We start from the raw sequence: 55,749 nt of genomic DNA on the forward strand, positions 1-55,749 counted from the left end.
TCGGCGCGCATGAAGAGCGCCATCACACCGCCGATGCAGAAGAACGCGAACGACGTGACCAGATACAGCGTGCCGATCGTCTTGTGGTCAGTGGTCGTGAACCACTTGACGACGGCATGCCCGGGGCGTCGGGGCCGGAGCACCGACTGCGCGGGCACGGAAAGGGGGTCTGAGGCGCGCGCGGGTGGCGGCACCACGGTGTTGCTGTCCATGCCCCGCCTGTGTCCGGCGCCCCTCGATCTGTGACAGGCGGACGGAGCGACATGGATCACACCCCACCGGTGTGACGATCGCGGCGGTGCCGGACACTTCGTAACCGTGAGCGACGACGAAACCTTCGCCGCTGCCTATCGCGAGCACTACTGGGCGGTCAGCCGCTACGTGGCACGGCGGCTCGGCGGCCCGACGAACGACACCGAGGAGGTGGTGGCCGACGTGTTCGCCGTCGCCTGGCGGCGCCGCGCCGACCTGCCACCGGCCCCGCTGCCCTGGCTGTACGGGATAGCGCGGCGCTGCCTGGCCAACGCGGTCCGCGGATACGGGCGTCGGCGCCGGCTCGTCGAACGGCTCGGCAACGACGAGAGCCGCCACCGCAGGAACGTGGTGGCGGGGCCGGAGGCCGAGCACCCGGGGGATTGGGTGCACGACGCCCTGAACCGGCTCTCCGCTTCCGACCAGGAGGTGCTGCGCCTGACGGCCTGGGAGGGCCTGGACACCGAGGAGCTCGCGACCGCGCTCGGCTGCGGCACCCGGGCCGCGGCGATGAGGCTGCACCGGGCCCGCCGCCGGCTGAGAGCCGAGATCGACCGCTTGCGGCCCGCACCGGCCGCACGGCCCGCCCCTGCAGCGACCCGCGCCACCGTTCCGGAGGATCACGGCCATGGCTCATGACGACGAACTCGCCCTGCTGCGCGACGCCGACCCCGTGCCCGGCGACGCCGACCGGTTCCGCGACCGGCCGCTGCCCGCGCACGCCCAGCGCCAGTTGCACCAGCTCCTGCACAGCGCCCCCGGCGACCGGCGCAGACCCGCACGCCAGGTGCGCCGCCTGGTCTGGGGCATCGAGATGGTCTCGCTCGCCGTGGCGGCCGCGCTGGCCCTGGTCCTCGCGGGGCCGAGCAGCGCGCCGGCGGCCGCGGCCCCCCGGCCCCTCACCCTGCGGGCGGGGTCCACGCCCGTGGCGCTCGACCAACTCGCGGACCGGGCGTCGGCGTCGGCGTCGGCCAAGGGCGCGCCCCGGCTGACCAGGGGAGCGCACGTCCAGACCTGGAGCCTCGCCATGCACGAGGACCGCGGCGGCACCGCGCCCGTCACGTTGCCGGAGGAACGCGTCACCCGCTGGCACGCGGACGGCAGCCGCACCGAACTGGTCGTGGCCACCGACCCCCGCAGCCCCGGGAAGCCGGTCATCACCGACGGCGACGACGGGCCGCGCACGGTCCGCGACGGCAAGGTCCTCAGCAACCGCACCTACCCCCCGAGTTGGGGTACGGCCGCGCCCCAGACCCGGCCCCCGCACACGCCCGGAGCGCTCCGCACCTACCTGGCCGAGCTCAGCCACCCGGGCGTCCGCACCCCGCTCACCGGCACCGATGAACTCCTGGACACGGTCTCGACGTTCCTGCGCGAGTGGACGCCGGGTGCCCGGGAGAGCGCGGCGCTGACCCGCGTCCTCGCCGACGCCGAGGGGCTGCGCCCGGCGGGAGCGGTCACCGACCGGCTCGGCCGCACCGGCCAGGCGTACGTCCACACGAGCGACGGCCTGCGGCGGATGCTGATCCTGGACCCGGAGAACGGCGCTGTGCTGGGCCTGGAGGAGACGGTCACCAGGGACGACCCTGCCTTCGGCGTGAAGGCAGGGGACGTCATGTCGTACACCGCTTGGGTGCGTTGACCCGGCCTTTGGGGCGTGGGGTCTTGAAGACCCCCGCCCGTTGATCGTTAACATATGCCAGATGGGCGTAAACAAGCAGGAATCGGGCGATCGGGTCGAAGTGGCCGCGACGCAGGTGCCCGGGGCGCGGGTCTCCGGCGAGCAGGTGTCCGAGACGCACGTGTCCGAGACGCAGTTGTCCGAGGCGCAGGTGGTCGAGGCCAAGGCGCGGGCGGCGCGGCTGCTGCTGGCGTTCCGGCACGGCAACCAGCTCGCGTACGACGCCCTGATGGCGGAGTTCGACGCCGACGAGCGGACCGCCGACCTGGTCTCCGCGCTGTGCTGGATCGCCAACGAAGGCGTACGCAAGGCGTATCTGCCCGCGGCGGGCGACCGGGTGCTGCGGCACATGGTGCGCCGGGCCGAGTTCGGCGACCGGTCCGTCCTCACGGAGGACGGCGCGGGGCCGGACGCGGCGGAACTCCTTCAAGCCGTCGCGGCGGAGGACGTGACGGCCGTCAAGGACATCGTGCGCGGGACGCCGGACACCACGTTCCTGCTCGGGAAGTTGCTGCTGGCCTTCGCGATGCTGCTGCCGGACGTGCCGGCGCCGGTGCTGCGGCAGGTCGTCGAGGAACTGCGCGGGGCGTGACACCGGGGGGCAGGCTCTCAGAGCCTGCGCGCTCCCGTGCCCGCACTCTCCTCCGGTACCGCGAGCGGGGCCCCGAGCGGCCGGGCCAGGCCGACGATCCCCTCGTCGAGACGCTGCAGATGCCGCAGCACGCGGAACGCCACCGACCCCGTCCGCAGCACCTCGTGACCGCCGCTGTCCAGCATCGAGGCGATGCTGGCCCCCGACTCGATGGTGCCGTCGGTCTCCTCACCGCGTACCCGCGCGGCGATCAGGTCGATGTTGTGCGTGATCCGCCGGCCCGCGAGCGCGAGGCGCGCGTCGGCGGCGACGCTCTTGCTGGAGGGCACCAACTCGGCCGTCGCCGCCAGCGAGCGGGCGTGGTAGGCGCACGTCTCGAGGAGCGCGACGAGGTAGCGGGCCGTCTGGCGCCGGGCCCGCAGCGGGGCGATGGGATGCGTCAACGGCTTCGTGGAGCGCCGTAGGTCGTCCAGCGCGGTGTCCAGGTCCCGCGCCAGGTCCACCAGGTCGACCGCGGGGCCGCCGCTCAGCTGGGCCACCGCCGCCGACACGACGTCCCGCAGCCGGGCGAGGACGGTGCCGAGCTCCTCGTCGGTCCGGTGCGACGTGCGCACCGGGAGCACCAGGACGGCCGCGATGATCCCGCAGGCCGCGCCGAGCGCGGTCTCCTCGATCCGCAGCACGAGGACGTCGAGGCTGTAGGTGTTGAGCAGGGTGTAGAGCAGGCCCAGCATCGCCGTGACGAAGAACGACATCAGGGCGTAGGACAGCGGCGCGGTGAAGAACATCCCGAAGACGCACAGCACGACGAGGGCGAACGCGGCCCAGGTGTGGTTGCCGACGGCGCCCGCGAGCGCGACCCCGGCCACCACGCCCAGCACCGTGCCGAGCAGCCGCCGGTAGCCCTTGACCATGATCTCGCCCGTGGAAGCGGTGTTGAGGAAGACCACCCAGCATGTCAGGACCGCCCAGTACCACCGCTGCGTGGACAGGAACTCACCCCCGACGATGGCGAGCGCCGAGCCCACCGCGACCTGGACGGCCGCCCTCGTGGTGGGCCGCCGCAACCCGGTGGGCTCGTCCTCGGCGGCCCCCGCCGCCTCGCCCGAGATCGAGATCTCCTCCGCCTCGAACTCCTCCCTCGACCGCGCGGCTTCCGGGCTGTCGTACTCCTCGCCCTGCGATCCGTCGGTCGCAAGCCGCAGGCCCAGAATGGCGCGCGCCGCCTCACCGACCGCGCGGAAGCAGTCCTGGACGGCGGGTGAGCCCTGCGGCAGCCCCTGCTCCTCGCGGTAGCCGAGCAGTCTGTTGCGTACGTACGGCAGGGCCGTGCCCCGGTCGTCGGGGACCAGCCGCACGACGAGCAGGTGCAGGGCCCGCAGATCCCGGCGCAGCGCCGTGCCCGCGTCCTGGCCGAACTGGGCGCGCCCCGGCATGGCGACGGGGGCGCTCGGAAGGTGCAGGGTCAGGGTCTCCACGCGTTCCGCGCTGCGGGCGTTGAGGAGCAGCACGCCGAGACGCTCCGCGGCGATCTCGGCGTCGGCCACCCTGCGCTGGAGCAGCGCAGCCGCGGCCGCGTCCCGTGTGCCCTCCTCCAGGCGCCCCTGGATCATCAGCGCCGCCTCGTGCAGCCGGGCGGTGGAGCGCCGCAGGTCGTCGAGGACCTTCTCCGGGCCGTCCGTGGACCCGGCGTCCGCGTCCAGGAGCTCGATCTGGTGGGCGATCAGCTGGGCGAGCCGGGCCCGGAACGCCTCGCGCAGCCGGGCGAGAGTGCGCTCAGGCGTCTCCGGCACGATGGCGAACCGTACGACCGCGCTGCACGCGAAGGCGATGGTCAGCGTCAGCCACAGTCCGGGCAGCGCCGAGGCGGAGGCACTCACGAAGAGCGAGACGAAGTAGACCTGGAAGCCGATCAGGCCGAGCGCGGTGCCCCGGTCGCCGAACCGGCGGCAGTAGACGGCGCCGAAGATCAGCAGGATGAAGAAGGCGTCCCCGGCCACCACCCGGTGGTTGAGCAGCGCTCCCAGAGATATCGCCGCGAGGGCGACCGGCAGCCCGAGCGCCACCGTGATCGCCTGCCCCCGCACCTCCTTCTCCTGGATCGCGAAGGTGGCGACCATGGCCGTCATCGCGCCTGCGACGAGATGGGTCACCGAGGTGCCGAGCGGTGCGAGCACGGCGAGCGCGAGGAGGATCGCCCCCACCGTGCGCAGTCCCGCCATGAGCCGCAGGAGTCCTGGGTCGGATGCCGAGAAACGGTCCCAGACGCCCTTCGCTGTCCGTCGTGCCACTGCCATCGTGATGCCGTACTCCCCGTCGCTCTCTCGGTGCCTCCCGGCGTCACCCAGCATCGCACGACGGCGTTCGACGGGATCAAGGCTGGTCGGAGGGTGTCGGCGGGCGGCCAGGAGCAGGGCGCCAGGACCGTGCTCGGACCATCGAGTAGGGTTTCGCTCCCGCCACTTGAGGAGGCAACGTGTCGCCGATGGACCGTACGTCGACGGGGAGCCCGGCATGACGGCGCGCACGGCGGTCGGTGACACCGTCGAGGACTTCACGCTGCCGGACGAGACCGGCGCCCCGCGACGGCTCTCCGAACTCCTGCGGGAAGGCCCTGTGGTGCTGTTCTTCTACCCCGCGGCCCTCACGCCCGGCTGTACGGCGGAGGCCTGCCACTTCCGTGACCTGGCCGCCGAGTTCGCCGCCGCGGGAGCGCGGCCCGTGGGGGTCAGCGGCGACGGGGTCGGGAAGCAGCGGGAGTTCACGGAGCGGCACTCCCTCGGCTTCCCGCTGCTCTCGGACCCCGAGGGAGTGGTGCGTGGCCGGTTCGGCGTGGCACGCGGCTTCTCGCTGGCCCCCACCAAGCGCGTCACCTTCGTCATCGGCAAGGACCGGACCGTCGTCGAAGTGGTCCGCAGCGAACTGCGCATGAGCGCACACGCCGACCGCGCGCTGGCCGCCGTACGCCGCCTCGCGGAAAGCTGACCGATCGCGGATTTCCGGCCAAGGCTGAAGCCCGCTAGGAGCCTGTCCTGCGCAGGAAGGCATCCAGCCGTTCGGCGAAGCCCGGTGCTGCGGCGACGAAGTGACCGGCGCCCGGGTGCACGCTGCGCTCGCCGCCGAGCGCTACCGCGAGAGCATCGCAGATCCGCTCGAGCGCGACCGCGTGGCCGCCGGACGCGACGAGCACCGGGACGCCGGTGCGACGGACGCGGTCGAGGCTGAAGCGGGCCTCGCCGGGCAGCCTGGCACCGTGCGCCCGGCGGACGCCGGCGACCACGTCCCGCGGGAGTGGCCCGTCGCCGACGGGGGCACCCGCGAGACGGAGGAACTCGCGCAGCTCGACCGGGTCCGTGTCCATCCCGTGGGTGAGGACCGCGTCCCCGATGCGCTGGAGTCGCGCCACCTCGGGATCGTCGGGGACGAGCCAGGTCAGCGGCGGCTCGATCAGAGTGAGCGAGCGCACGCCGTCCGGCGCGTCCGCCACCGCGGTCAACGCCCCGAGGACGCCGTACGAGTGGGCGACGACGTGCGGACGGCCGACGAGCAGCGGCGCCAGATCCAGGGCGTCCACCGCGAAGTCCTGGCCCTCGCGCGGTGGTGGACTCGGCGGATAGCCGCGCCGGTGGACGTGCGCGAGTGTCCACCGATCGGTCAGCGGCGACAGCGCGCCCCACGTCGTCCGCGGCCCTGCGCCGCCGTGCACGAGCAGGACCTCCGGCCCGGAGCCGGTACGCACCACCACTACCTCACCCACGCGGCGAGCATAGCGGCGCATCCGTTCCGCTCCGGTGCGGCCCCGGCAGGTGGGTTCAGCCCTTGTGCTTGATGGTGTCCCGGATCCAGTCCGCGTAGGCCGGGACGTCGACGTACAGGCCGGGCCCGTCCGAGCACGCGACCCCGGGGGCACCGGGGCCGGAGGTGGCGCCGATCAGTTCCCACCGCCCGTGCCGGCCCTTCTGGAGCTGCGGGCCGCCGGAGTCCCCGGAGCACGCCATGGCCTTGGGCCTGAGGCTGATGGTGCACAGGCGGTTCGCGGACGCGTAGCCGGGGGCGCATTCGGACGCGGCACCCCTGCGCGTGTCCAGCTCCTTCAGGCGCGGGGAGAACCGCATCTCGCCGTCCACGGTGGTGCCGAACCCCAGCAGCCGGGTCGGGGTGCCGGGCCGCCCCGCCCGCTCCGCGATGCCGATGGGCTTCTGGGAGACCGGGCGATCGAGCTGGACCAGTGCGATGTCGTGCCGGTTGAACGAGGTCCCGTCGCCGCTCCGGAACCCGGGGTGGGCGATGGTCCGCTCGATCTTGCGGACGGTGCCCCCGGACTTCCGGTGGCTGCTGCCGATCCGGACGATGCCGTCCAGAACGATGTCGCCCCGCACGCAGTGCGCCGCCGTGACGACCCACCGCGGATCGATCAGCGTGGCCCCGCAGGTACCGTCCTGCACGCTGCCGTCCTTGGCCGACTCCGGGACGGTCGCCATGAAGGGGTAGCGCTGACTGGCGTCGTCCCCGTTGACGATCGCTCCGGCGCTGCCCGTCATCAGGGTGGCGCAGGTGGCTGCGGCGAAGGCGCCGACGGCGGTGGTGCGGGCCGCGCGGTGTCGCATCGTCTTCAAGCTGCACACGAGGGGTTTCCTTGTCTGTGAACCGGTAAAGCGGAACACGGCCATCCTGCTGGCCCAAGATCCACCGGCCCATCGGGCCGGCATGCCTGTCCGTGGTCGGGGCGACGGCCCGTTCAGGGTGGGGCAAACCCCCGGTTGCGGGCGGGCTTCGGCCGCGCCGGTCGGGTGAGCCGTGTCTCACCTGACCGGCGCGGCTTGTCTATGCAACTAGTTGCATAGAAGGATTCGGGCATGGCGCTCGAACACGCGATCCTCGTCTCCCTGCTGGAGAAGCCGGGCTCCGGCTACGAGCTGGCCCGGCGGTTCGACCGTTCCATCGGCTACTTCTGGACCGCCACGCACCAGCAGATCTACCGCGTGCTCAAGCGCATGGAGAACGACGGCTGGATCGGCGCCCGCGAAGTGGCGCAGCAGGACCGGCCGGACAAGAAGGAGTACTCCGTGGCCGAGCGGGGGCGCACGGTCCTCTCCCGGTGGCTGCAGGAGCCGATCGAGCCCGAGAGCGTCCGGCACGAGCTCGCCGTGAAGATCCGCGGCGCCGCCTTCGACGACCCGGCCACACTGATCCGCGAGGTGGAGCGCCACCGCCAGGCGCACGCCGACCGGCTCGCGCACTACCTCGCGGGCGAGCTGCGCGACTTCACCGGCCCCGAGGCCCCTGCCCCTGCGGCACCCGACGCCGGGCGGGAGCTCCAGCACGTCGTGCTGCGCGGCGGCATCGCGTACGAACGCATGACGCTCGACTGGCTCGACGACGTGATCGCCACCCTCCACCGGCTCGCCGCCGAGCACTGAGCCCCTCCCCGACCCTCACTCGAAACACCGAACCTCCCACCCTCCCGAGCCGGAAAGGCGAACCACCATGGCCGACCAGCTGCTGTTCAACCCGCACACCTACGACCCGGCCCACTTCGACCCCGAGACCCGCAGGCTGCTGCGCGCGACCGTCGACTGGTTCGAGGCCCGCGGCAAGCGCAGGCTGATCGAGGACTACCGCTCCCGCGCCTGGCTCGCCGACTTCCTCGCGTTCTCCGCCGAGGAGGGCCTGTTCGCGACCTTCCTCACCCCGGCCTCCGCGGCGGGCGAGGGGCAGGACGACAAGCGCTGGGACACCGCCCGGATCGCCGCACTCAACGAGATCTTCGGCTTCTACGGACTCGACTACTGGTACGCCTGGCAGGTCACCATCCTGGGGCTCGGCCCGGTCTGGCAGAGCGACAACGCCGCGGCCCGCGCCCGCGCCGCCGAACTCCTCGCCCAGGGTGAAGTATTCGCGTTCGGCCTCTCCGAGAAGGCCCACGGCGCGGACATCTACTCCACCGACATGCTCCTCGAACCGGACGGCGACGGAGGCTTCCGGGCGACCGGCTCCAAGTACTACATCGGCAACGGCAACGCCGCCGGTCTCGTCTCCGTCTTCGGCCGCCGCACCGACGTCGAGGGCCCCGACGGCTACGTCTTCTTCGCCGCCGACAGCCGCCACGAGGCGTACCACCTCGTCAAGAACGTCGTCGACTCCTCCAAGTACGTCAGCGAGTTCCGCCTGGAGAACTACCCCGTCGGACCCGACGACGTCCTGCACACCGGCCGCGCCGCCTTCGACGCCGCGCTCAACACCGTCAACGTCGGCAAGTTCAACCTCTGCACGGCCTCCATCGGCATCTGCGAGCACGCGATGTACGAGGCCGTCACCCACGCCACGGGCCGCATCCTCTACGGCCGCCCCGTCACCGCGTTCCCGCACGTGCGCCGCGAGCTCACCGACGCGTACGTCCGCCTCGTCGGCATGAAGCTCTTCAGCGACCGCGCCGTGGACTACTTCCGCTCCGCGGGCCCCGACGACCGCCGCTACCTCCTCTTCAACCCCATGACGAAGATGAAGGTGACCACGGAGGGCGAGAAGGTCATCGACCTCATGTGGGACGTCATCGCGGCCAAGGGCTTCGAGAAGGACAACTACTTCGCACAGGCGGCCGTCGAGATTCGCGGCCTGCCCAAGCTGGAGGGCACGGTCCACGTCAACCTCGCGCTGATCCTCAAGTTCATGGGCAACCACCTGCTGAACCCGGCCGAGTACGAGCCCGTGCCGACCCGCCTCGACGCGGCCGACGACGCCTTCCTCTTCCAGCAGGGACCGGCCCGCGGCCTGGGCGCCATCCGCTTCCACGACTGGCGCACCGCCTACGACGCGTACGCCGAGGTGCCCAACGTCGCCCGCTTCCGCGAACAGGCCGACGCACTCTGCGAGTTCGTCACCACCGCCGCGCCCGACGAGAAGCAGAGCCGCGACCTCGACCTGCTCCTCGCCGTCGGCCAGCTGTTCGCGCTCGTCGTGCACGGCCAGCTGATCCTGGAGCAGGCGCGTCTCACCGGCCTCGACCAGGACGTGCTCGACGAGCTCTTCGCCGTCCTCGTACGGGACTTCTCCGCGCACGCCGTCGAGCTGCACGGCAAGGACTCCGCCACGCCGGAGCAGCAGAGCTGGGCGCTCGGCGCGGTACGGCGCCCGGTCGTCGACGAGGCCCGCTCCGCACGCGTCTGGGAGCGCGTCGAGGCGCTGGCGGGGACGTACGAGATGGCGCCGTAGCGCCACAGTCCCGGTCGGGGATATGACACAGGCTCTCAGAGGAAGCTGACGTTCTGGGCGAGGGAGAGCCGGCCGGAGTAGTTGACCGTGTTGGTGGCCGGGCGCATGTACGCGCGCCACGCGTCGGACCCCGACTCGCGGCCGCCACCGGTCTCCTTCTCGCCGCCGAACGCGCCGCCGATCTCCGCGCCCGACGTCCCGATGTTCACGTTGACGATGCCGCAGTCCGAGCCCTCCGCGGACAGGAACAGCTCGGCCTCGCGCTGGTCACGGGTGAAGACGCTCGACGAGAGGCCCTGGGGCACGTCGTTGTGCAGGGCGATCGCCTCGTCGAAGGTGTCGTACGTCATGACGTGAAGCAGCGGCGCGAAGGTCTCCTCGCGGACGATGCCGGTCTGCCGGCCCACGCGCACCACGGCCGGTTCGACGTAGGCGGCGTGCGGCGCCGCCTGCGCCGGGCGACGGGCGCCGCCCGCGAGGAGTTCACCGCCCTCGCCGCGCACCCGGTCGAGCGCGGCGCGCATGCCGTCCAGCGCCTGGACGGAGATGAGCGGGCCGACCAGCGTCGTGTCGTCGAAGGGGTCACCGATGGGCAGCTTCCGGTACGCGGACGTCAGCCGGCCGACGAGGGTGTCGGCGATGTCCCGGTGCACGATGAGGCGCCGCAGGGTCGTGCACCGCTGACCGGCGGTGCCGACGGCGGCGAACACGATGCCCCGCACGGCGAGGTCCAGGTCGGCGGACGGGGCCACGACCGCCGCGTTGTTGCCGCCAAGTTCGAGCAGGCAGCGGCCGAAGCGGGCGGCGACGCGCGGGCCGACCTCGCGCCCCATGCGGGTCGATCCCGTGGCGCTGACGAGGGCGACCCGTGGGTCGTCCACCAGCCGTTCCCCGACAGCACGGTCGCCGAGCAGCAGCCGGTGCACGTCGCGGGGCGCCCCGACGTCGGCGGCGGCCCGGGCGAGCAGCCGGTCACAGGCCAGGGCGACGAGCACGGTGAGCTCCGACGGCTTCCACACCACCGTGTCGCCGCAGGCCAGCGCGACCGCGGTGTTCCACGACCACACGGCGGCCGGGAAGTTGAAGGCGGAGATGACGCCGACGACGCCGAGCGGGTGCCAGGTCTCCGCCAGCCGGTGCCCCGGCCGCTCCGAGGCGATGGTGCGCCCGTAGAGCTGCCGTGACAGGCCCACGGCGAAGTCGCAGATGTCGATCATCTCCTGGACCTCGCCGAGCGCCTCGGAGCGGATCTTGCCCGCCTCGATGGTGATCAGGTCGGCCAGATCCTCCTGGTGCACACGCAGCAACTCCCCGAGCCTGCGAACCAGTTCACCCCTGCGCGGTGCCGGGGTACTCCGCCAGGTGAGGAAAGCCTCGCGGGCCGCGGTGAGCGCCTCCTCTGTTCCGGCCGCGTCCGTGGCGGCCAGACCGAAAAGGTCCTCGCCGGTGACCGGGGTGCGGGCCCGCAGGGTATGGCCCTCGGGGACCGTGACGCCGATGCGGTCGAGTCCGGCGCGGGCGCGGGCGCGCAGTTCGTCGGTGGAGGGCAGGACGAGGGTCATGAGGCTCCCTGGGGACGGAGTGCGCGGGGCAGCAGGGCGAGGGAGCGGTCCCGTTGCCGCTCGTACAGCGTGAACGGGTCGAGGACGTCCCGGCACATGGCTCCGGAGAGCCGGTCGGCGTCGTACGCGCTGCCTGCCCGGCCGCTGTTCCTCGACCCCGCCTCACTGAGGTTCGACTGGAAGATGCCTGCGGCCGACCGGGGCAGGAAGTCCTCGTACACGACCGGCTCGGCCCGCAGCCAGCCCCCACCCAGGAGGCCGTCGAGGTCGGAGGGCGGACGCGCGCCGTCCGCGGGACGGCCGGGCACCTCGTGGTATGTGAAGAACCCCAGCCCCCGCACGGCCAGTTCCCGCTCGGTCGGTGGCAGGTGCTCGGCCCACACGGCGCGGGCCACCTCGCCGCGCTCACCGGCCGGACGGCCCGCGGCCCGCTCGTCCACGACGGCCAGGAGGCTGTCGTAGAGGGCGCGCCCCGCACGCGTCAGGGCGATGCCGCGGGCTTCGACCTCGCCGAAGCGCACCCGCAGCGCGCCGCGGGTCACGCTGCCGTCCGGGGCGCGCAGGGCACGCGGTTCGGCGAGCGCCCGGAAGGAGGTCTGGCGCAGCAGTACGTCCGGCCCCGCCCAGCGCGGCGGCCCCTGGATGGTGTCGATCATCTCGATGCCGCGCTCGGTCATGCGCCGGTACAGCTCGTCGATGTCCAGGACGCGGGGGGTGAGGTGGTTGATGTGGGTACTGCGTACGCCACCGATGTCCGCGGCGACGGCGGAGACCTGCTCCAGGGCCGCGTACCACTGCCCGTCGATGGGCTCGGCCGACAACTCGAAGGCGGACACGGCCAGGTCGAGGAAGCGCTCGGCGTCGGCGTCGGACAGTTCCCGCTCCGCCTCCGCCCGGTCGGCCAGCTTCAGGAGCTCCGGGCCGAACAACTCGCGGCCGGCGAGGAACGCGGTCAGGCGTGAGCGCAGGTCCGCGTCGAAGAAGCGGGGATCCGACACGGTGAGCATGGAGGTGAAGACCCGGAACGGATTGCGGGCCAGCTCGTCCTCGGCCACCGGGCGGAACGCGGTCGACACGATGGGCAGCGCGCTGGTGGCGGTCTCGCGCAGGTCGTAGAAGCCGACGGGACGCATGCCGAGCGCGCCGAAGACGCGGGCGACCTGCCGCAGCTCCTCCGGGGTGCCGACCCGGATGGCGCCGTGCCGTTCGGCGGTGACGCGGCCGATGGTGCCGAGGCGTTCGGCGTCGGCGCCCCGCGCGCGCAGCACGTCCTCGTTGACCTCGCGGGAGACGTCCACCAGCGTGGTGTACGCGGGGACCTCGCGCCCGTACATCCGCGAGAGCCTCGCGGCGAACGCGGCACGCAGCTGCCACTGTCCGATCATCGACACGTCGTCCTCTCAGCGGTGGGGTGACTTCCCGCGTGGGTGGCCGGGGGATGGCGGTGCTTCACACCACATGGGCCTCCGGGCGGTTCGCGGCGGACCCGGCGCGGAAGCGGTCCGCGCTCAGCGGTGCGACATCGACGCACGGCGGCCGGCCCAGGTGCAGATCGCGGACGATCTCGCCCACCGCGGGCGCCTGCAGAAAGCCGTGTCCGGAAAACCCGGTGGCGTAAAGGAAGTTGACCGGATCGGTGGCGCGGCCGATCAGCGCGTTGTGGTCCGGGGTGACCTCATAGAGTCCCGCCCAGCCCCCACGCGTCTCCATCCCGGCGAGGGCCGGCGCCCGCTCGCGGGCCACCTCGCGGAACAGCTTCAGCCAGCCGGGCGTCCACGTCGTGTCGAAGCCCTCGCTCTCGTGGGGGTCGGCGAGGCCGAGGAGCAGCCCGTCGTCGCTGTTGTGGAAGTACGCCGATGACGAGAAGTCGATGGTGAAGGGGATGCGCGGCGCCGGGGGCACCAGCGGTGCGGTGAAGGCGAGCTGGCGGCGCAGCGGCCGCACGGGGAGGTCGACGCCCGCCATGGCGCCGATTCGCGCCGACCAGGCTCCGGCGGCGCAGACGACCGTCGAGCAGGCCACAGGGCCGCGGTCGGTGTGCACGACGGTGACGCGGTCCCGGGCCGTGTCCATGCCGGTCACCGTGGTGTGCGTCGCGAACACGGCACCGGCCCGCGCTGCGGCACGCGCGTATCCGCGCACGACGCGTGCGGGCCGCGCGTGGCCGTCGGCGGGGGAGTGGACGGCGGCCACCAGGCCGTGGGCGTCGACGTAGGGGCAGAGCGTCCGGGCCTCGCGGGGGCTGATCATGCGGCTGGGCACACCGAGCGCGTTCTGCGTCCGCACCGCGTCCTCGAACTCCGCCGCCTGGCCGGGGCCGGTCAGCAGGAAGAGGTAGCCGACGGTGTCGAGGCCGATGTCCGCGCCGGGGCGGTCCCCGAAGTCGCGGAAGGCGCGCAGGCTGCGGTGGCCCAGCTCGATGTTGAGCGGATCGGAGAACTGCGCCCGTACCCCTCCGATCGGCTTTCCCGAGCTGCCGCAGGCCAGCTCGCCGCGCTCGACGACGACGATGTCGCGTACGCCCGCCTCGGCGAGGTGGAACGCGATGCTTGCCCCCATCACCCCGCCACCGACGATCACGACGTCGGTGGCGGCGGGGAGGGCGCGGGGTGCGCCGGGCGACATGGCCGGGCGGGGCGGTGAGGAGGCCAAGTGGCCGCTCCCTTCCAGGCGTTGGCCCGGACTGTCATGGCGTGACGGGGGACGCTGGACAGCTGTCTGCCCGCCATGGTGCAGTACGCCGCCCGCGGACGTCCATGAGCCCTCGCCGCCGCAGCGCTCGATCCGGCCGGGACCGGCTCACGCGGCGAGAGCGCGCCGGAGCGCGGCGGCGAGCTGCGCGATTTGCCGTTGGGAGACCTCGGCGGAGAGGATGGCCTGCGAGCCGTGGAACGTGCCGGGCCACTGATGCAGCTCGACGCAGACGCCCGCCCGCAACAAGCGCAGCGCGTAGTCGATGTCCTCGTCGCGGTTCGGGTCGAACTCGGCGGTGGCGATGTAGGCGGACGGCAGCCCGGAGAGGTCGGTGGCCCGGGCGGGCGCGGCGTACGGTGTGACCGGCGCGGTGCCGAGGTAGTGGCGCCACGATGCCCCCACGTTGGCGCGCGTCGCCCAGGGCGTGTCGGTGAAGTTCCGTTGCGACCACGTCTCCTGGCGGTCGTCGAGAGCCGCCTCGTTGAGCAGCTGGAAGTGGATCGGCGGCCCCTGCCGGTCGCGGGCCCACAAGGCGAGACCGGCCGCGAGGTTCCCGCCGGCGCTGTGACCGCCGACCGCGATCCGCGCCGGATCGGCACCCAGCTCGGCGGCGTGGCCGGCCGTCCACTCCAGTACGGCGTAGGCGTCGTTCAGGGCGGCGGGGAACGGATGCTCGGGGGAGAGCCGGTAGCCCACCGAGACCACCACCGCCCCGGAGGCGGCCGCGATGCGGCTGGCCCACGGGTGCTCGGTGTCCAGATCACCCATGACGTGCGCACCGCCGTGCAACCAGACGAGGGCGCCCTGCCCCTGGTGCGGACGGTAGATCCGTACCGGCACGTCCGGATCGGCCGGCACCGTACGGTCCTCGATCTCCATGCCCGACGTGTCGGGTGCCGGCTTCGAGGCGGCGTACGCGGAGTACATCGGGCGCGCGGCGACCGGGTCGGTCAGGTCCTGCTGGGGGATCAGCGGCAGAAACGCTTCGAGTTCGGGATCCATGGCGGACATTCTCAAGGCTGCCACCGACACGATCCCCCGCCAACTGTCGGACGGCGGTGGGCAAACACGCGCCGGACGGCGCACCGACTGCGCCTATCCTTGCGCCATGGAGGCTCTCGCCGAACGGCTGTCGCACCTGGATTCCCACGTGCAGGGCGCGATCCGTGTCGTCCAGTTCTACGACACGCTGATGCGCCGCAGGGTGGACATCCCGGCGCTCGTCCGGTCCTCGGCGGGACTGGCCGAATGCGTGGTGGGGGTGCGGCTTTCGGGTGCGGAGCGGGCGGTCCGCTTCTCACCGGAGGGCACGCCGGCGGCAGGACCGCCGGGGCCCGAGTCCCTGTCGGCGCCGGTCACTCTCGACGACGAGGAGATCGGCACGGTGTGGCTGGAACGCGCGGGCCCGCCGGATGCGTCCGGTTCGCTCGCCGAGCCCAGCCCGCTCGTCGAGCCAGGACCGCCCGGGCCGCTCGACGACGTACTCCTGGACCGGCTCGCCATCGCCGTCGCGGCGGCGGTCGAACGGTACGGTCCGGCTCGCACCACCATGGCCGACCCCGCCCTGGTGGAGCTGGCCATCAGCTCCGACAGCGAAGAGGCGGCCAGGGCCCGTGCGTTGCGCCTGCTCGGCTTCGCCGCAGGGCTGCCGGTCCGCGTCGTCGCCGTACGGTCGCGGCTTCCGCTCGACCGGATCGGCGGTCTGATCTGCCCGGCCCGCCCGGTGAAGGCGGCGCCGCTCGCCGACGTGGGCGTCATCCTGGCCACCACCGTCGACCAGGCACTGTTCCCTGCGGGGGTACGCGCGGGCATCGGCGCCGCGGGAAGCCCCGACCGCTCCTGGCGCGAAGCCCGCACCGCCCTCCGCTTCGCCACCGCGCGCCGACCGGTCGTCCCGCACGACGGTTTGGGCGCGCTCGCGCTCCTTGCGCAGGTTCCGCAGGACGCCGTGCGGGACAACGCCGACGTGGCCGCGATGGCCGGCGCGGCAGCCCGCCCGGAGGACCTGGAGACACTGGAGGCCTACTGCGCCACGGGCTCCCTGCGCCGCGCCGCGGACTGCCTCCATCTGCACCACAGCAGCGTCGCCCGCCGACTCGAACAGATCGGCAAGACCCTGGGCTTCGACCTGACCGATCCCACCGGCCTTCTCCGGGCGAGGCTGGCGCTCACCGCGTGGCGGCTGCTCGACGAGTGAGAGGGGGCGGTCTCTGCGTACGCGCCCCTTGCCGCCCTGGTAAGCGCCTGACAGGCTCCTGCCCCGTGATCGATGATTTCGCGAAGCAGTACCTGCACAACGACCTGCGAGTGATGCGCGAAGCGGTGCTCCAGAAGCTCGACGGGCTCGGCGAGTACGACATCCGCCGCCCCCTGACCGTGACGGGGACCAACCTCCTCGGCCTGGTCAAACACCTGGCGCTCTGGGAATCCAGGTACTTCGGCGAGGTCTTCGGCCGGCCGTTCCCGGAGGCGCTGCCCCGCTGGGACGACGCGGAGCAGGGTGGCACGGACATGTGGGCGAGCGAGCACGAGACGCGCGCCGAGATCGTCGACCGCTACCGGCGTGCGTGGCGGCACTCGGACGCGACGATCACCGCCCTCGCCATCGACGCCCCGGGTCATGTGCCCTGGTGGCCGCGGCCCGACGTGAAGCTGTTCAACATCCTGGTCCACGTGCTCACCGAGACCAGTCGGCATGCCGGGCACGCCGACATCCTGCGCGAAGAACTCGACGGCTCCACGGGGGCGGTTCCGGGGAACGCTGCTTCAGAGCGCGACGCGGCCTTCTGGGCAGCCCGGCGTACGGCGATCGAGCGGGCCGCCGAAGCAGCCGTCGCGGACGGAGCGGGCGGGCCGTTCGCCGCTCGACTGGGCAGAGGCGGGCGGCGTGGCCGCCTGGGCGAGGAGCCGCACGGCCTCGCGTGACGGTGAGCCCGGTTCGGTGACGGCCAGTACCAGGTGCTGATGCTCCTCCTGGGGGAGGCTCAGGCTCTGCTGGGTCACGGTGAGCGTGCCGACCAGGGGGTGGCGCATCTCGTAGCCGGCGAAGGCGCAGGGGCTCACCCCGTGGCCGGACCACATCGCCGCGAACTCCGGACTATTGACAGTGAGTTCGCCGATCAGTGAGCTGAGCAATGTGTCGTCGGGGTGCCGTCCCGCCACCATCCGCAGATTCTCGACGACGGCCTTGGCCTTCGCCGTCCAGTCGGCGTACAACGCGCGGGTGTGCGGATCGAGGAAGAGCATCCTGGCGAGATTGGGGCGCTCCGCCGCGCGCTCGGGGCTGTCCGGGCTCAGATGCCCCGCGAACAGCGCGTGCCCCAGCCGGTTCCAGGCGAGCACGTCGCTGCGGCGACCGGTGATCAGTGCCGGCACGCTCTCCAGGGTGCTCAGGAGCTCAAGCGTGGCGGCCCCCGCCCGCTCCGCCCGCGGCCGACGGGCCGGAGTCCGCCGTCGCCCGGCCTCGGCGAGGTCCCGCAGGTGCCGGCGTTCCGCCTCGTCCAGGCAGAGAGCCCGCGCGACGGCGTCAAGGATCTCCGGTGACGCCCCCACCGACTGTCCCTGCTCCAGCCTCGTGTAGTACGAGGCGCTGACGCCGGCGAGCAGCGCGAGCTCCTCCCTGCGCAGGCCCGCCACCCGTCGCCGGTCGCCGTAGTCCTTCAGGCCGACGTCGGCGGGGCGGAGCCGGGCGCGGCGCGCGTACAGGAAGTCGCCCAACCGTCCTCGTTCGCTCATGCGCCCCAGTCTGCATCGACCGGCGCGCGGCAGCCTGACCCTGCCGGGGGTAGGCAGCGGCGGGTCTGGCCGACGTGCGGCGACAAGGCGACGGTGGCGATCAGGACCTCAGGACCTCAGGACCTCAGGACCCGAGAACCCCAGAAGCTCAGAACCTCAGAACCCGGCCCCGGCCATGGAGCAACCCGATGGAACAGATCGAACTCGGCGACGTCACCGTCACTCGCGTCAAGGAGTACTACGGCCCGGTCGACATGACGCCCGACGCCTTCCTCCCCACCAGCCCGGAGGCCGCCTGGAGAGACACCGACGCCTGGCACGCGCCGCACTTCCTCGACCCGCGGACGAACATCGTCAACTCCGCGGTCCAGAGCTGGCTGCTGCGCAGCGAGGGCAGGACCATCCTCGTCGACACCGGCGTCGGCAACCACAAGGAACGTCCGTACTCCCCGGTGTGGCGCCACCTGCGCACCGATTTCCTCGCCGGTCTGGCGCGCGCGGGCGTCACGCCCGAGGACGTCGACATCGTGATCAACACCCACCTGCACGTCGACCACGTCGGCTGGAACACCCGCCTGGACGGCAGGGACTGGGTCCCCACCTTCCCGAACGCCACCTACCTGCTGCCCAAGGACGACTACGACTTCTGGAACCCCGAGAACGGCCACAAGAGCGTGCTCGGCCGCGGAAACCAGAACGTCTTCGAGGACAGTGTCGCCCCCGTGCACCGGGCCGGGCAGGCGCGCCTGTGGGAGAGGGGCCACCGCATCGACGCCAATCTGCGCCTCGACGCGGCTCCCGGGCACACCCCCGGGTCGAGCGTCCTCACCCTCACCAGCGGCACGGACCGCGCGGTCTTCGTGGGGGATCTGCTGCACAGTCCCGTCCAGCTCGTCGACCCGGACCACAACAGCTGCTTCTGCGAGGACCCCGTCGCCGCCCGCGCCACGCGCCGAAGGATTCTGGGCTGGGCCGCCGACCACAACGCGCTCGTCGTTCCCGCACATCTGGGTGGCCACGGCGCCGCCGAGGTCGAGCGTGCGGGCAGCGGGTTCGCCATCAAGGGGTGGGCTCCTTTCACGCCGTACGTGCGGTCGGAGGAGTACGAGGGTCAGGCGGCGAACGCATGACCAGCGAGAACCGCCCGGGCAGCGGCCATTCCGGCGCCCTCCGCACCGTGACCACCGCGCAGGGAGCCGTGGCCGGTGCGCGGCACGGGGGCGTCACGGTCTTCCGAGGCGTCCCGTACGCCGCGCCCCCGGCCCGGACCGGCCGCTTCGCCGCGCCACAACCGCACGCCCCGTGGGGCGGCGTCCGGGACGCGACGGCGGCGGGCCCGACCGCGCCACAGGCTCCCCGGAACCTCGGCGCGATCGACATGTCGCCCTACTTCGGACCCGGTTGGATCCACGGAGAGGACTACCTCACCGTCGACATATGGGCCCCCGACCCTCCCGAGGAACAACACCGGGACCGGGACGGGTCCCGGGTCCGGGGTAGGGCCCTCCCTGTCATGGTCTTCGTGCACGGTGGAGGCTTCGTGGCGGGCTCGACCAGGGCGAGCCTGTACGACGGCACCGCGTTCGCGCGCGACGGAATCGTCCTGGTGACCGTCAACTACCGCCTCGGCATGGCCGGTTTCCTCGACCTGCCCGGAGCCCCGCGCAACCGGGGACTCCTCGACGTACTCGCCGCCCTGCGCTGGGTGCGCAGGAACATCGCCGCGTTCGGGGGCGACCCCGATCAGGTGACGCTGTTCGGCCAGTCCGCGGGCGCCACCCTCACGGGAGCCGTCATCGCGGCGCCGGAGAGCAGGGGTCTGGTCCGGCGCGCCATCGTGCAGAGCGGCAGCGCTCTGGGCGCCTTCGATCCCGAACAGGCCACCCGGGTCACACGCACGGCGGCAGCGTCCCTGGGCATCGCGCCGCACGCCGACGCCTTCGAAGCCGTCCCCGACACACGTCTGGTCGAAGCCGCCTCCCTGCTCGGCGGGATCGACCTGCGGACCGCGACCGCGTACGACCCGCTGCTCGGGCTGAGCCCCTTCAGCGTGGTGGCCGAACGCCAGCCAGTCGATACCTTCGCCGCCGGGCACGGCAGCCTCGACATCGACCTCCTCATCGGCACCAACGCCGAGGAGGGCAACCTCTACCTCGTGCCCTCCGGCGCCTACACCACCTCGACCACGGCCGACGTCCGGGCCGCCGCCGAACGCTCGCACCCCGAACCGGATGCGCTCACCGCCACCTACCGCGCCGCGCACCCCGACGCCACACCGGGGCAGTTGCGCTCGGCGATCATGGGTGACGCGCTGTTCGGTGCGGGAAGCTGGGCCCTGGCCGACGCGCACGCCGACCGTTCACCCGGCGCGACGTACGCCTACCACTTCGACTGGCGCTCCCAGGCGTTCGACGGCCTGCTCGGCGCCACCCACACGATGGAGCTGCCCTTCGTCTTCGGTAGAGTCCCGGACCAACTGCGGGGAACCGACGCGCTGTTCGGCACCGGCAGCCCTCCCCCCGACCTGGCCGCCCGTACGCACGCCGCCTGGGTACGCTTCGCACGCACCGGCGACCCCGGCTGGGCCGCGTACGACACGCGCAGTCGGAGCACGATGGTGATCGGAGACCGCTGGGCGGTACAGGAGGACCCGCGCGGCGATGTGCGCCGGGCCTGGGAGGCGGCGAGGTGAGCGGGGGCGGTGCTCCCGCTGTCTCCAGGAGCTACGCGGTTCCGGGCCAGCCGCCGTTGGCGCCGCCGCCGGTGCCGTCGGTACCACCGTTGTCGTGCAGGGCGGTGCCGAAGGCCTCGATCGTGCGGCGGCGCGCGGTGAAGAAGGCCAGCCAGGTGCCGTCCGCGTAGTGGAGCCGGAAGCGGGCCATGAGCTGGAGGCGGGGGCGGCGCTCCACGCGGGCGACCCAGGTGCGGGGGATTTCCCAGACGGGGGCGCCGTCCAGGGGCCGTACGAGGCCGACCCGCTGATCCGTCACCCGCATCAGCAGCGCGCCGGAGCTGGGCGGCATGGCCGCCGCGATGCTCTGCGCACCGCCGGACTGGGCGCCGTACCGGTGCATCAGGTGTTCGCCGAGCTTCCCGCCGGCCTTGCCATGCTTGATCTTGATGCCTTCGGCACTCTTCACCGGGACGACGATCCCGTAGGAGAGGAGCTGCTCGCCCGGCGCCAACTGGCTCAGTGCGGCCTGCTGTTGCTTGGATACGGCTTCCGGCATGGCGCTGTCTCCCCGTGTTCCCCGTGATCTTCCCGATTCCGACGGGAGATCGTACCGGTCGGCACCGCAGCGGGGGTCGGCGCCCCTCGCAGGGTCGGTCCGCCGGGCCGGGCAGCCCGCGCGGTCACTGTCCGGTCCGCCGCGGCTCACGCGCCCGCGCCGCCCTGGTGCGCCGCACGAGGGACGTGGCCGCCGTCCCCCACTCGGGCCGAGTGAAGGCGAACCCGGCCGCGCGCAGCCGGCCCGGCACCACCCGGCGGCTCTTGAGCAGCAGCTCCGTGTCCGAGCGGAGCGCGAAGGCCCCCAGCTCGGCCATCCATCGCGTCGCAGGCAGGCCCACCGGAACGCCCCAGGCCCTGCGGAGCGTCCGCATGAAGTCACGGTGGGGCGGCGGGCCGGGAGCGGCGAGGTTCACCGGCCCGTCGAGGTCGTCCCGGTCGATGAGGAACTCCACCGCGCGCACGAAGTCCTCACCATGGATCCAGGAGACGTACTGCGCGCCGCCCGCGACCGGCCCTCCAAGGCCGAGGCGGGCCAGCCGCGACAGCACGTCGAACACCCCGCCGCGGTCCGGGCTCATGACCATCGCCGAGCGCAGCGCCACCTTGCGTGTGCCGGGTGTCGCCGCCTCGGCCTGCGCCCGCTCCCAGTTCTCCGCGATCCTGACGCTGTACGCCCAGTAGTCGGGGACCCCGGCCTCCGAACCGCCGAGCACTCCGGTCGCCTCGTCGTTCGCCGCGTCGAAACGGTGGGCGTAGATCGTCGCCGTACTCATCTGCAGCCAGACGCGCGGCGGCCGGGCGGCGGCGGCGATCGCCTCGCCGACCACCCGCGCGGAATCCACCCGGGAGGCCATCATGGCCCGCAGGTTGTCGGCCGTATAGCGGCAGGAGACGCTGCGCCCGGCCAGATTGACCACCGCGTCGCAGCCGTCGATGGTCTCGGTCCAGCGGCCGAGCGTGGCTCCGTCCCAGCCGACTTCGTGCGCCCGGACGGGGCGCCGGGTCAACACCGTGACCTCGTGGCCCGCCGACGTCAGCGCCCGGTGGAGGACCGTGCCCACCTGTCCGGTTCCTCCGGGCAGTACGACCTTCATGGGGCCTCCTTGACGCGACAGCCGGTACGGGTGGACGGCCGTCCGCCGCCCGTCGTTGCGTGGTGCCGAAACAATTCTCCGCCACGCGACGCGAGGTGAAGCAGGCGCCCCCACTTATGATCAGCGGTGAGGGGGTGGTTGCATGGCCGGGGGCGGGCATGTCCGGGCGCGGCTCGTTGGATGGTTCACAGGGGCGGCGCGACGCCGGGCGAGGGAGGATCTCGTCGAGGTGGAGGCCCGGATCACCGCGTTCGGGGTCGCGCTCGACGAGCACGACTTCTCGCCGGGGGAACCGGGGTCGACCGACGGCATGCGCGCCGACCTGGGTCGGGCCCTGAACGCGTACGACGAGGCCAAGCGCGCCTTCACCGGGGACCGGGACCGGGAGGACGCCCTCGACGTGCTGCGGGCACTGGACGATGGATGGCACGCGCTGGCCTGCCTCGACGCCCGGCGTGCCGGGTTGCCGCTGCCCCGCCGGCTGCCGCTGTGCTTCTTCGACGCCCGGCACGGGCGAGCCGAGCGAGAGCTGCCCTGGACCCCGGTGGACGGCGCTGCCCGCAATGTCGCGGTGTGCGCCGCGTGCGGGGTGCGGATCGAGGACTCGCACAGCGGGAGGGGGCGGGTGTTCGCCGCGTCCCGGTGCGTGGAGCGCGAGGCCGCGTTCCGGCGGCCAAGGGACGCGCGGGATGCCGACCGGGCCGAGGCGGGCGAGCGGGTGCATGGGCCGGGGCCCGGGGTCGCCCGGGTGCGGCTGCCGGCAGCGGGACGGCCCGCCGTGCTGGTGGTGCGGAGCGACAACGGCAGGCAACTGGCCGTTGCCTTGCTGCTGCGCAAGAACCAGCGCATGCGTTACGTACTGGGCGACGGCTGCGCGCCGGTGTGCGCAAGAGTGCCGCTACCGCGCTCGGGCGACCGCGAAGTGGTGCGCTTCCAGGTGGAGTCGCAGGACGGAACCGGGGTCGACTGGGAGGCGTGGGTCGAACCGGTCGACGCCGTACCGGAGTTCACCGATCGCATCCACGGGCGCGGCGGGGACCTGATCCGGTACGAGGGCCGCGGCGGCCCGGCCGTGCTGCGGCACCGCGGGCGCGGCAACGTACGACTGGTGCCCCTGGACGATGCCCTCGCCGACCGGACAGAGGTGGCCCGCGGCAAGGGCGACACCAACCTGGCGCTCCATCTGCCGGGGCCCGGCGTGTACCGGGTGCAGGCCCGAGGCAGCTGGGTCATTGAGGCCGGGGACGGAGCCGCGGCCTCGGCCGGGGTGGTGGAAGGCGTCAGTGAGGGGCGTACGAGTCCTCCGGGCTGACCAGCCTGCCACGCTCCTGGACGGCGCGGGCGAGCACGCGGACGCCGGTGACGGTGATGGCCAGCAGCCCGGTGACGACGTACGCGTTCTCGTGCGTGAAGGCCCACACGTGTGCCAGGGAGCCCGGGAGCGGTCCGGTCGGCAGGGCGATGATTCCCGCGGGGCTCAGCTTGGGCGGGTCCTCCGGGAGGGGGACGGGCCAGGCGGCGTACCAGCACCACAGGGCCGCCGCTGCCGCGTACAGGCCGCCTGCCGTCGCCCGCCGGGGCGCCGCGGCCCCGCGCGCCACCAGGAGCAGCAAGGCGGGAGCGACCCACACCCAGTGGTGGGCCCAGGAGAGCGGGGAGACGAGCACCGCTGTCGTGGCGCACAGCACCATGCCCCACAGGTCGTGGCCCCGGCGGCTGACCGCCGCGGCACAGGCGAGGCCCGCGACAGCCGTGAGGCAGACGGCGAGCACCCAGAGCGCGTGGGGGAACGGCGCGTCGCCGAGGGTGCGCAGGATGAGGCCGTTGAGGGACTGGTTGTGGGTGGCGGCGAGGTTGATCCTCCCGCGGCCGGTCGCCTCACTGCTGAGGTCGCCCAAGGCGGTCCAGTAGTGCAGTGAAGCCCCCGGCAGGAACAGGGCTCCCACCGCCACGGTGGCCGCGGTGGTGGCGACGGCCGTGGCGGCCGCGCGTCCGCGCCGGGTGAGCAGCAGGTACACGATGAAGATGGCCGGGGTGACCTTCAGACCCGCGGCGAGCCCCACCCCGACCCCTTTCCACCGTGAACCCGTCGGCAGGCTGAAGTCCCACACCACCAGGGCCAGGAGGAACAGGTTGATCTGCCCGGCCTGAAACGTGAGGTACACCGGAGTGAGCCACAAGCAGACCGCGGTCACGGCCAGCACGAGCGCCAGACGCCGCGCCGGGGGCCAGGTCGCCGACGGGGGGAGGGTACGAGCCATGCGGTGCAGCGCGGCACCGAGCGCGAAGAGGGTCAGCGCCGGAAGCAGCACGCGGAAGCTCTGCCATCCGACGGAGCCGAGGACGCGGAACACCAGGGCGCTGAACGGCGGGTAGGTGAAAGGGAGTCGGCTCGCTCCGTACGGGGTGCCGTACAGCCCGGGACCGCCGTCGAACAGATGGCGCGTCGCGTCGAAGTACACGGTGGCGTCGCGCTGGTGCCAGCGGTACGCCCGCTCGGTCAGCCGGCAGGCGAGGTGGATCCCGAACCCCGCCACCGCGAGTACGAGGGCGCCCGCGCCCACCGTCCAGGCCCTGGAGCCCGCCTTGTCGGTGACCGGGTCGGTGGGGTGCAGGCGGCGCATGACCATCCCTGTTGGCAGTAGTGCGACAACAGGGGCTCACCCTACGCGCCGCCGTCCCAATCGTAGCGAATTGTCCACCTTGCGGCTCAATGCGGCGCCGAGCTCACGTCGAGGGGCGTGGAGCTCACATCGGGGGAGCGGCGGGCGCCGGTCCCAGCGTGGTCGTGCCGGGCGCGGCCCGGTGCCCGAGGCCCGTGCGGTACGCGTCCATCGCGGCCTCCACCCGGCCGGCGCGGCGCCGCAGATCGCCCAGGAGGCGGCAGAGGTCCGCCAAGTCGCCGACCGCGCTGGAGCGTTCGAGCAGGGACAGCGCCGCGCAGTAGTGCTCCTCGGCCGCCTCAGTGTCGCCCCGCTCCTCGGCGATCAGTCCGAGCAGCCGGTGCGCCCCGCCCGCGTGCACCGCTCCGCGTCCGGCGCCGAGCGGCCCGGTCTGCCCTTCCGCGCCCCCGCCCGAGGCGAGCAGGGGCCGCAGCAGCGCCTCCGCCTCCTCGGCCTTGCCGCGCCGCCGCAGCACGTCGGCCAGCTCGACCTCCACCTGCTCGGTGAAGAGCGCGGCCCGCTTGGAGGCGAGGATCTCGCGGGCCTTCCGCAGCTCACCCTCCGCCTGCTCCAGGTCGCCGTCCTGGGCGTGCACATAGCCGCGCATCCAGTGGCAGTGGGCGAGTTCGGTGCGGATCTGCAGTTGCCGGTAGAGCTCCTGGGCCTTGGCCAAGGACGCGTCGGCCTCGGCGATGCGGCCCTCGGCGATGAGGGTGCGGGCCACCCCTCGGTGCATGCCCGCGACGAGCGCGGGATCGGCCACGCGCGGGGCTAGCGCGAGCGCCAGTTCGGCGGCGTGCGCGGCCCGCGCGTGGGCGCCCATGTCCATGTAGGGGGCGATGGACGCGGTGTAGAGAAGCAGCAGGGCGTCCGGGTCGTGCAGCCCGGCGGCGTTCAGCTCGTCGAGGGTGCTCTCCAGGAGGTAGCAGGCGTAGCGCAGTTCACCGGTGAGCAGGTGGGCGGTGGCGCGGCCCCGGACGGCCGGTACGCGGCGGGGCAGCGGCTCGTCGGCGAGCAGCCGTTCGGCGGCGGCGAAACGGTCCCGGGCCGCGGTGAGTTCACCGGCCTCCAGGAGGCAGTCGCCGAGCCCGAGCAGGGCGTCGGCCTGCTCCTGGGCGAACCCGTGCTCGACGGCTTCCTCGTGCAGTACGCGAAAGAGCCCGGCGGCGTCCTCGGGCGCACCGGTGGCCAGGGCGCGCCGTGCGTCGGTCAGTCGCAGCCGGATTCCCGCGGCCAGGTGGGCGGGGCGGCCCGTGGCCAGCTCCTCGTAGCTGACGCCGAGGCGCCCGGCGAGGTGGCGCAGCGCGGCCTCGGAGGGGCGCACCTTTCCGGACTCCAGTGTGGAGACGTACGCGGGTGTGTAGGCGGGCTCGGCCAACTGCCGCTGGGTGAGGCCGCGTTCACCGCGCAGCCGCAGGACGCGCCGCCCGATCTCGGCCGGGTCGTCGGGGCGTGTGCCCTCCCGGGAAACGTTCTGCGCCACCGCTGCCTCTCCGTCGCCACTTCGTACGTCGCTTCACATCACTGCCCAGCGGGGGCGGCGGCCGGAACTCGCCCGGCCCCACAAGTTACTTGGCCCGCACCCATTGCCTGACGCCCCGGCAGCCCCTACGTTGATCCGCGCATTAACCCCGCTTAACCCGCCATTTATATCGCGTATGTCGCGGACCCCGAAAGGACGCCCATGCCCCCCACGGACCGAATACCCGGCACGCCCGGCCGCGTCAGACGCTCACCGCTGCGTCTTGCCCTCGCCACGGGCATCGCCCTCACGGCAGCCGCCGTCGCCACCGGCCCCGCGGCCACGGCCACCGCGGCGGACCCGGAAACCACCGCCGGACAGACCCAGCACGTCGAGTACTTCACCGGGCCCGGCGCCCACCCCCGGCACACCGAGGTTCCCGCGTCCCCGACGCTCTCCCCGAAGGAGCGCGCGGAGATCAGGGGCGACGGCGACGTCGTGCCGATCGTGCAGGCGGGCCCGACCGGCACCAAGCTCGACGTCGTCTTCATCGGCGACGGCTACACCTCGTCCCAGCAGGCGGACTTCCACGCCGACGTGCGCGCCAAGTGGGCGAAGATCTCCGCGGTCGAGCCGTACGCCTCGTACAAGAGCCTCTTCAACGTGTGGGCGGTCGACGCGGTCTCCCGGCAGTCCGGCGTCTCCGGCGATCCGACGAGCGGCACCGTCAAGGACACCGCGCTCGGCTCGGCCTTCTTCTGCGACGGCATCGAACGGCTGCTGTGCGTCGACACGAACAAGGTCGAGTCCTACGCCTCGAAGGCCGCGGACCCCGACCTCGTCATCGTCCTCGCGAACTCCACCAAGTACGGCGGCGCGGGCTACAACGACATCACCTCGCCGTCCGGCTACGACGGCATCGCCACCGCCTCCTCGGACAACGCGCAGTCCGACCAGGTCGCCGTCCATGAGACCGGCCACTCGCTGGGCAAGCTGGCCGACGAGTACTTCTACGACGAGTACGGCACCTACACGGGCGCCGAGCCCTGGGAGGCCAACACCAGCAAGCTGACGGCCGCCCAGCTCACCGCGCAGAAGAAGAAGTGGTACCGCTGGATCGGCCAGGCCTCACCCGACGGCGGCAGGGTCGGCGCCTACGAGGGCGGCGGCTACTACCCCCGCGGGCTCTACCGCCCGACCGCGGACTCGATCATGCGCACCCTGGGCCGCCAGTTCAACCTGCCCGGCCGCGAGGCCATGATCGCGGGCTTCCACCGGCACGCGTCCGTCGTGACAGCGGAGACGTCCACCGATGGTGTGGTGCGGCGCGACGACAAGCTCCGCGTGCGGGCGGCGGACGGCATCCGGCTGCACTGGAGCGTCGACGGCCGCGAGGCGAAGAGTGCCAGGGACGACGCCGTCGTGACGCCCCGCTCCCTCGGTGCCCCGGCCGACGGCCGCACGCACACGGTGTCGGTACGCGCCACCGACCCGACCGAGGCGGTCCGCGATCCGCAACTGCGCACCCTGCTCACCGACTCGCTCACGTGGCGGGTGAGGCGCTGACCCGACCAAGGCACGGAGCCACGGGGTGGGCGGTGCGACGAGGGCGGAATCCACCCACCGACGTGGCCCCGCCCACCCCTCTACGGAGTGGGGACCCGCTGTCGCCCCAAGCCCCCGCCCGCCGCGACCACGGCCGTCCCGCCCCGCACGCTCGACTCGCGGACCACCAGTTCCGGCGTCAGCCGTATCGCGCGGCGCGGTCCGTCCTCGCCGCCGGAGAGGCGTCCGGCGAGGAGGCGTGCCGCCTCGGCGGCCAGTGCCGCCACCGGCTGGCGGACCGTGGTGACGCCCGGGGCGGAGAGCGCCGCCATCGGGATGTCGTCGAAACCGGTGACGGCGACCTCGCCGGGAACGTCGGCGCCGAGCTGCTGCAGGCGTTGCAGCGCCCCGATGGCGATCAGATCGTTGGCGCAGACCAGCGCGTCGGGCCGGGCGGGCCACACCTCGTCGACGGCGGCGCGCCCCCACTCCACGGAGAAGTCGCCGAGGGCCACCCGCTCCGGCGCCCCGGGATCGAGCGCCCCGGCCCCGGCGGCGTAGGCGGCGCGCCGCTCGGCCGCGGCGGAGGCCGTCCCCGTCGCACCGAGGAAACAGACGCGGCGACGGCCCGTGGCGGCCAGATGATCGAGGACCAGGGCCATGCCCGCCGAGTTGTCGACCGCCACGGAATCGGCGACGGCAGGACCGCAGCCCCGGTCCATCAGGACGAGCGGCACCCGGTCGGCCGCCGCCGCCACCGCGTCCCTGCTGCGCTCCTCGTGCGCCGGGATCACCAGGAGCGCGTCGACCTGCCGGCTCAGCAGGTCGGCGATGTACTCGGCCTCGGCCACCGGGTCGTCGTCGCAGTCGGCGAGGAGCACGGCGCGGCCCTCGGTGTGCAGGGCATGCGTCAACTCCCGTACCAGCGCGGGGTAGAAGGGGTTCGTGATCTGCGGCAGGACGAGGCCGACGGTGCCCGTCGAGCGGCTGCGCAGGGCCCGCGCCGCGTGATTGGGCCGGTAGCCGAGCGCGTCGGCGGCCTCGCGGACGCGCCGGGCGGTCTCGGCGCCGACGGGGCGCGTGCCGGCCAGGACCCGGGAGACCGTCGCGACGGAGCAGCCGGAGACCCGGGCCACATCTCTCAGCGTTACGTCGGCCACGCCGCGCCGCCCCTTCGATAGCCGGCCAAGTTTCGGCAAACGTTATCAGCGGGCCTCAGGCCCGACCAGACCTCTTCTTCGTGGTGAATTCGTCTGGTTGGGCCTCAGTTGGTCCGATGTCGCCTCTGTCCGTTCCGGGCGCGTTTGCCGGGGTGTGGTTTCGGCCATTGACATAATCCGCCCCGGTGCACAAAGTCTTGGGAGAACGTTTTCCCGAGCTTTCGCTCCCGCAGCGTCAGCTCAGCCGAACAAAGAGGTTCCGCGATGCCCCGAAAGATCATCCTGGATTGCGACCCCGGACATGACGACGCGATCGCCATGCTCCTGGCCCACGGCAACCCGGATGTCGAGCTGGTCGCCGTCACCACCGTGGTGGGCAACCAGACGCTGGAGAAGGTCACCCGCAACGCCCTCTCGGTGGCCCGCATCGCGAACATCACCGGCGTCCCCTTCGCCGCGGGCTGCGTCCGCCCCCTGGTGCGCGACGTCGAGACGGCCCTGGAGATCCACGGCGAGAGCGGCATCGACGGCCCCGTGATGCCCGAACCGACGCTGGCCCTGGACGAGCGGCACGCCGTCGACCTGATCATCGACACCGTCATGGCGCACGAGCCCGGCGAGATCACCATCGTCCCGACCGCGGGCCTGACCAACATCGCCATGGCCGCCCGCAAGGAGCCCCGCATCGTCGAGCGCGTCCGCGAGGTCGTCCTCATGGGCGGCGGCTACCACACGGGCAACTGGAGCCCCGTCGCCGAGTTCAACATCAAGATCGACCCCGAGGCCGCCCACATCGTCTTCAACGAGTCGTGGCCGGTCACCATGGTCGGCCTGGACCTCACCCACCAGGCCCTCGCCACCCCCGAGGTCATCGAGCGCATCGGCAAGGTCGGCACCGCCCCCGCGCTCTTCGTGAACGAGCTCCTCGACTTCTTCGGCGCCATGTACCTGGAGGCCCAGGGATTCGACGCCCCGCCGGTCCACGACCCCTGCGCCGTCGCGTACGTCATCGACCCCAGCGTCATGACCGTCCGCAAGGCCCCCGTGGACATCGAGCTCACCGGCACCCTCACGCTCGGCATGACCGTGACGGACCTCCGCGCCGTCGCCCCCGACGACTGCCACACCCAGGTCGCCGTCGACCTCGACCACCAGCGCTTCTGGGACCTCATCGTGGACGCGCTCGAGCGGATCGGTGACGTGCGCGCATGAACGCCTCCCTCGCCGAACCCGCCGCCGCCCCCGGCGGCGCCCGCGGATCGCGCCCGGTCCGCGTCGGGGTCCTGGTCGCCGCGCTCCTCGCGGCCTGCTTCGCCTTCCAGCTGAACGCGAGCATGCTCAGCCCCGCCCTGAAGAACATCCAGGACTCCCTCGGGGCGACCTCTGCCGAGGTCGGCCTGACCCAGACCGCGTTCTTCACCTCGGCCGCGCTCTTCTCGCTCTTCCTGCCGCGCCTCGGCGACCTCGTCGGCCGGCGCAAGGTGCTCGCCGGAATGCTGACGCTGATGGTCGTCGGCTGTGTGGTGGCAGCGCTCGCCGGAAGCGTCCCGATGCTCTTCGCGGGCCGCGTCATCCAGGGCGTCTCGGGCCCCACCGTGCCGCTCTGCCTCATCATGCTGCGCAACGAGGTCCGCGAGCCGAAGAAGTACGGCACCCTCCTCGGCGTCATCACCGCCGTCAACGGCGGCATCGCAGGGCTCGACTCGCTGGCCGGCGGCTACCTCGCCGACCACCACGGCTTCCAGTCGGTGTTCTGGGCGATGGCCGGTGTCGCGGCGATCGCCGCGCTCCTCGTCGCCACCCTCACCCCCGAGTCGAAGGCGGCCGACACCACCGACACCCGGATGGACTGGCCCGGAGTGACCCTCCTCGTCGTCTCGGTCGGCGCGGCCCTGATCGCCCTGAACGAGGCGGGCAAGCTCGGCGCCGCGAACTGGCCCCTCGTCGTCGGCCTCTTCGTGGTGAGCGCCGTCGCCTTCGCCCTGTTCTGGCGCACCGAGGACCGCAGCAGCCACCCCCTGGTCGCCACCCGGCACCTGCGCCGGCGCTCCACCTGGGCGCTGCTCCTCACCACGGTCCTCACCATGACCGGCGTGTTCGCCGTGATGAACGGCATGATCCCCGCCTTCGCGCAGGACGCCCAGGCGGGGTTCGGCATGGGCGCCGAGCAGTCCGCCTGGTGGACCCTGACGCCGTACGCCCTCGCGGGCCTGGCCATGGGCCCCCTCGCCGGACGCCTCGCCGCCACGTACGGCTACGGCCGCATCCTGCGCCTCGGCCTCATCGGCTCGGCCGTGACCGTCGCCCTGATGCTGTTCACGCTGCACGCCGACTCACGGCTGCTGCTGCTCGTCACATCGGTCCTCATCGGCGTCACCTACGCGGGCGTCGGCAACATCGTCCTCAACGGCCTCGGCATCGTGCTCTCCCCGAAGGAGAATCCGGGCTTCCTGCCGGGCCTGAACGCGGGCGCCTTCAACCTGGGCGCGGGCCTCAGCTTCGCCGTCCTGTACGCCGTGCAGACCGCCGCGGCACCGGCCGACAAGACGTCGCCCGCCGGCTACACGGCAGGCATGATCGCCGGAGTCGCCCTCATCGCGGCGGCCTTCGCGACATCCTTCCTGATCCCCAAGCCGGTGGAGGCGGAAGCCACGGAGTGAGCGCGCGCGCCGCTCAGGCGCGCACGCGCGGCAGCCCGGTCACCGACATCACCAGCGAGTAGAGCGAACTGGTGGCCGTGAGGAAGAGCCGGTTGTTCTTCGGACCGCCGAAGGCGATGTTGGACACCGGCTCCGGCACCCGGAGGCGGCCGATGAGGGTGCCGTCGGGGTCGTAGCAGTGCACCCCGCCCTTGATGGCGGCGGCCCACAACCGGCCGCCGTCGTCGAAGCGGATGTTGTCGAACCGGCTGACGCCGTCCTTCGTCTCGGCGAAGACCTCGCCGTCGGACAGCGTGCCGTCCTCGCGCACGTCGAAGACCCGGATGTGGCCGCCCCGGGTGTCGGACACGTACAACTGCCGCTCGTCGGGCGAGAAGACGAGACCGTTGGGGGCGCCGAAGCCGTCGGCGACCAGGCGGACCGCGCCCGTCGACGGGTCGACCCGGTAGACGTTGAGGCCGTCGATCTCAGGCTCAGCGCGAAAGCCCTCGTAGTCGCTGGTGATCCCGAAGTCCGGGTCGGAGAACCACACCGATCCGTCCGAGTGGACGACCGCGTCGTTGGGGCTGTTCAGCCGCTTGCCCTCGTACCGGTCGGCGAGCACGGTGATCCGGCCGTCCGGCTCGGTGCGGGTGACCCGGCGATTGCCCTGCTCGCAGCTGATCAGCCGGCCTTCGCGGTCCAGGGTGTTGCCGTTGACGTGCCCGGCGGGCGACCGGAAGACGGCGACGCCGCCGGTCGTCTCGTCCCAGCGCAGCAACCGGTCGTTGGGGATGTCGCTCCAGATCAGCTGGCGCCAGGCGGGCAGGTAGAGCGGGCCCTCGGCCCACCGGCACCCCCCGTACAGCTTCTCGAACCGGTCGTCCCCGTTCGCGCACCCTCCAGTACGGAACCGTTCGTCAAGAATCTCGTACGGAGAAGTGCTGTCGTCGCCGGACATGGATACCCCTTGGCGGCCTTGGTGTGCATGTTGTTCGGTCGATCATGAGTGTGGCACGACGGTCGACGTGGACCCCGCACGCCCGTCCCGCGGAGCCGGACGCTCTCAGACGCTGCCGCCGCCGTCGACGGTCAGCACGGAACCGGTGATGAAGTCGGCGTCGGGCCCGGCGAGGAAGGCGACCGCTGCGGCTATGTCCTCGGGCGTGCCGATCCTGCCCAGCGGGCGATCGGCCGCTTCGGCGAGGAACTCGGCGTCGGACTGGCCGAGTTGACGTGCCTCGCGGGCGAGCATGGGGGTGCGGGTGTCGCCCGGCGCGACGCAGTTGACCCTGATGCCCGCGGGGCTGTGGTCCAGCGCCATGGCCTGGGTCAGCATCACCACACCGGCCTTGGCCGCGCAGTACGCGGCGGCCTTCGCCCCCGCCCGCAGGCCCCAGCCGGAGGCGACGGTGACGATGCGGCCCTGCCCGGCCCGCTCCATGAGCGGGAGCACCGCCCGGCACACCAGGAAGACGGAGTCCACGTTGTCCGCGAAGGACCCGTGCCAGTCCTCGAGGGAGAGGTCCGGCACCGTGCCGCGCCGGATGCTGCCCGCGACACAGCACACGTCGGTGATGCCGCCCAGCCTGCCGGTGACCTCCTCGACGAGGGCCGCGACCTCGCTCTCGGCGGAGACGTCGCACAGGAACGACTCGGCGTGCCCGCCGGTGTCGCGGATGGCTCCTGCCACCGCCTCGGCCCGGTGGTCGCGGTCGACGACCGCGACCCGGGCGCCGGCGTCGGCGAGCCGCCGCGAGACGGCGCCGCCGATGCCGCCGCCGCCCCCCGTGACCAGCGCTACGCGCACGGCGGACCGTGTATCCGTCATCGCGCGCCTCCCGAGAGCGTCCCGTCGAACAACTGGGTGAGCAGGGCCTTCTGGGTGTGGAGGCGGTTCTCGGCCTGCTGGAAGATCTTCGAGCGCGGTCCGTCCTTGACCTCGGCGTCGACCTCCTCGCCGCGGTTGGTGGGCATGCAGTCGAGGAACACCGCCTCGTCGTCGGCCCGGCTCATCAGCGGCGCGGTGATCCGCCACCGGTCCGCGAGCCGGGTCCTCGCCCGGATCTCCTCCTGGCCGACGAGCGTGGGGGACTTCCAGCTCAGGGTGTACACGGCGGCGCACCCGTCGACGGCCTCCGCGAGGTCCTGCGTGAGCTCGATGTGCGCGCCGGTGCGGGCGGCGACGGCCCGGGCGGCGCGGGTCACGCGTTCCTCGGGGGCGAAGCCCGGCGGGTGCGCGACGGTGATGCGGTGGCCGAGGACGGCGGCGGCCATCATGGAGGAGTGCAGCACGCCGGGGGTCTTCTGGCGCGGCGAGTAGGACCAGGCGTACACGATCCGTTTGTCCGGTACCTGTGCCCCGAACAGTTCGCGCAGCGTCATCAGGTCGGCGAGCACCTGGCAGGGGTGCTCCTCGTCGTCGAGTGCGTTGATGACGGGGATCGTCGCCCGTTCGGCCATCGCACGCAGGCGGGCGTGGCCCGCGCCGTACTCGTTCATGTCGTACCAGCGCACCACGAGCGCGTCGAGGTAGCGGTTGAGTACGCCGATGGTGTCCTCGATCGACTCGCGGTTGGCGAGCCGGAGCTCCTCCACCCCGTACGGGTAGCTGTGGGCGCCGAGTTGGGACGCGGCGACCTGGAAGGAGACCCTGGTCCTGGTGGAGGGTACGTTGAAGAGCAGGCCGATGCAGCGGCCCGCCAGGTGGGCGCGTGTGTCGTCGCCGCGCTTCATCGCTTCGGCGAGATCGAGCAGGGCGCACATTTCGTTGGCTGAGAGGTCCTGTATGCGCAGGATGTGTCGCGCGGTCACGTGAGGACTCCTGTCTCGGTGGGTGGGGAGACGCGCTTGCGCAGCCACCGCTCGGCGATGACGGAGAGGAGCAGCATCGCCAGCGCGATGCCGAGACTGCTGCCGAAGAAGGGCAGCATGGCGAGGGTGGCCGCGATGACCGCCAGGTTCAGGTACGCGATGCCGCCCCGGGGAAGCAGCCGGGTGGCGGAGAGGAAGGCCATCAGGAAGATGAGCACGTAGGTGGCCGACGACGCCTTGATGAGCGTCGACTCACTGGAGTCGGTGACCAGGAGGAGCACGACCGGCACCGCGTAGCCGGGCAGGAGCGCGAGGACGGCGCGCGCCGGGACCCTGCCCCGCGCGGAGAGTCTGCTGAGCCCGGCGGGCAGGATGCGGTCGCGGGCGAGTGCGAAGACGACGCGCGAGGTACCGAGGCACCAGGCGTTGGTGGTGAGCAGCAGCAGAATTCCGGCGACGAGAAATCCGCCGCGCTGCAGGCCCGCCCCGGTGGCCACTTCGAGAAGTCGCACGAACGCCGTCAGATCCGACTGCCCCGCAGAGGTCCCGGGCAGCGCCACCGAGACGGTGAACGCCATGGCGAAATACAGGAGACCCACACAACTGACGGCGTAGAGAATGCCTTTGGGAAAGGTGTGTCCGGGATTACGCACCTCCTCGGCCACCGGGGCGGCGTTCTCCCAGCCGATGAAGCCGAAGAAGCAGATGAGCAATGTACTGCCCAGGGCGCCCCAGCCGTGCGGCGCGAACGGTGTGAGGCGTGTGTAGTCCCCCTCGGGCAGGGCCAGGCAGATGACCGCGACCAGCAGCAGCACCACGGCGCCGAGAACCACCATCTGGGCGCGCGTACTCACTTTGATTCCCCAGAGGTTGAGCGCCACACAGAACACGATGACGGCGGCGCCCGCGAGGAGAGCGGCCCGGTTCGAGGCGGTGGGATCGGCCGCCGAGAGCAGATAACGGCCCGCCGCGAGTCCCAGCACCGGATTGCCGGCGAGCAGGGTGAGGAGAAGGAAGACGGCGGCGACCCGGCCGGCCCGGACCCCGAACGCCGCTTCCACGAACTGGGCGACGCCCTTGCTCGTGGGATGCCGTACGGACAACTTCGCGAAGATGAGGGCGAAAGGGTAGCTGTAGAGGATCAGCACCCCCCAGGCGACGAGGGACAGCGGTCCTGCCTCGGCCCAGGCGAGAGAGGGAATCAGCAGGACGCCCGCGCCCATGACGGAGGTGATGTAGTGGGCGACGAGCCCTGGAGTGCCCAGCCGGCGAGGTAGTTGAGGGGGCTCGGGCGCTTGTGCGGGAGCCCCCTCGACCGACGTCATACGATCTGTCCCGCCTGTTCTTCGCGCGAGCCGTGCCAGAGCCCGTCCATGGTCTCGTGGCTGATCTGTTTGTGCAGGTCGGCATGGGAGGCGTACCCCATGTTGATGATGAGCCGACGGCCGCGGCTCAGCGGGTAGACGCGGTGCAGGGTGGTGTCGGTGCGCATCAAATAGAGGTCACCCGGCCGTAGTTCGAAGGAGTGGATGGGCTGCGCGATGAACTGGCGGTGCAGCTGCGGATCCTCCTTGTTCCAGTACGTGCGGGGCACGCACTGGACGAATCCGCCGTGCTCGGCGGGCGGGCAGTCGACGATCCAGACGAGCGCGAAGCTGTAGTCGTCCCAGTGCCATCCGTGCGTGTCGCCGGACTGCTCCAGCTCGGTGATGACATACCGCTCCGGCTCATAAGGGCACAGGAGCACCGGCTCGCCGGCGACTCTGCTCAATACGCCGAGGAGATCCGCGGAGGCGTACACCTCCGGGATGACGGAACCGTGCTCGCGTATTTCCTTGTGGCGGACATTGCGCATGTGCCGGGGCGTGTGCCCGGTCTCCTTGAAGCTCATTCCGCGGCGGACGCCGTGTCCCTCGATGAGGCTTTCGATTTCGTCCGCGATCGCGGTTTTGACATCGTCAGGCGCGAGGAAGGGCAAGGTGGTGAATCCGCGCTGGAGGAAATCGCGGCGCGCTCCCTCGATGCGGTGTTCCTCGACATTCCTGACCAGGTGTTCCGAGAGGGACTGAACGAGGCCCCCGATCCGCTCGTCCGGTCGCATGACCAGCTCCCAACGTCGTCGGCAGGAGGGTGTGCCACTTCGGCCTATTTCAAAGACGGAAGCCTACCGGGTCGTCCTGTGGGGACCAAGGAAAGGGGCGCATTCAAGCCAGCTGACAGGAGAGACGGTGTGCCGCGCCCTGCCGTGCGCGCAGAATATGAGGATCCGTTTTGCATGATTCAATGATTCAATAGAAATTGTTGCGACATTGTTTTTGACGCAACGTTTCCTTCTGTCAGCCGACAGGACGGTCCGCGACCCGCACCGAGAGTCCGTAATCCAGCTCGGCCCCGTCCACGAGCAGTGCCTCGACCGCGCGGGTCACCGGGTCGATGTCCGCTTCCATGCCGTCCCCCGCATACCGCGGATAGCCGGAGGCGCCGGTCTCCCCGGTGGCCACCACCACCGCGGAACGCAGGGCGCCGTCGGTACCGCCCGTGCCCGCCCCGCCCTCGGCGAACTCGGGGACCAGGAGCAGCTCGTACCTCTGCGGATGAGTCTTCATGCCAGTGACGCTAGACAGGAGTCGCGTGCGCCGCACGTCCACGCGGCCGCTCGTGGCCGCGACTCACCGGTCCAGAGCACCGGCGGCCGCCCGCACCACCGCGTCCGCCATCGCGGCGAGCGCGGGCGAGTCGAGCTTCCACTGCTGCCAGAACAGCGGTACGTCCACGACGCGTTCGGCGTCGAGCAGGGTCAGCGTGCCGGCCCGCAGCAAGGGCTCGGCCTGCGCCCGCGGCACCACGCCCCACCCGAGGCCCGCCTCGATCGCCTCGACGAAGGCGCGCGATGAGGGAACGTAGTGCCGCAAACGTCCTGCCCCGCGCCCGCCCGTCACCTGGCGCGCGAAATCGTCCTGCAGGCAGTCACGACGGTCGAAGAACATCACGGGCGCGTCCGCGAGGACCTGCCCCAGCGGTACCCGCGGCCAGTCGCCGAGCCACCGCGCCGCGAACGCGGGTGAGGCGACCGGCAGATACCGCATCCGCCCCAGCCGCCGCACGGTGCACCCCGCCACCGCGTCCGGCGACGACGTCACCGCGGCCATCACCGACCCCTCGCGCAGCAGCGACGTCGTGTGCTCCTCGTCCTCGCGGCGCAGCTCGAAACAGACCCGCAGCTCGGCGGGGACCGCGGCCAGCGCCGACAGGAACCAGGTCGCGAGCGAATCGGCGTTCACCGCGATCGGCAGGACGGCGGCCTCACCCGTGTCGCTGATGCCGAGCTCGGCGCGCGCGTCCCTTTCGAGGCGGGCCAGCTGCCGCGCGAACCGCACGACGACCTGCCCCGAATCGGTGGGCCGCACCGGCTTCGTACGCATCAGGAGCACCCGGCCGGTCCGCTGCTCCAACGCCTTCACGCGCTGGCTGACCGCGGAAGGGGTGACGTGCAGGGCGGCCGCGGCGGCGTCGAAGGTGCCCTCGTCGACGACGGCGAGGAGGGTCCGCACGTGCTCCAGCGGCAGCTCCGAGACGGCTCCCGGCAGCGACCTCACCGTCACGTCCGCACCTGTCACCGGCGCTCCCCTCCTCTACTCACGCCATTAGTTCTGCTTAAGCTACATGACAATCTTTAGCTGTACGCAGGCGTCAATGATCCTTAACGTCGGTGTCCATGGGATCAGCACTCACCGCCACAGCCGCCGGGTTCGGCACCGGACTCTCGCTCATCGTCGCCATCGGCTCGCAGAACGCCTTCGTGCTGCGCCAGGGCATCCGTCGTCAGGCGGTGTTCAGCGTGGTGGCCATCTGTGCCCTGTCCGACATAGTGCTCATCGCCGCGGGCGTGGGCGGCGTCGGCACCGTGGTCACCGCCTGGCCCCCGGCGCTGACCCTCGTCGGCCTGATAGGCGGAGCCTTCCTCCTCTCGTACGCCGTGCTCGCCGCACGCAGAGCGCTGCGCCCCACCGCGATGACGGCCACCGGCGCGACGGCCGGGTCACGGCGCGGCGCGCTGCTCGCCTGCCTCGCCATGACCTGGCTCAACCCGCACGTCTACCTCGACACGGTGCTGCTGCTCGGCTCCGTCGCCGCCGGGCACGACGGGCTGCGCTGGGCCTTCGGGATCGGCGCGATGCTCGGCAGCGTGTGCTGGTTCGCCGCGCTCGGCTACGGCGCCCGCCTGCTCAGCGGCTTCTTCGAGCGCCCGGCGTCCTGGCGGGCCCTGGACGTCCTGATCGCCGTGACGATGGCGGTCATGGGGACCACGCTCGTCATCGGCGTGCTCTGACCACCGCCCACCGCCGCTCCCCTTAGGTGATCGTTCGGGGTAAACCCCTACCCGTACCGGGCAGTTGGGAGGATGTGATCACCCCGGAAGATCGGCGAAGCTCTTCCGCATGACGAAGATCAAGCGCAACACCGCCCTGCTCGCCGCCTCCGCGGCCGTCCTCACCCTCACCGCCCCGCTCGCCGCCTCCGCGTCGACCCCCGCCACGGCCGCGTCGACCACGAAGCTCGTCTGGACCACGTGCCCAGGTCAGGGGCTCGACCCCCGGCAGGAGTGCGCGACGCTCGACGTCCCGATGGACTACGCCCACCCCGAAGGCAGAACGATCGAGCTCGCGATCTCCCGCATCCCCAGTGAGAAGCCCGCCACCCGCCGCGGCGCCCTCCTCCTCATCGCCGGCGGACCCGGCGGCTCCAGCATCAACGACCCCTCCCACAAAGGACAGAAACTGCCCCAGAGCGTGCGGGACAGCCACGACCTGATCGGCTTCGACCCCCGCGGCCTCGGCCGCTCCACCCCGGTCACCTGTGGCTTCGAGCACGCCGACATGGCCACCTCCAAGCTGCGCCCCTGGCCCGCACCCGACGGTTCCGTCGACGAGAACATGGCCGTCGCGAAACGGACATCCGAAGCCTGCGCCCGCAACGGCGGCGAACTCCTCCGCCACATCAGCACCCCCGACAACGCCCGCGACATCGACCGCATCCGCGCCGCACTCGGCGAAGAGAGAATCAGCGCGTGGGCGGTCTCGTACGGCACCTACGTCGGCGCCGTCTACAGCCAGCTCTTCCCGCGCCGCACCGACCGCATCGTGCTGGACAGCAACGACAACCCCGACCCCGCCCGCGTCGGCCGCGGCTGGCTCGCCGCGCACGAGCAGGGCGTCGAGGACACCTTCGCGGAGTTCGCCAAGTGGGCCTCCGAGCCCGGCAACCAGTACCGCGTGGCCGACACGGCGGCCGACGTGCGCACGGGCTTCCTGCGCCTCGCCGAACGCCTCGACCACGAGCCGATCCCCTGGGACGGGGCCAATCCGGAGCAACTCGACGGCAACGTACTGCGCCAGACCATGCTCAACGCGATGGACGACCCCGACGGCTTCCCCGCACTCGCCCAGCTGATCCTCGCCGCCCGCCAGGGCAGCCTGCCGCCCGCGCCCCCGGCGCCGCCCGAGAGCGCGATACAGAACTCCGTGGCCGTCGGCTCCGCGACCCTCTGCAACGACGTCGCGTGGCCCAGGACGACGGCCGTGTACCAGAAGGGCGTCACCGCGAGCCGCGCCGCGTTCCCGCTGACCGCGGGCATGCCGAGGAACGCGATGCTCTGCGCCGCCTGGCCGTACGAGCCCAAGCAGGCCCCGGTACGCATCACCGACCGCGGCCCGTCCAACATCCTGCTCGTCCAGAACGAGCGCGACCCCAACACCCCGCTGAGCGGTGCCCTGAAGATGCGCGACGCCCTCGGCCGCCGGGCCACGATGGTGACCGTCGACGCCACCGGCCACGACTCCTACCTCGCCAACGGAAACGCCTGCGGCGACCGCACCGTCTCCCGCTTCCTCGCCACCGGAGAGCGGCCGGACCACGACACCTACTGCGCCTGACCAACCCCCTGACCTGCCGCTCCCGGGGCGCCCGCCGCGTGTGAAGGTCGTCACAAGCGGGCGTCTCATGATCGGGGTCGGTCCCACCGGGGCACTGAGTTCGCGTAAGGTCGCGGGTCGGCCGCACACGGCCGCCCGAGTACGCAGTCCCCGAACAAGGAGCCGCAGGTCATGCCGGCCAATGACGCCACCCAGGCGCCGATATACCACACCCTCGTCCAGGAGCACGGCGACGTCGTCGCCACGGCCCGCAAGGCCGCGGAGGAGACCCAGCAGACGGCCGAGGACCTCCTCGACTTCGGCACGTCCGCCCCGGCCGGCACGCCCTCCTCCGGGCCCGCGTCCTGACGGCAGCGGCGCGGCGCACAGGCTCTCCCGTACGCCTCGGACGCGGCCCGGGTGCCCGAACGGGTTCTCGGGGCCGCACCGCCTCGCGCGGGCCCGCGTCGATCGGCCAGGATGGCCCGATGGACTACGAGTTCTGGAAAGAGATCCACGCCCGCGGCGGCATCCCCGCGGTCAAGAGCGCGCTGGAGGACCTTCCCGGCGACCTCCCTGCCAAGGAGGCGGACGCGGCGACCGAGCTGGCCCTGAAGGTCATCGAGGACGACATCGCCCGCATCAACGCCCGGGCGGACCGGGCCGAGGCGCGAGCGAGCCAGCTGGCCGCGCAGGCCCGCGAGGTGAACCAGCAGCTGAGCGCGCACGCGACGAACCGCGAAACGGGCGGGACGGCGGGCGCAGTGGTGGACGAGGGCGACGGGCGGGGCGACTGAGCCGGACGGGACGTCTGTGCCGGGCGGCCTCCCAAGGTGAGACGGTCTCACAAGGTGCGGCGGCCCCACGGGGGTGAGCGGCCCCGCGGGCCGAGACGACCGGCCACCGACGCGGACCGTCGGAAGACGGCCGTCGTGTCGCGGCCCGTCGAAGGGCTCCACCCTCACGTACGCGCCATCAACCGCACCATCGCCATGTCGTACCGTGCCTGCAGCCCCGCGTCCGCCGATACCCGCAACAGCGCCCCGAGCGCGCGGACCGCACCGTCGTCGTAACCGCACCCCTCCGCCTCGCGCGCCGCGGCCTCAAGGCGCCGAATGCCCTCGGCCTCGTCGCCCATCCCCAGCAGCGCCTCCCCGATCACGATGCGCAGCAGCACCCGGGCCGCCGCCGAGGCCTGCGAGGAGATGTCCAGGTCGAGGGCCGCGACCGCCGTCTCGAAGGCCGGCTGCCACTCACCGGCATCGAGGCGGTGTCGGGCCAAGTGGTAGAGCGCGAGCCGTTCGGTGTTCCGGTCGCCGACGCTGTGCGCCAGCTCCGCCGCGAGCGCGCATCCCTCGGAGGCTTCCTCCGGGCTGCCGAGTTCCGACTGCGCGAGCGACAGGTTGATCAGCGCGGTCGCCTCCCCGCGCGCGTCACCGGCCCGGGCGGCGAGCACGGGCGCGGCCTCCAGATGGGCCAGCGCCTCTGTGGTGCGCCCCTCCTCCGTAAGCACCCAGCCGAGCAGCGCGAGCACCCGCGACTCGGCGCGCGCGTCGCCATCGGCCCGCGCCGCCTCAAGTGCCGTACGCAGCAGAGGAGTCCAGCCGTCCCGCACCCGCCACACGATCTGCGGCCACAGCGCCAGGACGATCCGCCACGTCCTGGCGTGCAGCCCGGCGGCGTGTGCGGCGGCCGCCGCCAGCGTCAGGTCGTCGCGCTCGGCCGCGTACCAGTCCATGGCCTGCTCACGGCCGGTGAACTCCCGTGTCGCCTGCGGCGGGTGGAAGTCCGCGGGCAGGGCGAAGCACGACTCGTCGCCGGGCTCGGCCGCGTCCGCGGCGGCCAGCGCCGTGGCGACCGTATGGTCGAGCCCCCGCACCAAGGTGTCGGGCCCGGCGTCGAGCCCGCGCGCGTACAACCGGACGAGGTCGTGCAGCGTCCAGCGGTCCGGCGCGGTCCGGATCACCAGGTGCGCGGCGGTGAGCTTGTCCAGCGCCGCCGCGGCCGTCTCCGGGTCCGTACCGGCGAGAGCCGCGGCCGTGTACCGGTCGACATGCGTTCCAGGGTGCTGCCCGAGAGGGGCGAAGTGGTGCGCGGCGTCCGCCGGGAGCCGGCGGACCGTCAGGCGCAGCGCGGCTCGGACGCCTGTGTCCTCCACGTCCAGGAGGCTCAACCGCCGTGACTCGTCGGACAGTTCGCCGCACATGGCACTCAGTGACCACTCCGGCTGATCGGCGAGACGGGCAGCCGCCACCCGCAGCGCGAGCGGCAGCCCGCCGCACAGCTCCGCGAGGCGCCGGGCGGCCACCTCCTCCGCGAGCACCCGTTCCTTGCCGAGCACCGCGGCGAGCAGCGCCGTGCTGTCCTCCGGTTCGAGTACGTCCACGGGGACGGGCCGCGCGGCGTCGGAGGCGATCAGCCCGCGCAGCCGGTACCGGCTCGTGACCACGGTGACGCACTGCGCCCCGCCCGGCAGCAGCTCGCGGACCTGCTCGGACGCGCGCGCGTTGTCGAGTACGACAAGGAGTTCCCGCTCGGCACAGAGGGAACGGAACAGGGCGGACGCGGCGCCGGCCGACTCCGGTATCCGGCGCGGCGCCACACCCAGCGCCAGCAGGAACTCCCGCAGCACTTCGAGAAGGGCCGGTTCGCCCGTGTCGCTGAAGCCGCGCAGGTCGGCGTAGAGCAGACCGCCGGGGAACTGGTCGCGATTGCGGTGCGCCCAGTGCGCCACGAGCGCGGTCTTGCCGACGCCGGCGGGCCCGGTGACCAGACAGACGGGCGCCTCGCCCGCGGCGGCCCGGGACAGCGCGGTCAGCTCCCCGGCCCGCCCGTGGAAGCCGCGCGGCATGCGCGGGAGCAGGTCGATCGTGCCTGGCGGAGGGGCTGTTGGCAGTCCGTGGACGGGTGGTGGGGCGGGGGCGGCTATGGGGGCGGGGGCAGGGACTGCGGCGTGTGCGGGAGCCGGAGGTGAGGCTGACTTCGCGGTGTCGGTCACGGAGGCAGCCGCGACGGAAGTCGCAGCCGTGGTGGCAGCAGCGGTCGATGCGGACGAGGTCGATAGGGAGGTCGACGTCGAGTGCGAGGCCGGACCTGGTCTTCGCGCCGCCTCGTCCCTGTCGTCCTCTCCGCGCAGCACGACCGTGTAGGCGTCGGCCAGCTCCCGTCCGGGGTCGACGCCCAACTCGTCGGCGAGCAGCCGTCGCGTGCGGTGGAACCAGTCGAGCGCCTCCGAGCGGCGGCCCGCCCGCTGCAGTTCCCGTACGAGCGCCGCGGCCAGCGATTCGCGCAGCGGGTGGACGCTCGCCTCCGCCCGCAGCACGGCCGCGGCGCGCGCGTGCTCGCCCATCCCCGAGTACGCCGTGGCCAGCGACTCGACGGAGGCGAGGCGGAGCTCCTCCAGGGCCTGGGCGGCCGCCTGCAAGGGCTGACTTGGATGCGCGCCGGTCAGCGCGGGACCCTGCCAGAGGGACAGCGCCTCCTGGTACATCGCCACGGCATCGGCGGGGGCGCGCTGACTGCGGGCCAGCGTCACCAGCTCTTCGAAGCGGTGGGCGTCGAGCAGCGATTCGGGCATCCGCAGGACGTACGCCGAGCCCTGGGTGAGCAGCTCGACGCCGAACATCTCGGCGTCCGCGCCGGCGAGCAGGACCCTGAGCCGCGACACATGGCCCTGGATGACGCCGCGGGCCCGCGCCGGCGGCTCGTCGTCCCACAGCGCGTCCGTCAGCTGGCTCACCGGGACCGGATGGTTGGGCCTCAGCAGCAGGGCGGCGAGCAGGCTGCGCCGCTTGGCGGGTCCGAGCGGCACCACACCGACCTCAGTGGCGACGGAAACCGCTCCAAGCAGCCGGAACTCCACTGATGCAACTCCTCCTGCGGGAAAAGATCAGATTACCGGAGGGGGCGCGGTGCCCGAGTACCGTCTACGCGGAAGCGGCCTCCGGCCCGGCGGAGTCCGGACGCCGGGCGGCAGATCCGGGCCGGTGGCAAGAGGGGACCGGTCACAAGCGCGAGAGGTGGGGAGCGGGCATGGTGGCCGGCTGGGAGTGGGACGAGACGTTGTTCGCGGGGGCGGCCCCCTATTACGCGCGCGGAAGACTGCCCTACGCGCCCGGCCTGGCGGACGTACTCGCCGAGGTGCTCGGCCTCGACGTGCGGGGGCGTCTCCTCGACGTGGGATGTGGTCCGGGAACCCTCGTGCTGACCCTGGCCCCGCTGTTCGGCGAGGTGGTGGGCGTGGACCCGGACGGCGACATGATCGCCGAAGCGGGTCGCGAGGCGGTCCGGCGGGGCGCGGCCGCACGGGCGCGATGGGTGCGGGCCCGCGCGGAGGACCTCCCCGCGGGGCTCGGCACGTTCACCGTCGCGGTCTTCGCCCAGTCCTTCCACTGGATGGACCGCGACCTGGTCGCCGCGACCGTCAAGGAGATGCTTTGTTCCGGCGGCGCGCTGGTCCACATCTCGGATGTGAAGACGGAGGCTCGGCCGGTCGACGGGCTCCCGTACCCGGCGCCACCCCACGAGGCGGTGGGGGCGCTGGTCAGACGGTACTTGGGGCCGGTCCGCCGCGCCGGGCGGGGCGTGTTGGCGCAGGGCACCCCCGGCGGCGAGGCGGCCGTGTACGCCCGGGCGGGCTTCTCGGGGCCGGAGCACCACGTCGTGCCCGGCGGACAGCCCCTGGAACGCTCGGCCGACGACGTCGTGGCCGGTGTCTTCTCCATGTCGAACTCGGCCCCGCACCTGTTCGGTACCGGCCGCGACCGCTTCGAAGCCGATCTGCGCGCACTGCTGCGGGAGGCCTCCGCGTCGGGCCGGTTCTCCGAACGTGTCCCGAGCACGGAAGTGCACGTCTGGCGGAATGGCGCGCCCAGGGACTGATGACGGCGGGGGCCGACGGATGGTCAACGATGACCAAGACCACGAAACGACAAGGGCATGCGTTATTCGCGAGCCACATGCGAATGCCGCCCGCCGGTTGGCTAGGCTGAGGTCATGGGTATGTCTTCCGTCGAGCGACTGCGTGCGGCTGTGGCCGCGCTGATGCAGATCACCGGTGACACACAAGCGGGCCTCGCCTCCGTACTAGGCGTCGACCAGACGCAGGTGTCACGTCGTCAGTCCGGCGCCGCCGCCTGGGGCCTGGACGACTGCGACGCGATCGCCGTGCACTACGGCATCGATGTGCTCGACCTGCTCGCCGGCCCCACCCGGGCCTGCGAGGCGCTGCCCGCCGACCGCCGTCGTACCGTTCCGAGGCGCCGTACCGCCGCCGGACCCGCAGCGAGGGGTGCGGCCCGGCGATGAGCGACTTCGACGCCATCGACGCCCTGCTGGCCGTCGCGGGGCCGGAGGTGGAACTGCCGTCCGCCGAGGAACGCCGCACGCTGCGCGAGGCCCTGAACCTGTCGCAGGCCCAAGTGGCGCGCGCCATCGGGGTGAGCCCGAACACGGTCGGCGGCTGGGAGTCCGGCCGCGAACCGACGGGTGGCGTCCGGGAGAAGTACGCGTACTTTCTCGACGCGGCGCGTACGAGGCTCGCGCCGCAGCCTTCGGGGACCGACCCCGACCGCGAGCCCGAAGCCGAACCGGAGTCCGAGCCGCAGCCCTTCGCCGCCTCCCAGGCGCCGACCGGGGGACGAGGCGAACCCGCCGACAGCACGGCCGGGCGCCTGGCCCACCCTGAACCGTGTGTGCTGTGCGGCAGGCCCGCCACGGAGGAGGTGGAGGGCTTCCCGCAGCACCTGGACCCCACCCAGTGCGGCACCACGAACACAGCGGTCACCCCCGCGCTCGCTCCCGCCTCCACCCGCCCGGCGCGGCAGGTGAAACTCGTCCCGGTGGGACGCAGGGCGCAGACACCCGCCGACATGCCCGACGTGATCGGCCGCGCCGTGCGGGAGGCGCTCGCCGCGCACGCGGGCGACGTGGATGCCGCCACGGCCGCCCTGGTCAAGCGGGCCATCCCGGACGCGATGGCCCTGCTCGACGAGACCCGCAAGGGTGGCCGTTACGACATCGTGGCGCACCCCTGGATCCCGGACATCCTGCGCAAGCAGACCTCGCGCGGCGCGGACCAGATCTGGGAGGCCCGACCCAAGTGGACCCGCCCCGAACTCCCGCCCGGCGCCCACGAGGTGACGGCCCTCGACATGAACGGCGCCTACCTCTCCGCGCTCAAGACGCATCTCCCGATCGGCCAGCTGGAGCACTCCACCGGCTTCGCCCACGACCGCCGCCGCGCCGGAGTCCACCTCGTCACCCCACCCGTCTGGGACCACGAGGATGTCCTGCCGAACCCGATCGGCAACCGCGACGAACCGGGCCCTCTCTGGATCACCGAGCCGACCCTGCGCCTGCTCCTGCGCCTTTCGTCGCCGAAGTACGGACTGTGCGAGCCGCCCCTCATCCACGAGTCGTACACCTCCGGCGCGACCGAAGGCCTCCTCGAGAAGTTCCGTGTCGCCCTCAAGGACGCCCGGGACCTGGCGATCGGCGAGGACGACGAGGTGACGCTGGAGTACGTGAAGGCGATGTACTCCAAGTTCGTCGCCACGATGGGGGAGTCGAACTACAACCGCGAGCTCTACCGCCCCGACTGGATGCACCTCATCCGCTCCCAGGCTTTCTCCAACCTCTGGATGAAGGCCTACAAGGCGTACGAGGAAGGTCTCACCGTCGTCCGCGCGATGGGCACCGACGAGCTCCATGTGATCGGCGACTGGCGGAGTGTCTTCGCCGAGGGACGGTCGGTCACCGAGGTCAAGGTCAAGGACCGGTACACCCTCGGGAGTCAGCGATGAGTTTCCTGAGTCAACCTCTAGGCCGCCACGGACTCGTCGGCTGCCGGTTTGATCTTGCCGTTGGCTTGGTGGATGTCGGGGTCGTAGCAGGTGCCGTCGCGCCAGCAGGCCCACATCACGCGCAGCCAGGAGCGGGCCAGGATGCGGGTGGCGTGGGGGTGGCGCTTCTTCCGGTCCCGGGCGTCGTTGTAGATCTTGGCCGCCCAGTCGCTGGAGTGGCGGCTGTTGTCGGCAAAGGTGGCGATCGCGAGGCGGGCTCTGCGGTTGGCCGCGAAGCGGAAGCCGACCGAGCGGGACTTGCCCGAGGCGCGGGTGACCGGGACGACGCCGGTCTCGGCGATGAGCTGTTCGCAGCTCTGGGCGCGCTCCAGGAAGGGGCCGATCTCGCCGATGATCTGAGCCAAGTTGACCTTGCCGATACGCGGCATGGGCGCGAACAGCGGGGCGTAGGGGTGGGTTTCGACCGCTTCGGTGATGGCCTTCTCCAAGGCGCGGATGGTCGCCCGGATGCCCTGGACGAGCTGGACCTGCATGAGGATGAGCTGCCGGGCGACGGGTTCGCTGAGGCGGGAGGCCGCGGCCGGGGCCGAACGCAGGCGTTCGATGAGCACGCTGCCGGGTTTCTTGCCGGAGTAGCCGCGGCGCTTGCACCAGGCTTCCAGGCGTCCGGCGGTGAGCTTGGCGGCCGAGCCGGGGGTGGGGTAACGCTCCAGGAAGGCCAGGGCGATGTCGCTGTCCAGGGTGGAGAAGAGTGCCTTGCCGCCGGGCCAGTGTTCGTCCAGCAGGGCGGCGAGCTGGTTGACGGCGGCGACACGGGCGTGGATGTGGTCGGCGCGCTGGCGGGTGAGGGCCTGCAGGTCCAAGGTGGCCTGTTCGGTGGGCTCCAGGCGGGGCAGCAGGTGCCCGTCGGTGCGCAGGTAGTCGGCGAGCTTCATGCTGTCGCCCGCGTCGGTCTTGGCCTTGGAGGCGCCCCAGCGCGGGCGCATGGCGTGGAAAGCGTTGGGGTGGACCGGGACGACCGGGTGGCCGGCGGCGAGCAGCCGGTCGACGGCCAGGCCACGGGTCGTCTCGATGGCCACCGGCAGGTCGGCCGGGTCCCCGTGCTTGCGCAGCCTCGCCAGAGTCTTGGTGAACCCCTCCTCGGTGTGGGCCAGTTCCCACCGGTCGATGCGCTTGCCGGTGTCATCCATGACGGTCACGTCGTGGGTGTCGGTGGCCCAGTCCCAGCCGATGTACACGAAAGAAGTACTCCTGTGTCGTGCGCGGAGCACCTGCTCGGTGGTGAGGACGTCTGCCGGGAGCTCATTAATCGGCCCTCTGCGGGGCGTGTCCCTGAAGCCGATCAGACGGCCTCGGCCCGGTGGGGCCGGCGGAACTCATCGTGGCCGTCGAGCGGCTCGCGAACATGGCCGTGCACCCACCGGGACCGAGAGGTCACAACCCTACCGAAGAGGGCTGCAGAAGGGATGGTCCCGTAATGAGTTTCCTGAGTCAACCTCTAGGCCGCCACGGACTCGTCGGCTGCCGGTTTGATCTTGCCGTTGGCTTGGTGGATGTCGGGGTCGTAGCAGGTGCCGTCGCGCCAGCAGGCCCACATCACGCGCAGCCAGGAGCGGGCCAGGATGCGGGTGGCGTGGGGGTGGCGCTTCTTCCGGTCCCGGGCGTCGTTGTAGATCTTGGCCGCCCAGTCGCTGGAGTGGCGGCTGTTGTCGGCAAAGGTGGCGATCGCGAGGCGGGCTCTGCGGTTGGCCGCGAAGCGGAAGCCGACCGAGCGGGACTTGCCCGAGGCGCGGGTGACCGGGACGACGCCGGTCTCGGCGATGAGCTGTTCGCAGCTCTGGGCGCGCTCCAGGAAGGGGCCGATCTCGCCGATGATCTGAGCCAAGTTGACCTTGCCGATACGCGGCATGGGCGCGAACAGCGGGGCGTAGGGGTGGGTTTCGACCGCTTCGGTGATGGCCTTCTCCAAGGCGCGGATGGTCGCCCGGATGCCCTGGACGAGCTGGACCTGCATGAGGATGAGCTGCCGGGCGACGGGTTCGCTGAGGCGGGAGGCCGCGGCCGGGGCCGAACGCAGGCGTTCGATGAGCACGCTGCCGGGTTTCTTGCCGGAGTAGCCGCGGCGCTTGCACCAGGCTTCCAGGCGTCCGGCGGTGAGCTTGGCGGCCGAGCCGGGGGTGGGGTAACGCTCCAGGAAGGCCAGGGCGATGTCGCTGTCCAGGGTGGAGAAGAGTGCCTTGCCGCCGGGCCAGTGTTCGTCCAGCAGGGCGGCGAGCTGGTTGACGGCGGCGACACGGGCGTGGATGTGGTCGGCGCGCTGGCGGGTGAGGGCCTGCAGGTCCAAGGTGGCCTGTTCGGTGGGCTCCAGGCGGGGCAGCAGGTGCCCGTCGGTGCGCAGGTAGTCGGCGAGCTTCATGCTGTCGCCCGCGTCGGTCTTGGCCTTGGAGGCGCCCCAGCGCGGGCGCATGGCGTGGAAAGCGTTGGGGTGGACCGGGACGACCGGGTGGCCGGCGGCGAGCAGCCGGTCGACGGCCAGGCCACGGGTCGTCTCGTTGACCACAGGCAGTGCGGCCGGGTCCCCGAGCTTGCGCAGCCTCGCCAGAGTCTTGGTGAACCCCTCCTCGGTGTGGGCCAGTTCCCACCGGTCGATGCGCTTGCCGGTGTCATCCATGACGGTCACGTCGTGGGTGTCGGTGGCCCAGTCCCAGCCGATGTACACGAAAGAAGTACTCCTGTGTCGTGCGCGGAGCACCTGCTCGGTGGTGAGGACGTCTGCCGGGAGCTCATTAATCGGCCCTCTGCGGGGCGTGTCCCTGAAGCCGATCAGACGGCCTCGGCCCGGTGGGGCCGGCGGAACTCATCGTGGCCGTCGAGCGGCTCGCGAACATGGCCGTGCACCCACCGGGACCGAGAGGTCACAACCCTACCGAAGAGGGCTGCAGAAGGGATGGTCCCGTAATGAGCGAACAGCAGGAGCGGGACCGTGAAGAGGAGATCACGTGGGGCTCCTTGAACGCCACGGGGAAAGCGCTGGTCGCAGCCGGAATGACGGCTCTGGGTCTCGGGGTCGGGGCCGTCGTCGTGCTCGTCCTGCTGCTGATGGTCCTGATCGTCACCGCCGCGTTCAGCGACCTGATCGAATTCGACGGTCTGGGCACGCTGCTCTGGGCCGCGCTGCTGAGTATCCCCTGCGGACTGCTCGCCGGGGTGTTCACCACCCCGGTGCGACTCCTGGTGCGGCTCAGCCGGCCCGCTGAGCGCACGAAGCAGGCGGCAGAGACGGTCACCTCCTGCCTGACGACCTTCATCGCCGCCATGTTCGTCCTGCAATTCACGCCGGGCCTGCACGCCACCAACCCATGGCTGCCCTCCGCGGCGGCGACCTTGCTGGGGATCGTGGCGAACCTGGTGATGGACCGAATGGACCGAAGGAACCGAGTGGAGTCGCGCAAGAGGTAGGTGTGCGAGGCCGCCGCAAGGACGGCGGGGCGGACCGTGGCCGGTCCGCCCCGCCGCGCGGGCGTTCGCTACGGAAGGCTGTGCACCTTCGGACCGACGGTGTTCGACCATGTGCTGCCCGCCGTCGCGTCCCAGTTCGTGGACCACGTCATGGCGCCGCGCAGTCCCGGGTACGTCTTCGACGGCTTGAAGGAGCCGCAGCCGGTGCCGCGGGCCAGGCAGTCCAGGGCGTTGTTCACGACGGACGGGGCGACGTAACCGCTGCCCGCGCCGCGCGTCGACGCCGGGACGCCGATGCCGACCTGTGACGGGTCGAGGCCACCCTCCAGCTGGATGCAGGCGAGCGCGGTCAGGAAGTCCACGGTGCCCTGGCTGTAGACCTTGCCGTCGCAGCCCAGCATCGAACCGCTGTTGTAGTACTGCATGTTGACGACCGTGAGGATGTCCTTCACGGCGAGCGCCGTCTGGAAGTACCCACCGGAGGTGGACTGCATGTCGATGGTCTGCGGCGCCATCGTGAGCACCAGCTTCGAGCCCGCCTTCGCGGAGAGCTGGCGCAGCGCCTTCGTCATGTAGGTCGGGTTGAGGCCGTTCTCCAGGTCGATGTCGACGCCGTCGAACCCGTACTCCTGCATGAGCGCGTAGGCACTGTTGGCGAACGCCGTCGCGGAGGCGTCACTGTTGACGGAGATGCTGCCCTTCTCGCCGCCGACCGAGAGGATCACGGACTTGCCCGCGGCGTGCTTGGCCGCGATGTCCGCCTTGAAGTCGGCGGGGGAGGAGTAGCCGACGGCCGGGTCCAGGTTGAAGGTGATCTGGCCCGGTGTGGTGGTGGCGTCGGCGAAGGAGACGGCGATGATGTCGTACTGCGAGGACACGTCCCGCAGCTTCTGCACGGTCGCGCCGTTGTTGAAGTTCTGCCAGTAGCCGGTCAGCGCGTGCTTGGGCACGGTGCCGCCGTCTCCGCCGCCGCCCTTGGTGGTCCGTGCGGACACCGCCGCCGACTTGGCGGACTCACCCGCCGCGTTCGAGGCGCTCACCTGGAAGCTGTACGTGGTCTCCGGCGTGAGGCCGGTGACGGTCGTGGAGGCGCCGCTTGTCGAGGCGACCTTCGTGCCGTCGCGGTAGACGGTGTACGCGGTGGCCGTGGACACCGGGGTCCAGGACAGGTCCACCGACGTGGACGTCGTCGCGCCCGCCGCGAGGCCGGCCGGCACGGCCGGTATCTCCACCGGATCGGTGCCGCCGCCTCCGTCGGGTCCGAGGACGCTCACATCGTCGACGTAGTACGCGCTCTGTCCGTACCAGCCGTGCGTGTACACGGTGACGGACGTGGTGTTCGCGCCGGTGGTGAAGCTGGTGGAGAGCTGCTGCCAGGAGGAGGTGCCCGGCGTCCACGTCGACACGTCGGTGGTACCCGTGCCGCGGGCACCGAGGTAGGCGTAACTGCCCTGCACCCAACTGCTCAGTTTGTACGTGGAGTTGGGCTTCACCTTGACGATCTGGGAACACTCGGCGGTGTCCTGGCCCGACGGGGTGGCCTTGAGCGCCTTCGTACCGCCGTGCACGGGGGAGGTGACGGCGGTACCGCTGTTCGCTGCGCAGGTCCAGTTGCTCAGGTCCGATTCGAACCCGGCGTTCTTGGCGACGTTGACGTCCGCTGCGACGCCGGCGGCCTTGGTGTCGGCCGACTGCGCGGGCGCGGCGAGCACGGTGACGGCGAGTGCGGCGGCCGCACTCACGGCGATCGCTGCGCCGAACCTCCGACGAAGGCCGGGTCTGCCCTGACGTACACGGTCCACGGGGTGCCTCCAGGGAGGAGAGAAGGAGGGGAGCGAACGACGGTGGCCACCGCTGCTGTGCGCATAGTTGGTCCAGACCAATTGAGTTGTCAATAGTTTTGACACGTACCCGTGGGTGATCGCCGGGTGGGCGAGGTGGGCGCCGACCGGATGAGGGCGGGCGCTGCCGTCGACGCCGATGGCAAGCGAGTGAGCGAGGTCGCGGCCGCGAAGGAACCAACCGGGCTGCACGACGGTTCACCATCCTGGAACAGGGACGGCCATCCGACGGGTGGGGCGGCTCACCTGGTGGGAGGGGTGCGCCAGGGAGACCGCTGCCCCACCCGTCGGGCAGTTCCCGGTGGTGGGCCGACAGCCGATTGCTCCCGCGGTGGCTGCTCAGCCGGTTGATGCGTACACCGGGACCCTGTAGTGGTGATGGGGGTGTGAAGTCACTGACCGGGCCGGGACAGAAAGACCGGTCTGTCTCGTGGGCCGCTACTTAGACGATGGCAGGGGGCGGCGGCTCTGTCCAGGGCTATTCTGGACGGTGATGGACAGCGGACCGCCGGCAGAGACGTGCCAACTGGCACCTCGTGAACGGATCTTGCGAACCGCGTACGAGCTCTTCTCGCGACGCGGTGTCCGCGATGTCGGCATCGAAGAGGTCATATCGCGTTCGGGAGTCGCCAAGGCGACGCTCTACCGGCACTTCGAGTCGAAGGACGCGCTCGTGCTGGAGTTCCTCGCCCGCCGTGAGGAGCAGTGGACGCTCGGTCTCGTCATGGCAGGTGCCCGCAGCCGTGGCGGTACGCCGGAGGAACGGCTGCTCGCGATCTTCGACGTCTTCGACGATTGGTTCCGCAGCGACGACTTCGACGCCTGCACGTTCATCAACGTCCTGCTGGAGATGGGCGGCGAGCACCCCCTGGGCAGGGCGAGCATCGGCTACCTGCAGAACATCCGCTCCTTCGTGTCCGGCATGGCCGAAGAGGCGGAGCTGCGCGACACGGACTCGTTCGCCCGCTCCTGGCACATCCTGATGAAGGGGTCCATCATCTCGGCGGCGGAAGGGGACACCGACGCGGCTCTCCGGGCCCGGCGGATGGCACACCTGCTCATCGCCCAGCACCGCTGAGCGCAGGTGCGTCCCGCGCTGCGAGAAGATGAGGTCTCGGTGACCCACCCGAGCGGACGGAGTCGGCAACCCATGACGAACGAGTGGCGCGAAAACCGGATCGCAAGCGCCCTGGCCGGCGAGAACCCGGCCGTGATGCGGCGGTTGACGGCGGGGTTCGCGGCGATGGGGGACGTCCAGTTCCTGCCGGGCTACTCGGTCCTCCTCGTCGACAATCCGCAGGTGGAGCGATTGTCCGAGCTGCCCAAGCCGAAGCGACTGGCCTTCCTGTCCGACATGGACGTCCTGGGCGAAGCCGTCGAGTGCGCTTGCCGACGCCTCGACCCGGAGTTCCGGCGGGTGAACCTGGAGATCCTCGGAAACACCGACGGATACCTCCACGCGCATGTGTGGCCGCGATACGCATGGGAGCCGGCCGACCTGGTGCGGATGCCGGTCTGGCTCTACCCGCGGGAGAACTGGCACGACGAACGGTACGCACTGTCGTCCAGGCACGACACGCTCCGGACGCGGATCACCGCGGAGTTGGACCGCCTGACCGGGCAGAACTGAGTCGGTCGGCCGGGGATCTGGCACAGGCTCTGAGCGCACGAAGGTGAGCGTCCGGGACCGAAGAGGCGGCCGGCGGGTGCGAGAAGGTGAGCGTCCGGGACCGAAGAGGCTGCCGACGGGTGCGAGAAGCGGGCACCCGGCGCCCGACGCGGCCTGTGCGGTCCTACGATGACGCCATGCCGGAGCGCGACGCACCCTCAGCCGCACACCGCGAGACCAGCGGTCACCAAAGCAGCCCGAACCGGGCGCAGTTGGAGGCCGCCACAACGGTGTTCGCGCTTCTCGCCGACCCGACGCGCCTGCACCTGCTGTGGGTGCTGGCCGGGGGAGAGGCGGACGTGACGGAGCTGGCGGGCGTCAGCGGCGCGGCGCGTCCTGCCGTCAGCCAGCACCTGGCCAAGCTGCGGCTCGCCGGTCTCGTCCAGTCCCGCAAGGACGGGCGCCGCATGGTGTATTCGCTGCGCGACGGCCATCTGCGCCGACTGGTCACGGAGGCGCTGAGCCACGCGGACCACCAGGTGACCGGAGCACCCTGGCACCCCTGAGAGCGCAGCGCGTCCTCCAGGTGCCCGAGGCTGACGGCGCTGGCGAGCCAGCCGCGGGGGGCGTCCAGGCCGCGACGGTGAACCGGTGGGTCACTCCGGTCCGCCCAACAGGTCATGAACCTTCTGGAGTTGGGGATGTGAGGTGTGCCACACTCGTTGGGTGGTCACATGGATGGGGGCAGCGGGCCCGGCGGGTCATGCGGTGTCGGAGGCGGCGGGCCGGGTCGGCTCCGTATCGGAGCTGGGCGAGGTGGTGTCGAGCCACCTGAGCAGGGCCGTACCGCACGACGGCTATCTGCTCACCGGCTATGACCCCGTCACCGGCGCGCGCTGCTTTCTGGCCTGCGAGAACACCTACGACGCGCGGGCGCGGCGCCGTATGGACAGCGAGGATGCGCTCGGCTGGACCCAGAGCCCCGTCGCCGAGCTGATTCGCGGGGCCTGCCCGGTCGCCGTGCTCGGTTCCGGCTCGTCGGACGAGCGCCCGCAGGTGCGCCGACTGCACAGCATCATGGCCGCCGACTCGTACGGCAGTGAGATGTGTGTCGCGTTGGCCCAACGTGGCGTTGCTTGGGGCGCGTTGGTGCTGTTGCGCGAGCGGGGGGCGAGGCCGTTCTCGGCGGTGGAGGTCGCGCGCGCGGCGGAGCTTGCGCAGCCGCTCGCCCTGGCCGTGAGGCGGTTTGTGACGGGCAGGTCGTTGCGTCCTCGGCGTATCCCGTTCCCGCCGTGTGTCGTCTTCATCGGGCCGAGCGATGAGATCACAGGGGTGACGGCAGGTGGCCGCGAGGCCGTGCGCAGGCTTCTGCCTGGCGTCTATCCCGCCTGTGACCAGGAGCTGTTCGGCTTTCTCTGGCACATCACGTACACCGCGCGGCGTACGGGCGCACCGGCGCTCACCCGGGCGCCCACCTCTCAGGGATGGTTCTCCCTGCAGGCCCAGCTCCTCGACGGAGGGACGGCGGGGGATGTGGTAGTGACCCTCCAACCTGCGCCGGCCGCCGACCTGTTGCCCGCTCTCGTGCAGTGGTACGGCATCTCCAGCAGGGAGCGGATGGTCATCGCGCAGGCCCTCGAGGGCCAGTCCGCCAAGCAGATCGCCCGCCGTCTCGACCTGTCGCCGCATACGGTGAACGACCACTTCAAGGCGGTGTATCGGAAGACGGGCGTGTCCGGCCGGGAGGAACTCATCGCCCGCCTGTCCTAGATGCCGGGCATCTCGTGC

General features: G+C 71.9%; 49 protein-coding genes and 2 pseudogenes. 26 read left to right on the top strand and 25 right to left on the bottom strand.

Features of this window, described 5'->3' with window-relative positions:
- Positions 1-212, bottom strand: a pseudogene (locus ACFVYR_RS29720) (cytochrome ubiquinol oxidase subunit I); the annotation flags it as partial.
- Positions 213-318: 106 nt separating this feature from the next.
- Here ACFVYR_RS29720 and ACFVYR_RS29725 point away from each other — a divergent pair.
- The 3 genes from ACFVYR_RS29725 (at position 319) to ACFVYR_RS29735 (ending at position 2,525) form a co-directional block, all read left to right on the top strand.
- On the top strand, positions 319-891 hold the full coding sequence (locus ACFVYR_RS29725; RefSeq protein ID WP_384256384.1) for an RNA polymerase sigma factor: 573 nt from the start codon (positions 319-321) through the stop codon (positions 889-891).
- Positions 881-1,894 (top strand): CU044_5270 family protein, encoded by a 1,014-nt coding sequence (locus tag ACFVYR_RS29730; protein WP_384256386.1) that lies wholly within the window; start codon positions 881-883, stop codon positions 1,892-1,894. Before ACFVYR_RS29725 ends, ACFVYR_RS29730 begins: the two co-directional genes overlap by 11 nt.
- Before the next feature lie 61 nt (positions 1,895-1,955).
- On the top strand, positions 1,956-2,525 hold the full coding sequence (locus ACFVYR_RS29735) for a hypothetical protein (RefSeq protein WP_384256389.1): 570 nt from the start codon (positions 1,956-1,958) through the stop codon (positions 2,523-2,525).
- 17 nt (positions 2,526-2,542) lie between these two features.
- Here ACFVYR_RS29735 and ACFVYR_RS29740 read toward each other — a convergent pair whose 3' ends face one another.
- Complete coding sequence (locus tag ACFVYR_RS29740) at positions 2,543-4,822, bottom strand: FUSC family protein (protein ID WP_384256391.1); 2,280 nt, start codon at positions 4,820-4,822, stop codon at positions 2,543-2,545.
- A 217-nt stretch (positions 4,823-5,039) separates the two neighbouring features.
- Here ACFVYR_RS29740 and ACFVYR_RS29745 point away from each other — a divergent pair, with 217 nt between their 5' ends.
- Entirely contained in the window at positions 5,040-5,510 is a 471-nt protein-coding gene (locus tag ACFVYR_RS29745) for a peroxiredoxin (protein WP_384256393.1), read from the top strand.
- A 34-nt stretch (positions 5,511-5,544) separates the two neighbouring features.
- Here the strand turns inward: ACFVYR_RS29745 and ACFVYR_RS29750 are convergent, their stop codons facing one another.
- Both ACFVYR_RS29750 and ACFVYR_RS29755 read right to left on the bottom strand, forming a co-directional pair.
- Positions 5,545-6,282 carry an alpha/beta fold hydrolase gene (locus ACFVYR_RS29750; protein WP_384256396.1) on the bottom strand — a complete coding sequence of 246 codons (738 nt, stop codon included), beginning with the start codon at positions 6,280-6,282 and terminating at the stop codon, positions 5,545-5,547.
- A 55-nt stretch (positions 6,283-6,337) separates the two neighbouring features.
- Entirely contained in the window at positions 6,338-7,150 is an 813-nt protein-coding gene (locus ACFVYR_RS29755) for a S1 family peptidase (RefSeq protein ID WP_384256399.1), read from the bottom strand.
- Positions 7,151-7,381: 231 nt separating this feature from the next.
- On the opposite strand from ACFVYR_RS29755, the gene ACFVYR_RS29760 reads away from it, so the two are divergent.
- Together ACFVYR_RS29760 and ACFVYR_RS29765 are read left to right on the top strand one after the other, a co-directional pair.
- On the top strand, positions 7,382-7,945 hold the full coding sequence (locus ACFVYR_RS29760; RefSeq protein ID WP_384256401.1) for a PadR family transcriptional regulator: 564 nt from the start codon (positions 7,382-7,384) through the stop codon (positions 7,943-7,945).
- Between the two features lie 67 nt (positions 7,946-8,012).
- On the top strand, positions 8,013-9,737 hold the full coding sequence (locus ACFVYR_RS29765) for an acyl-CoA dehydrogenase family protein (protein ID WP_384256403.1): 1,725 nt from the start codon (positions 8,013-8,015) through the stop codon (positions 9,735-9,737).
- 35 nt (positions 9,738-9,772) lie between these two features.
- On the opposite strand, the gene ACFVYR_RS29770 is transcribed toward ACFVYR_RS29765, so the two are convergent.
- From ACFVYR_RS29770 to ACFVYR_RS29785, 4 genes are all read right to left on the bottom strand, one after another.
- Positions 9,773-11,299: an aldehyde dehydrogenase family protein gene (locus ACFVYR_RS29770; RefSeq protein WP_384256406.1), complete on the bottom strand. Its 1,527-nt coding sequence runs from the start codon at positions 11,297-11,299 to the stop codon at positions 9,773-9,775.
- On the bottom strand, positions 11,296-12,684 hold the full coding sequence (locus ACFVYR_RS29775; protein ID WP_384256408.1) for a 2-oxoadipate dioxygenase/decarboxylase family protein: 1,389 nt from the start codon (positions 12,682-12,684) through the stop codon (positions 11,296-11,298). The genes ACFVYR_RS29770 and ACFVYR_RS29775 overlap by 4 nt, the downstream gene beginning before the upstream one ends.
- 64 nt (positions 12,685-12,748) lie before the next feature.
- Entirely contained in the window at positions 12,749-13,924 is a 1,176-nt protein-coding gene (locus ACFVYR_RS29780) for an NAD(P)/FAD-dependent oxidoreductase (protein ID WP_384256596.1), read from the bottom strand.
- A gap of 174 nt (positions 13,925-14,098) precedes the next feature.
- The gene (locus tag ACFVYR_RS29785; protein ID WP_384256411.1) at positions 14,099-14,995 is read right to left on the bottom strand and encodes an alpha/beta hydrolase; all 897 of its coding nucleotides are present in this window, start codon (positions 14,993-14,995) and stop codon (positions 14,099-14,101) included.
- A gap of 106 nt (positions 14,996-15,101) precedes the next feature.
- Between ACFVYR_RS29785 and ACFVYR_RS29790 the strand changes: the two genes are divergently transcribed.
- Together ACFVYR_RS29790 and ACFVYR_RS29795 are read left to right on the top strand one after the other, a co-directional pair.
- Positions 15,102-16,190 (top strand): PucR family transcriptional regulator, encoded by a 1,089-nt coding sequence (locus tag ACFVYR_RS29790; protein ID WP_384256413.1) that lies wholly within the window; start codon positions 15,102-15,104, stop codon positions 16,188-16,190.
- Positions 16,191-16,255: 65 nt separating this feature from the next.
- Complete coding sequence (locus tag ACFVYR_RS29795; protein WP_384256415.1) at positions 16,256-16,918, top strand: DinB family protein; 663 nt, start codon at positions 16,256-16,258, stop codon at positions 16,916-16,918.
- Here the strand turns inward: ACFVYR_RS29795 and ACFVYR_RS29800 are convergent.
- Positions 16,844-17,728: pseudogene (locus ACFVYR_RS29800) on the bottom strand (helix-turn-helix transcriptional regulator); the annotation flags it as partial. The gene ACFVYR_RS29795 and the pseudogene ACFVYR_RS29800 overlap by 75 nt on opposite strands.
- A gap of 188 nt (positions 17,729-17,916) precedes the next feature.
- Here ACFVYR_RS29800 and ACFVYR_RS29805 point away from each other — a divergent pair.
- A complete protein-coding gene (locus tag ACFVYR_RS29805; protein ID WP_384256417.1) occupies positions 17,917-18,858 on the top strand; it encodes an MBL fold metallo-hydrolase in 942 nt (313 codons plus the stop codon).
- Positions 18,855-20,420, top strand: coding sequence for a carboxylesterase/lipase family protein (locus tag ACFVYR_RS29810; RefSeq protein ID WP_384256420.1), 1,566 nt, complete (start codon positions 18,855-18,857; stop codon positions 20,418-20,420). The genes ACFVYR_RS29805 and ACFVYR_RS29810 overlap by 4 nt, the downstream gene beginning before the upstream one ends.
- A gap of 31 nt (positions 20,421-20,451) precedes the next feature.
- Here ACFVYR_RS29810 and ACFVYR_RS29815 read toward each other — a convergent pair whose 3' ends face one another.
- Both ACFVYR_RS29815 and ACFVYR_RS29820 read right to left on the bottom strand, forming a co-directional pair.
- A complete protein-coding gene (locus ACFVYR_RS29815; protein ID WP_384256422.1) occupies positions 20,452-20,958 on the bottom strand; it encodes a hypothetical protein in 507 nt (168 codons plus the stop codon).
- A 124-nt stretch (positions 20,959-21,082) separates the two neighbouring features.
- Entirely contained in the window at positions 21,083-22,054 is a 972-nt protein-coding gene (locus tag ACFVYR_RS29820; RefSeq protein WP_384256425.1) for a TIGR01777 family oxidoreductase, read from the bottom strand.
- Between the two features lie 229 nt (positions 22,055-22,283).
- Here ACFVYR_RS29820 and ACFVYR_RS29825 point away from each other — a divergent pair, with 229 nt between their 5' ends.
- A complete protein-coding gene (locus ACFVYR_RS29825) occupies positions 22,284-23,366 on the top strand; it encodes a hypothetical protein (protein ID WP_384256426.1) in 1,083 nt (360 codons plus the stop codon).
- Here ACFVYR_RS29825 and ACFVYR_RS29830 read toward each other — a convergent pair.
- A complete protein-coding gene (locus ACFVYR_RS29830; protein WP_384256428.1) occupies positions 23,335-24,678 on the bottom strand; it encodes a glycosyltransferase 87 family protein in 1,344 nt (447 codons plus the stop codon). The two genes, ACFVYR_RS29825 and ACFVYR_RS29830, sit on opposite strands and share 32 nt — an antisense overlap.
- A gap of 124 nt (positions 24,679-24,802) precedes the next feature.
- Positions 24,803-26,200, bottom strand: coding sequence for a helix-turn-helix domain-containing protein (locus ACFVYR_RS29835; RefSeq protein ID WP_384256431.1), 1,398 nt, complete (start codon positions 26,198-26,200; stop codon positions 24,803-24,805).
- A gap of 201 nt (positions 26,201-26,401) precedes the next feature.
- On the opposite strand from ACFVYR_RS29835, the gene ACFVYR_RS29840 reads away from it, so the two are divergent.
- On the top strand, positions 26,402-27,745 hold the full coding sequence (locus ACFVYR_RS29840; RefSeq protein WP_384256433.1) for a M64 family metallopeptidase: 1,344 nt from the start codon (positions 26,402-26,404) through the stop codon (positions 27,743-27,745).
- Positions 27,746-27,825: 80 nt separating this feature from the next.
- Here the strand turns inward: ACFVYR_RS29840 and ACFVYR_RS29845 are convergent, their stop codons facing one another.
- Complete coding sequence (locus ACFVYR_RS29845; protein ID WP_384256435.1) at positions 27,826-28,884, bottom strand: LacI family DNA-binding transcriptional regulator; 1,059 nt, start codon at positions 28,882-28,884, stop codon at positions 27,826-27,828.
- A gap of 264 nt (positions 28,885-29,148) precedes the next feature.
- Here ACFVYR_RS29845 and ACFVYR_RS29850 point away from each other — a divergent pair, with 264 nt between their 5' ends.
- Both ACFVYR_RS29850 and ACFVYR_RS29855 read left to right on the top strand, forming a co-directional pair.
- Positions 29,149-30,096, top strand: coding sequence for a nucleoside hydrolase (locus tag ACFVYR_RS29850; protein WP_384256438.1), 948 nt, complete (start codon positions 29,149-29,151; stop codon positions 30,094-30,096).
- Positions 30,093-31,544: an MFS transporter gene (locus ACFVYR_RS29855; protein WP_384256440.1), complete on the top strand. Its 1,452-nt coding sequence runs from the start codon at positions 30,093-30,095 to the stop codon at positions 31,542-31,544. Before ACFVYR_RS29850 ends, ACFVYR_RS29855 begins: the two co-directional genes overlap by 4 nt.
- A 13-nt stretch (positions 31,545-31,557) precedes the next feature.
- Here ACFVYR_RS29855 and ACFVYR_RS29860 read toward each other — a convergent pair whose 3' ends face one another.
- From ACFVYR_RS29860 to ACFVYR_RS29890, 7 genes are all read right to left on the bottom strand, one after another.
- Positions 31,558-32,484: an SMP-30/gluconolactonase/LRE family protein gene (locus ACFVYR_RS29860; RefSeq protein ID WP_384256442.1), complete on the bottom strand. Its 927-nt coding sequence runs from the start codon at positions 32,482-32,484 to the stop codon at positions 31,558-31,560.
- Between the two features lie 105 nt (positions 32,485-32,589).
- On the bottom strand, positions 32,590-33,354 hold the full coding sequence (locus tag ACFVYR_RS29865; RefSeq protein WP_384256445.1) for an SDR family NAD(P)-dependent oxidoreductase: 765 nt from the start codon (positions 33,352-33,354) through the stop codon (positions 32,590-32,592).
- Positions 33,351-34,337, bottom strand: a complete 987-nt coding sequence (locus ACFVYR_RS29870; RefSeq protein ID WP_384256447.1) for an ornithine carbamoyltransferase — start codon at positions 34,335-34,337, stop codon at positions 33,351-33,353. Before ACFVYR_RS29870 ends, ACFVYR_RS29865 begins: the two co-directional genes overlap by 4 nt.
- On the bottom strand, positions 34,334-35,662 hold the full coding sequence (locus tag ACFVYR_RS29875; RefSeq protein ID WP_384256449.1) for an APC family permease: 1,329 nt from the start codon (positions 35,660-35,662) through the stop codon (positions 34,334-34,336). Before ACFVYR_RS29875 ends, ACFVYR_RS29870 begins: the two co-directional genes overlap by 4 nt.
- Positions 35,659-36,438, bottom strand: coding sequence for an ArpA protein (locus ACFVYR_RS29880; protein ID WP_384256452.1), 780 nt, complete (start codon positions 36,436-36,438; stop codon positions 35,659-35,661). The genes ACFVYR_RS29875 and ACFVYR_RS29880 overlap by 4 nt, the downstream gene beginning before the upstream one ends.
- Positions 36,439-36,673: 235 nt before the next feature.
- The gene (locus ACFVYR_RS29885) at positions 36,674-36,943 is read right to left on the bottom strand and encodes a hypothetical protein (RefSeq protein WP_384256454.1); all 270 of its coding nucleotides are present in this window, start codon (positions 36,941-36,943) and stop codon (positions 36,674-36,676) included.
- 63 nt (positions 36,944-37,006) lie between these two features.
- Entirely contained in the window at positions 37,007-37,954 is a 948-nt protein-coding gene (locus tag ACFVYR_RS29890; RefSeq protein WP_384256456.1) for a LysR family transcriptional regulator ArgP, read from the bottom strand.
- Positions 37,955-38,052: 98 nt separating this feature from the next.
- Between ACFVYR_RS29890 and ACFVYR_RS29895 the strand changes: the two genes are divergently transcribed.
- From ACFVYR_RS29895 to ACFVYR_RS29910, 4 genes are all read left to right on the top strand, one after another.
- Positions 38,053-38,667: a LysE/ArgO family amino acid transporter gene (locus ACFVYR_RS29895; protein ID WP_384256459.1), complete on the top strand. Its 615-nt coding sequence runs from the start codon at positions 38,053-38,055 to the stop codon at positions 38,665-38,667.
- A 109-nt stretch (positions 38,668-38,776) separates the two neighbouring features.
- Positions 38,777-40,270 carry an alpha/beta hydrolase gene (locus ACFVYR_RS29900; RefSeq protein ID WP_384256461.1) on the top strand — a complete coding sequence of 498 codons (1,494 nt, stop codon included), beginning with the start codon at positions 38,777-38,779 and terminating at the stop codon, positions 40,268-40,270.
- 171 nt (positions 40,271-40,441) lie between these two features.
- On the top strand, positions 40,442-40,618 hold the full coding sequence (locus ACFVYR_RS29905; RefSeq protein ID WP_384256463.1) for a hypothetical protein: 177 nt from the start codon (positions 40,442-40,444) through the stop codon (positions 40,616-40,618).
- 119 nt (positions 40,619-40,737) lie between these two features.
- Positions 40,738-41,046 carry a hypothetical protein gene (locus tag ACFVYR_RS29910; protein ID WP_384256466.1) on the top strand — a complete coding sequence of 103 codons (309 nt, stop codon included), beginning with the start codon at positions 40,738-40,740 and terminating at the stop codon, positions 41,044-41,046.
- A 164-nt stretch (positions 41,047-41,210) separates the two neighbouring features.
- Here ACFVYR_RS29910 and ACFVYR_RS29915 read toward each other — a convergent pair whose 3' ends face one another.
- Positions 41,211-44,111: a BTAD domain-containing putative transcriptional regulator gene (locus ACFVYR_RS29915; RefSeq protein ID WP_384256468.1), complete on the bottom strand. Its 2,901-nt coding sequence runs from the start codon at positions 44,109-44,111 to the stop codon at positions 41,211-41,213.
- Positions 44,112-44,281: 170 nt separating this feature from the next.
- Between ACFVYR_RS29915 and ACFVYR_RS29920 the strand changes: the two genes are divergently transcribed.
- From ACFVYR_RS29920 to ACFVYR_RS29930, 3 genes are all read left to right on the top strand, one after another.
- Positions 44,282-45,130 (top strand): class I SAM-dependent methyltransferase, encoded by an 849-nt coding sequence (locus ACFVYR_RS29920; RefSeq protein WP_384256471.1) that lies wholly within the window; start codon positions 44,282-44,284, stop codon positions 45,128-45,130.
- A 114-nt stretch (positions 45,131-45,244) separates the two neighbouring features.
- On the top strand, positions 45,245-45,556 hold the full coding sequence (locus ACFVYR_RS29925) for a helix-turn-helix domain-containing protein (protein ID WP_384256473.1): 312 nt from the start codon (positions 45,245-45,247) through the stop codon (positions 45,554-45,556).
- Positions 45,553-47,052 (top strand): helix-turn-helix domain-containing protein, encoded by a 1,500-nt coding sequence (locus ACFVYR_RS29930; protein WP_384256475.1) that lies wholly within the window; start codon positions 45,553-45,555, stop codon positions 47,050-47,052. Before ACFVYR_RS29925 ends, ACFVYR_RS29930 begins: the two co-directional genes overlap by 4 nt.
- Positions 47,053-47,069: 17 nt before the next feature.
- Here ACFVYR_RS29930 and ACFVYR_RS29935 read toward each other — a convergent pair whose 3' ends face one another.
- Together ACFVYR_RS29935 and ACFVYR_RS29940 are read right to left on the bottom strand one after the other, a co-directional pair.
- Positions 47,070-48,290: an IS110 family transposase gene (locus ACFVYR_RS29935; protein WP_384256478.1), complete on the bottom strand. Its 1,221-nt coding sequence runs from the start codon at positions 48,288-48,290 to the stop codon at positions 47,070-47,072.
- Between the two features lie 260 nt (positions 48,291-48,550).
- Positions 48,551-49,771 carry an IS110 family transposase gene (locus ACFVYR_RS29940; RefSeq protein ID WP_389613151.1) on the bottom strand — a complete coding sequence of 407 codons (1,221 nt, stop codon included), beginning with the start codon at positions 49,769-49,771 and terminating at the stop codon, positions 48,551-48,553.
- A gap of 239 nt (positions 49,772-50,010) precedes the next feature.
- Here ACFVYR_RS29940 and ACFVYR_RS29945 point away from each other — a divergent pair, with 239 nt between their 5' ends.
- Positions 50,011-50,511: a hypothetical protein gene (locus ACFVYR_RS29945; protein WP_384256480.1), complete on the top strand. Its 501-nt coding sequence runs from the start codon at positions 50,011-50,013 to the stop codon at positions 50,509-50,511.
- 68 nt (positions 50,512-50,579) lie between these two features.
- Here ACFVYR_RS29945 and ACFVYR_RS29950 read toward each other — a convergent pair whose 3' ends face one another.
- Positions 50,580-52,313 (bottom strand): chitinase, encoded by a 1,734-nt coding sequence (locus ACFVYR_RS29950; protein WP_384256482.1) that lies wholly within the window; start codon positions 52,311-52,313, stop codon positions 50,580-50,582.
- Positions 52,314-52,899: 586 nt separating this feature from the next.
- On the opposite strand from ACFVYR_RS29950, the gene ACFVYR_RS29955 reads away from it, so the two are divergent.
- The 4 genes from ACFVYR_RS29955 (at position 52,900) to ACFVYR_RS29970 (ending at position 55,731) form a co-directional block, all read left to right on the top strand.
- On the top strand, positions 52,900-53,430 hold the full coding sequence (locus ACFVYR_RS29955; RefSeq protein WP_384256485.1) for a TetR/AcrR family transcriptional regulator: 531 nt from the start codon (positions 52,900-52,902) through the stop codon (positions 53,428-53,430).
- Positions 53,431-53,502: 72 nt separating this feature from the next.
- Positions 53,503-53,982, top strand: a complete 480-nt coding sequence (locus tag ACFVYR_RS29960) for a diadenosine tetraphosphate hydrolase (protein WP_384256487.1) — start codon at positions 53,503-53,505, stop codon at positions 53,980-53,982.
- Positions 53,983-54,158: 176 nt separating this feature from the next.
- Entirely contained in the window at positions 54,159-54,527 is a 369-nt protein-coding gene (locus ACFVYR_RS29965; protein ID WP_384256490.1) for an ArsR/SmtB family transcription factor, read from the top strand.
- A 202-nt stretch (positions 54,528-54,729) separates the two neighbouring features.
- On the top strand, positions 54,730-55,731 hold the full coding sequence (locus ACFVYR_RS29970) for a LuxR C-terminal-related transcriptional regulator (protein ID WP_384256492.1): 1,002 nt from the start codon (positions 54,730-54,732) through the stop codon (positions 55,729-55,731).
- Positions 55,732-55,749 lie beyond the last annotated feature (18 nt).

The sequence above is a fragment of the Streptomyces sp. NPDC058284 genome (genome assembly GCF_042881135.1).
Classification (GTDB): domain Bacteria; phylum Actinomycetota; class Actinomycetes; order Streptomycetales; family Streptomycetaceae; genus Streptomyces.

What these genes read in the sequence shown, in the direction of transcription:
- ACFVYR_RS29765 (WP_384256403.1), top strand. Translation starts at nt 8,013, where the DNA reads ATGGCCGACCAGCTGCTGTTCAACCCGCACACCTACGACCCGGCCCAC.
- ACFVYR_RS29740 (WP_384256391.1), bottom strand. Translation starts at nt 4,822, where the DNA reads ATGGCAGTGGCACGACGGACAGCGAAGGGCGTCTGGGACCGTTTCTCG.
- ACFVYR_RS29875 (WP_384256449.1), bottom strand. Translation starts at nt 35,662, where the DNA reads ATGACGTCGGTCGAGGGGGCTCCCGCACAAGCGCCCGAGCCCCCTCAA.
- ACFVYR_RS29925 (WP_384256473.1), top strand. Translation starts at nt 45,245, where the DNA reads ATGGGTATGTCTTCCGTCGAGCGACTGCGTGCGGCTGTGGCCGCGCTG.
- ACFVYR_RS29910 (WP_384256466.1), top strand. Translation starts at nt 40,738, where the DNA reads ATGGACTACGAGTTCTGGAAAGAGATCCACGCCCGCGGCGGCATCCCC.
- ACFVYR_RS29775 (WP_384256408.1), bottom strand. Translation starts at nt 12,684, where the DNA reads ATGATCGGACAGTGGCAGCTGCGTGCCGCGTTCGCCGCGAGGCTCTCG.
- ACFVYR_RS29965 (WP_384256490.1), top strand. Translation starts at nt 54,159, where the DNA reads ATGCCGGAGCGCGACGCACCCTCAGCCGCACACCGCGAGACCAGCGGT.
- ACFVYR_RS29805 (WP_384256417.1), top strand. Translation starts at nt 17,917, where the DNA reads ATGGAACAGATCGAACTCGGCGACGTCACCGTCACTCGCGTCAAGGAG.
- ACFVYR_RS29960 (WP_384256487.1), top strand. Translation starts at nt 53,503, where the DNA reads ATGACGAACGAGTGGCGCGAAAACCGGATCGCAAGCGCCCTGGCCGGC.
- ACFVYR_RS29930 (WP_384256475.1), top strand. Translation starts at nt 45,553, where the DNA reads ATGAGCGACTTCGACGCCATCGACGCCCTGCTGGCCGTCGCGGGGCCG.
- ACFVYR_RS29855 (WP_384256440.1), top strand. Translation starts at nt 30,093, where the DNA reads ATGAACGCCTCCCTCGCCGAACCCGCCGCCGCCCCCGGCGGCGCCCGC.
- ACFVYR_RS29885 (WP_384256454.1), bottom strand. Translation starts at nt 36,943, where the DNA reads ATGAAGACTCATCCGCAGAGGTACGAGCTGCTCCTGGTCCCCGAGTTC.
- ACFVYR_RS29815 (WP_384256422.1), bottom strand. Translation starts at nt 20,958, where the DNA reads ATGCCGGAAGCCGTATCCAAGCAACAGCAGGCCGCACTGAGCCAGTTG.
- ACFVYR_RS29840 (WP_384256433.1), top strand. Translation starts at nt 26,402, where the DNA reads ATGCCCCCCACGGACCGAATACCCGGCACGCCCGGCCGCGTCAGACGC.
- ACFVYR_RS29895 (WP_384256459.1), top strand. Translation starts at nt 38,053, where the DNA reads ATGGGATCAGCACTCACCGCCACAGCCGCCGGGTTCGGCACCGGACTC.
- ACFVYR_RS29820 (WP_384256425.1), bottom strand. Translation starts at nt 22,054, where the DNA reads ATGAAGGTCGTACTGCCCGGAGGAACCGGACAGGTGGGCACGGTCCTC.
- ACFVYR_RS29780 (WP_384256596.1), bottom strand. Translation starts at nt 13,924, where the DNA reads ATGTCGCCCGGCGCACCCCGCGCCCTCCCCGCCGCCACCGACGTCGTG.
- ACFVYR_RS29900 (WP_384256461.1), top strand. Translation starts at nt 38,777, where the DNA reads ATGACGAAGATCAAGCGCAACACCGCCCTGCTCGCCGCCTCCGCGGCC.
- ACFVYR_RS29850 (WP_384256438.1), top strand. Translation starts at nt 29,149, where the DNA reads ATGCCCCGAAAGATCATCCTGGATTGCGACCCCGGACATGACGACGCG.
- ACFVYR_RS29730 (WP_384256386.1), top strand. Translation starts at nt 881, where the DNA reads ATGGCTCATGACGACGAACTCGCCCTGCTGCGCGACGCCGACCCCGTG.
- ACFVYR_RS29830 (WP_384256428.1), bottom strand. Translation starts at nt 24,678, where the DNA reads ATGCGCCGCCTGCACCCCACCGACCCGGTCACCGACAAGGCGGGCTCC.
- ACFVYR_RS29945 (WP_384256480.1), top strand. Translation starts at nt 50,011, where the DNA reads ATGAGCGAACAGCAGGAGCGGGACCGTGAAGAGGAGATCACGTGGGGC.
- ACFVYR_RS29770 (WP_384256406.1), bottom strand. Translation starts at nt 11,299, where the DNA reads ATGACCCTCGTCCTGCCCTCCACCGACGAACTGCGCGCCCGCGCCCGC.
- ACFVYR_RS29745 (WP_384256393.1), top strand. Translation starts at nt 5,040, where the DNA reads ATGACGGCGCGCACGGCGGTCGGTGACACCGTCGAGGACTTCACGCTG.
- ACFVYR_RS29785 (WP_384256411.1), bottom strand. Translation starts at nt 14,995, where the DNA reads ATGGATCCCGAACTCGAAGCGTTTCTGCCGCTGATCCCCCAGCAGGAC.
- ACFVYR_RS29735 (WP_384256389.1), top strand. Translation starts at nt 1,956, where the DNA reads ATGGGCGTAAACAAGCAGGAATCGGGCGATCGGGTCGAAGTGGCCGCG.
- ACFVYR_RS29790 (WP_384256413.1), top strand. Translation starts at nt 15,102, where the DNA reads ATGGAGGCTCTCGCCGAACGGCTGTCGCACCTGGATTCCCACGTGCAG.
- ACFVYR_RS29905 (WP_384256463.1), top strand. Translation starts at nt 40,442, where the DNA reads ATGCCGGCCAATGACGCCACCCAGGCGCCGATATACCACACCCTCGTC.
- ACFVYR_RS29860 (WP_384256442.1), bottom strand. Translation starts at nt 32,484, where the DNA reads ATGTCCGGCGACGACAGCACTTCTCCGTACGAGATTCTTGACGAACGG.
- ACFVYR_RS29810 (WP_384256420.1), top strand. Translation starts at nt 18,855, where the DNA reads ATGACCAGCGAGAACCGCCCGGGCAGCGGCCATTCCGGCGCCCTCCGC.
- ACFVYR_RS29865 (WP_384256445.1), bottom strand. Translation starts at nt 33,354, where the DNA reads ATGACGGATACACGGTCCGCCGTGCGCGTAGCGCTGGTCACGGGGGGC.
- ACFVYR_RS29880 (WP_384256452.1), bottom strand. Translation starts at nt 36,438, where the DNA reads ATGCGACCGGACGAGCGGATCGGGGGCCTCGTTCAGTCCCTCTCGGAA.
- ACFVYR_RS29920 (WP_384256471.1), top strand. Translation starts at nt 44,282, where the DNA reads ATGGTGGCCGGCTGGGAGTGGGACGAGACGTTGTTCGCGGGGGCGGCC.
- ACFVYR_RS29760 (WP_384256401.1), top strand. Translation starts at nt 7,382, where the DNA reads ATGGCGCTCGAACACGCGATCCTCGTCTCCCTGCTGGAGAAGCCGGGC.